We start from the raw sequence: 53,706 nt of genomic DNA, 5'->3' as shown, positions 1-53,706 counted from the left end.
CGACGGGGTCGAGTTTCTCTGCGGCGAGGACGGCCCCGTCACCGACCTCGAGGGCGAGCCGGTCGAGGGCTGCGGGCGGCCGTTCTACCTGAACTTCGTGCGCTACGAACGGGGGGTCGAGCTCGAGCCGGACCCGCCGACCTACGGCGGGCCGCGGTTCGATTTCAACGCCTGATGAATTCGCGGTCGATCCGGTGACCGGTCCGCAGATCGGTTCGCGCCGAGTCGTCGCCTCGAGACCGACAGGGGCCTATACCCGCGGGCCCGATCCTCGAGTCGAGTATGTCGTGGTATCTCCTGGTGCTCGCGGGACTGTTCGAAGTCGGCTGGGCGATCGGACTCGGATACTCCGACGGGCTCTCGCGGCCGCTCCCCACCCTCGCCACCGTCGTCTCCCTCGTCATCAGCATGGGGCTGTTGGCCCTGGCGGTCAGGGACCTCCCCGTTGGAACGGCCTACGCGGTCTGGACGGGAATCGGCGCCGTCGGGACCGCGTCGCTCGGGATCGTCCTCTTCGACGAACCCCTGTCGGCGGCTCGAGTCGGCTTCCTCAGCGTGATCGTCGTCGGGATCGTCGGACTGCACCTCACCGGCGGCCACTGACGGCCGACCGACGGCGGTCCGCGGTGCGACTTCGACGCGGAGACGCTGTGGATCGGTCACAGACAGCGTTCCCGCGGCCAATTTGCCGGTGCGGTCTTTTCGGACCAGCTTTTTGCGAGGGCTCGAGCGACCGAAGTGAGCGAGAGTCCGCAGCAAAAAGGTGGGAACACAACCCTTTTCGACGCCCGGAAGTAGCTAGTTACATGGACGAAGCCGCCGTTCGCGACCGCCTCCGGACGGTCGAAGATCCGGAACTCGGCGACGACATCGTTTCGCTCGGACTCGTCAACGACATCGCCGTCGACGGCGAGCAGGTCGATATCGACCTCGCGCTGGGGGCGCCCTACTCCCCCACCGAGACCGATATCGCCGGCGAGGTACGGGAACTGCTCCTCGAGGAGGGCCTCGAGCCGGACCTCTCGGCGAGCGTGCCCGACCGGGACGACGTCGCCAACGAGGACCAGGTACTGCCGGGCGTCAAGAACGTCATCGCCGTCGCCTCCGGGAAGGGGGGCGTCGGCAAGTCGACGGTCGCCGTCAACCTCGCGGCCGGCCTCTCGCGGCTGGGCGCCAATGTGGGCCTCTTCGACGCCGACGTCTACGGCCCGAACGTGCCGCGGATGGTCGACGCCGACGAGCCGCCGATGGCCACCGAGGACGAGACGCTCGTGCCCCCCGAGAAGTACGGCGTGAAGCTGATGAGCATGGCCTTCCTCACCGGCGAGGACGACCCCGTCATCTGGCGCGGTCCGATGGTCCACAAGGTCATCACTCAGTTGACGGAGGACGTCGAGTGGGGCCACCTCGACTACCTCGTCATCGACCTCCCGCCGGGGACCGGCGACACCCAGCTGACGATGCTCCAGACCATGCCCGTCACGGGCGCGGTTATCGTCACGACGCCCCAAGACGTCGCCTTAGACGACGCCCGGAAGGGCCTCGAGATGTTCGCCAAACACGACACCGTCGTGCTCGGCATCGCCGAGAACATGTCGACGTTCTCCTGTCCCGACTGCGGCGGCGAGCACGACATCTTCGGCTCGGGCGGCGGCCGGGAGTTCGCCGACGAACACGAGATGCCGTTCCTGGGCTCGATCCCGCTCGATCCGGCCGTCCGCGAGGGCGGCGACGGCGGGAAACCGACCGTCCTCGAGGACGAGAGCGCCACCGGCGACGCCTTCCGGACGATCACCGAGAACGTCGCGAACAACACCGGGATCGTCCACCGGCGCGGCGTCTCCCAGACCAGACGGAACGAGGCGACCTCGGCCGATCGATGACGACGGACGACGACCCCGACTCGAGCGACGGAACGGACGGTAACGCCGACTCGGCGGACGGAACGGACGCGGACGCGCCCGAGTTCGAGCCCGATCCCGAACGCGTGGCGGCGCTCCGCGACGTCGCCGACGACGTCCGCGGGGAAACCAGCGAGAGCAAGCAACTCGCCAACGTCCTCTACCGAACCAGCGACCTCTACGATCCCGACGAGGAGACCACGCCCGAGGAGATCGTTCGCAACGTGAAGTTCATCCTCGAGGTCACCGAACGCGGCGGCCTCGACCGCTGAACCGCGACGCCGCTTCGCGGACTGGTTTTTCGACCGTCTTCGCCGGCCGTCCGTTTCGTCCCCCGTTCTCGTCAGCCGTTCGTTTCGACCTCCCCTTTCTCGCCGACGCGCTCGAGTGGGCGACCGGAAGCGGGACCGCCAGCGATAGCTATGGCTACGGTGACAGGAGATCGAGAAACCGCCCGCTGGTACCGTGATGAAGCTCTACGACATTCTGTGGTATCAGATGGTTCCTAAAACCATTTAGGGCCAGCATTTATCACGGTCGCCGTCGTTCTCGCGGGTAGGTACCAGGGACGGCAATTACCCGTCACTGCGCCCTCGACACCATGACCGACGCAACCACGCCCATCGAAGCCACGTTCGAGCTGCAGCGCCAGTCGATCAAGCAGAGCCAGCAGCTGTTCGAGCAGGGGCTCGAGTTCCAGGAGAACGCGATGGAGACGATGCTTCGCAACGGGATGGCGGCCCAGCGAAGCGCCCAGCGCCAGGGCACCGAACTCGCCCGCCGGTTCCTCGACGCCCAGCTCGAGGCCCTCGAGGACGCCATCGACGAGGACGCCTACGACGTCCGGTCGACCGTCGACGAGGGCTTCGAAGAGAGTACGGCACAGACCAAGCAGGCGTTCAATGAAGGGTTCGAGCAACACGCCGAACTGGTCCAGCGGATGCTTCACGCGCAGTTCGACGCCCTCGACTCCGTGATGAACGGCGACGAGTTCAACGTTCGCTCGGCCGTCAACGACGGCTTCGACGAGTTCGAGCGCACCCAGGACGAGGCCTGGGATGAGCTCGAGGACGGCTTTCTCGAGGCCGTCGACGAACTGACCGCCCAGCAACAGCAGGTGCTCGCCGACTCGACGCAGTCGATGCTCGAGGCCCAACAGGAGACCGAACAGCAGACCGTCGAGGGCGTCCGCCGCGCCGAGGAGGCCGCCGAGACGGTCCAACAGCAGACCGAAGACGTCGCCGATACCGTCCAGCAGTCCACCGAAGCGGTCGCACAGACGGCCCAGGAGTCGACCGAGTCGGTCGCCCGGACGAGCCAGCGCGGCGCGCAGGACCTGGTCGGCGAGGCCGCCGAAGCGACCGAGAGCACCGTCGTCGAGACCACGAACGCGATCGAAACCGCGACCGAGGAAGGAGCCGACGCGACCGAGCAGAACCTGCAGGCCCTCGAGGGCGTCGGGCAGACCTACGCCGAGCGGCTGGCCGACGCGGGCATCGAGACGATCGCCGACCTCGCGAGCACGCAGGCCGAGACCGTCGCCGACGCCGCGGAAATTTCCGAGGACCGCGCTTCGGACTGGATTCAGGCCGCCCAGTCCCAGGCGTAGCCGGACCCGACAGTCGGGTCACTTTTGGGCGCCTCCCTCGAGACTCGAGTGTGGACGCGAATCAACAGTCTCGGGCGAACCCGTTCGGCATGGACGAGGAGTGTCGGAACTGTCCGGCGCTCTGTGAGACGCGCACGCAGGTCGTCCACGGCTACGGCGACGTCGACGCGGACTTCCTGTTCGTCGGCGAGCGACCGACCGCGAGCGCGGACGCGATCGGCGTCCCGTTCGCCGCGGAGGCGGCCGACGGGGCGGCCGCCGAGGAAACCGAGTCGGCGACGACCCTCCGGCGAATGCTCGAGCGACTCGGGCTCTGCGATTCGACGTCGCCGGCCGACGAGCCGGTCCTCGAGAACGTCTACCTGACGAACCTCACGCGCTGTCGCGACCCCGACCGACGGCCGACCGACGAGGAGATCGGCAACTGCGATCCCTACCTCAACGCCGAGATTCGGATGATCAACCCCGAGATCCTCGTCCCCGTCGGCGAGCGACCGCTTCGGGAGCTCGGCGTGGAGTACACGACGACGTCGGCCGACGACCTCGCGCTGCCGGACGACCACGCCGTACGGATCCGCGGCCGCGGGTTCGAACTCGTGCCGATGGTCGATCCCCGCGAGCAGTCCGACGCGCAGACGCAGGCGTGGCTCGAGGAGTTCGTCGACCTGATGGCGTCGGATTACCGCCAGACGAAGGGACAGCGCGACCGATAGACGAGCGGCTCGTTACCAGTACGGGTTGGCGAGCCACTCGCGGGAGCGCGCGCCGAGAGCGGCCAGCGTGCCGACCGCGACGACGACGACCGCGAGCGCGCCGAGAAGCGGCGCGAGGTAGTCGCCGGAGCCGAGCAGGTTGTTGTCGGCGAAGCTCCAGACGCCGAGCGCCGCCAGCAGGACGACCGTTAGGACGCCGAGCAGACCGACCGATCCGGGAATCGACCGCGGGAGCGTTTGCGCTTCCATAGCCGAGTGCTGTCGGTCCACCACCATAATTCGTCCGCCGGCGGCGCGAGCGGCGGGGTCGCGCTGGCGAAAGCGCCGCGTTCAAGGGTCGCGTCCGCGGAGAAGCGTGTATGATCGTCGTCGTTCCGGTCGATCCGCCGCGAGAGGGGCTCGTCCTGTCGTCGCTCGTCGACGAAACGCCGCTGTCGGCCGCCGACGCCGTCGCGCTCTACGAGGCCGCCGTCGCCGACGTCTGCTGGGCCGTCGCCCAGAGCGGTGGCGACCTGCTGGTCAACTACCGCGACGCGGAGACGCTGCCCGACGAGTTCACCGACAGCGATGCCGACCCCGAAGCCGAGGTCCGCGCGCTCGTCATCGACGCGCTCGGGGAGGACGCCATCGCCGGCGACGGCGACCGCGACGCGGGCGTCCGATTCGAACGCCAGGTCGGCTCGAGTCGCGCCGCGCGGATCGGCAACACCGTCACACACCTTCTCGAGCGCGAAGGCGCCGACAGCGTCGGCGTTCTCGAACCCACGGTGCCGCTGGTTCGGCGCACCGAGATCGACGGCGCGGCGATGTCGGTCCGGCGCCACGAGGTCGTCCTCGGACCGTCCGCCGAGGGGCGGACCTACCTCGCCGGCTTCCGGGAGGCGATCGACTTCGCCGGCGCATACGCGACGCCGGAGGTGACCACGCTGGCGGCTCGAGCGACCGACGCGGATTTCGGGGTCGGGTTCGCTCCGATGCTCCCGACCGTCGACACGCCCGCGGGACTGCGCTCGACGCTCGCGCTGCTCGAGGCGCGGCGCCTCGCGGACCAGCCGGGCAGCGAGGCGACGGCCGCCGTCGTCGACGAACTGGGACTCGCGGTCGGGGACGACGGCTCGCTCGAGCGATCGTAACCGACAGTACTTTTTGAACGTACGGAGAAGGTAGCGGTGAGGTGGGGTAGCGAAGCGGCCCAACGCGCCTGCCTTGAGAGCAGGTGGCTGTATAGCCTCATGGGTTCAAATCCCATCCCCACCGTTTCTCGCGAGCACTATACGACGAGCGAGAAGGCGACACGGTGGGATTCGAATCAGGGAGTGACGCGAACGAAGTGAACGGAACGACCGTGGTTCGATCCCATCCCGCCGTATTTTGCCGCGAGCACCGTCGCGAGCGACGAACCGGCAGCGGCGCCTGTATTGGCAGGTGGAACACAAACCCGCGGCTGCTGCGAACGTCCCTCATGGGAGACGCCGACGATTCCGGGCCGGACACTCCCGGAACCGACCAGGAGAAAATCGACGAGGACGCCAGACTCCTCGGGAACGAGCCCGACGAGGACGCGATCGACGAGCCGACGCTAAGCCAGCAGCAGGAGGCCCAGGAGACCTACTGGATGGCCAAGGAGATGGTGGCGATCGGAGTCTTCTCTATTCTGGGCGTGATCCTGCTCGGATTCGGACTCATGCAGATGTCGGGACTCCTCGAGGTGCCCGGTCCGTTCGGCAACGCGATCCTGTTCGTCGCGCTCGGGGCGCTACTGGTCGCGGCGTTCGCGTGGAGCCAGTGGGGGACGTGAAGCCCGGATCGATCGCTATCTCGAGGCGTACGCCTCGCCCACGCACACGCGGAGCGCCCCCGGTCGAACGCCGATCTCGACGCGGTCGTACTCCCGGGGCTCCCCGTCGAGGCTGAACCGCACCGGCTCGTCTTCGAGGGAAACGATCTCGAGTTCGGACGCCTCGATCGTCGTGGCGTGGGGCGTCTCTCGATCGAAGAACCGCCGTTCGACGGCTTCGGCGATCGCGCCCGTCGGCGGCAGCCGGTCGACGACCGTCACCTCGAGCCGTCCGGTTTCGGCGTTCGACGGCTCGTTCGGGCCGGTGAACCCTCGAAGGGCGCCGACGAGCAGACAGAGCGCCTCCCAGACGCGCTCCTCGCCGTCGGCGACGACGTCGACCGCGACCTCGAGGCCGTCGAACTGCCGCGCGGTCCGGACGCCCTCGATCACGAACGCGAGCGTGCCGATCCGCTCTTTGAGCCCGTCGGAGGCGCTCGTGCTCGCTGACGCCGGCAACCCCGCGATGGCCGAGAGCACGAACGGCTCCCCGTCAGCGACGCCGAGATCCAGTCCTCTCGTGGCCCCTCGTCGCGCGGCCGCGAAGCCGTCGTCGACGCTTTCGATTCCGAGCCCCGACGCGTAGATGTTGGCCGTTCCCGCCGGAATCACCGCGAGGGTCACGTCCTCGAGCGCGTTGGCCGCGACGAGCCCCTGGATGACCTCGTGAATCGTTCCATCGCCGCCGCAGGCCGCGAGGATATCGACGTCGTCGGCCGCCGCTGCAGCCGCGAGTTCGGATGCGTGGCCACCCCGCTCGGTCTCGACGACCGAAAAGCCGTGCTCGGCGGCGAGTCGTCGAACTCGCTCGGTATGGTCGGCCTCGCCGCTCGTGGGATTGAGGACGAGTCGCGAGTTCGCGGCCGGCGCCGCCGTGGGGCCTGCTGATCCACCGGTCATCACCGGATCGAAGCGGTGCGTTGCCAAGTACCCTCGGCCGGCATCCGCTTCAGTCGGCGTCGCTCGACTCGAGGCGGCGACCGACGATGGCGGCCAGCGCGGCGAGCGCCCCTCTACGGCAAGTTTCTAACCGCTTCGGAGAGGGACGCCGAAACGGGCGTTCGGAGCCGAGCGGTCAGCCGTCGGATGAGGGAGACCCCTCGACTTGCGCGATGTGACTGAACGTGACCAGGCCGAGTCCGCCGACGACGTTTCCGGCCGTCACGACGGCGGTCGTCGTCCCCAGCGCACCGACGCCGATGTCGGCACCGAACGCCATCCCGAAGAAGACGTGGAGAACGGTGACGATGACGTGATCGAAGGGGCCGAGCGCCAACAGGACGCCGACGACGTACGCCATAGCGATCCGACCGCCGACGCCGTCGACGGCCTCGAGCAGGTGGGAGAGCAACGCCACGAGCGCACCCCCCGCGATGGAGTCCGCGAACACTCCCATCGGCTCCCGGTGAACGATCTCCGTGGCGACCGTCACCAGCGCCTCGCCCGTTCCCGAGGGAAGCGCGCCGGGAACCGACAGCACGAGCACCATGAGGGCACCGCCGACGAGGTTTAAAGCGAACGTGACGGACCACAGGCGGAGCAGCGGTCCGATCAGCCACGAGTCGTCCCGCTCGATCGCCGTCGCGACGGGGTCGAAGAAGTTCTCGTTGAACAGTTCCGATCGGCCGACGACCAGCATCACGAGGCCGAGTCCGAACGCGAGCGATCCCGGGAGTTTGGCGGCGTCACCGATGCGCGGTTCGAGGACCGCGTGGACGATGCCGAGCGCCGCGAGGCCGAAGACGATCGTGAATCCGGCGATGAACCCGGTCGAAATCAGCTCGAGCCACGACTGATCGAGGCGCCGTTCCCCCTCTTCGGCCGCCCGGTCGAAGATTTCGGGGGGATCGGGAGCGACGGACATGGGCTGACAATCGTCCTACTTGACAAGTGAAATAGGATGTGCCTGCGCTTTCGGAGATCTCTCAAATACCGAGTCCGTCTGGACGTCGTGACGATGGAAGCCGCCGATCCGCGTTCCAGACGCCTTCGGGCCGCGTTTCGGTTTCCATACCTCAGCGTTTTCCGAGACACTCTCGTACGTGCATCGAGATGGTCAGTTTCGGCTTTCTCAGCGTCACTCCCGGTGCCGTCGAGAGCCTCTCATCGACCGGGCCGGTACGGCTCCTGTCTCTCGTGGTCGGAATCGGCTGTCTCTCCGTCGCGATCGTCGACCTGTTCTGGACGATACTCTGGGACGACAAGGGTGCGGGACCGCTCTCGTCGCGGTTGATGGTCAGCGCGTGGCACCGGCTCCGCACTCTCGGCGACGAGCGCGACCAGGGACTTTCGATCGGCGGGCCGCTCATCCTCGCGTTGAACCTCTTCGTGTGGGTCGGACTCATCTGGCTCGGCTGGACGCTCGTCTTCGCCGGCAGCGAGGACGCTCTCGTTCACTCCCGCCCGACAGGGCCCGTCACGTGGATCGGGCGGTTCTACTTCGTCGCGCAGACCATGTTCACGATGGGGAACGGGGACTTCTACCCCGGCACCAGCCTGTGGCAAGTCGCCGCCGCTCTGACGACGGCCAGCGGGATGTTGTTCGTCACGCTGGGCGTGTCGTACGTGATCTCAGTGCTCGACGGCGTCACCGGCCGTCGATCGTACGCGAACAGCGTCCTGGGGATCGGTAAACGGGGCGAGACGTTCGTCACGACCGGCTGGAACGGCGAGGACTTCGACCAGTTCGACCACCTCCTCGATACACTCTCGGCCGAGCTCAGTGACCTCGGGGCCCAACACAAGATCCATCCGATCCTCCACTACTACCACAGCGACGAACTGCTCGACTCCTCGGCCAGAGCGGTCGTCGTCTTCGACGAGGCGCTGACGCTCCTGCGGTTCGGGGTCCCCGAGGAACACCGACCGAACGACGCGCTCATCGCGAGTGCGCGCTCGAACGCCGAGAGCTACCTCAACGCATACACCGACACGATCGAGCCGGCCGACCAGGTGCCCCCGGCACCGGATCTCGATCACCTCCGCGAGGCGGGCGTTCCCACGGTCTCCGACGCGGAGTTCGCCGACGCGCTCGCTGACCTCGACGAGCGCCGCCGGCAGCTGCGCGCCGTCATCGAGGCGAGCGGTCGCGAGTGGCCGTCGGGGAGCGACGACTGAGCGTCGACCGCTGACTCCGACTGGTCTCCGAGCGCGGCCGGCTAGCGTTCCGAACCCGCTGGAACCTGATGGAAGGAAGATGGGCGCCGGTCGGAGTGTCTGTCGGCACGCGTGACCGTTCGAGCGGCGAAAAACGCTCGCTTCGCCGCTCGAGCGATTCGCTTGCAGCGAACCGAAGGCGGTCCCGACCGAACGGTCCGTATGGAACTGTGGTTCGCGACCGCGGTCCCACCGTCGGTGATCGGCGTCGGCGGACCGCCGATCGTCGCTCGCTCGATCTCGAGTACCGCGTTCGGCCTCGTCGACGCCCTCGCCGCGGTGTTCGCGGTCGGCCTCGCGCTGGTTCACGTCTTCGCCGGTCGGCTCCGATTCCTCGAGGCGATTCCGCGCAGTCGGTGGCTGTCGATGGCGGGGGGCGTCTCGGTCGCGTACGTCTTCGTCCACCTCCTGCCCGAGGTCGGGGCCGCCGCGGCGGCGATCGACGAGAGCGGGACCGTCCTCGCCACCATCGACCGTCACATCTATCTCGTGACGCTCGCGGGGTTCGTCGCCTTCTACGGCCTCGAGCGATTCGCCGTGATCGGAGCGGAGGCCGACGGCGGAGACGCGGCTGGGACGGGCACCGACGGCGGCGACCCCGAACCCGAACGGGCGCCGGACGGCGTCTTCTGGGTGCACGCGGGCTCGTTCGCCGCCTACAACGTCCTCGTGGGATACCTCCTCGTCCACCGCGAGGAGCCGGGCGTCGCGAGCCTGGCGTTCTTCTTCGTCGCGATGGCGCTGCACTTCGTCGTGAACGACTTCGGACTCCGCGAGCACCACGGTCAGATCTACCACCGGTACGGACGGTGGCTCCTCGCGGCGGCGGTGCTTCTCGGCGTCACCGTCGGCTATGTAACGCCCGTCAGCGAGTTCACCCTCGCGCTCCTGTTGGCCTTCCTCGGCGGCGGGATCGTCCTCAACGTCATCAAGGAGGAGCTCCCCTCGAAGCGCCGCAGCCGGTTCTGGGCCTTCGCCGTCGGGGCCGCTGCGTACACGCTCCTCTTGCTCGCCGCGTAGCGCGAGGGACCCGGCGACGCCGCGCCGACACCCGCTCGCGACGACGCTCGAGCGCCGAGCCCGTGCAGTCGCGCGCCGGACGTTTTTGCACGGCGCCGTCGGACCCGTACTATGTCCGCGCTCCGCGGCTGGGACGGCCGTCGCGCCGTCTGGGTCGCCCTCGGTCTGGTCATCGCCCTCGCGATCGGCTTCGCCCTCTACGCCTACGTCGGAACGCTCCTCTTCGCGATCTTTCTCTACTACGCCACCCGGCCGTTCTACCGCGTGCTCGATCGACGCCTCGAGCATCCGAACGTGACGGCGACCGTCACGATCGCGGCCGTCGTCCTCCCGCTGGTCGCCGTCGCCGGCTACGCCGGGGTCCTGGCCCTCCGAGAGCTCGATCAGTTCCTCGCCGCGAGCGGCCTCGAGTCCTATCGATCGCTCCTCCAGCCGTACCTCTCGATCGTTCGCGAGCGAAACGTCGACCGATTACGGCGGCTGCTCGCCGCCGACGGGGGACGGTCGATCGCCTCGATCCTCCGACGAGGGATTCCGAGCGTCCTCGAGCGACTGTCGACGATCGCGGGTCTCGTCTTCGCGATACTCGCGCGGTTTTTCCTCATGCTCACGTTCCTCTTTTACCTGCTGCGCGACGACGGGACGCTCCGACGGTGGTTCACCCGGAGCGTCGACGGCGACGAGGAGATCGTCTCGTTCCTCGAGGCGGTCGACGACGACCTCGAGACGGTCTTCGTCGGCAACCTCGCGATCGTCGGCGTGGCGGCCGTCGTCGCCGCCGTCGCCTACCTCGGACTGAACCTGGTCGCGTCGAGCGGACCGGTCGTCGGAACGCCGGCGTTGCTCGCCGTCCTGATCGGCGTCGGGACGCTGATCCCCGCGGTCGGCATGAAGCTCGTCTACGTCCCGTACGGGTTGTACCTCTTCGGCCTCGCGTTCTCGACGCCGGCGCCGCTCTGGCAGCCGATCGCGTTCTTCGCGCTCTCGTTTACCGTCGTCGATACGATCCCCGACTTCTTCGCGCGGTCGCTGCTCTCGGCACGCAGCGGCGTCCACATGGGGCTGGTCCTCCTCGGGTACTTCCTCGGAACGCTCGCGTTCGGCTGGTACGGGCTCTTCCTCGGTCCGATCGTCGTGGTGGCGGCGGTCCACTTCGCCGACCGGATCTTTCCCGACCTCGCGAGCGCGGTCCTCGCCGAGTGACCGGCGGCCTCGGGTCTCCCGTCGGCCGACGGCATCTCCTCGTTGCGTCTGTCACCCACGCAACTATGGGGCCGGCGTGACGACTCCAGAGTATGAGCGACGCCGTCACTGCGAACGCGGTCGACGGGCGATCGTCCGCCGACGAGAGCGAGACGCGGACAGCCGTCTCCTCGAGTTCGGCGCCGGTTCCGGTCGCGGTACAGATCTCCGGATGCGAATCGTCTCGAGAACCGCCTCGAGCCGGGAGGGAACGACGATGGTAGACCTCGTCGCCGACTTCGCGCGGCTGTTCGGGGCGTTCGTACTGGTCGCGCTGAACGGCTTCTTCGTCGCCGCGGAGTTCGCCTACGTCCGCGTTCGCTCCTCGGCCGTCGAACGGGCGGTCGCGGAGGGGAAGACCGGGGCGACGCTCCTGCAGGAGGCCGTCGACAACTTAGACGACTACCTCGCGACTACTCAGTTGGGGATCACCATCGCCTCGCTGGGGCTGGGGTGGCTGGGCGAACCGGCCGTCGCGGCCTTGCTCGAGCCGGTACTCGCACCGGTCCTGCCCGAGAGCCTGCTCCATCTCGTCTCCTTCGCCATCGGATTCAGCTTCATCACGTTCTTGCACGTCGTCTTCGGCGAACTCGCGCCGAAGACGATCTCGATCGCCCAGGCCGAGCGCGTCGCCCTGCTGGTCTCGCCGCTGATGAAGTTCTTCTATTACATTTTCGTCCCCGGGATCGTCGTCTTCAACGGGACGGCCAACGCCTTCACGCGACTGATCGGGATTCCGCCGGCCTCGGAGACCGACGAGACGCTCTCCGAGGAGGAGATCCGGACCGTCCTGAGCCGGTCCGGGAGCGAGGGCCAGATCGACGCGGAGGAGGTCGAGATGATCGAACAGGTGTTCGAACTCGACGACACGACCGTTCAGCAGGTGATGGTACCCCGTCCCGACGCCGTGACCATCGCCAGCGACCGCTCGCTCTCGGACCTTCGCTCGCTGATTCTCGAGGAGGGACACACTCGCTATCCGGTGCTCGACTCCGACGGGGACGATCAGGTGGTCGGCTTCGTCGACGCCAAGGACGTGCTGCGAGCTGGCGAGTCCGAGGGCGACCTCGAGAGCGTGACGGTCGGCGAGGTCACCCGCGAGATGCCGGTCGTTCCGGAGACGACGCGCGTCACCGAACTCTTAGAGCAGTTCCAGGGCGACCGAGCCCAGATGGCCGCGGTGATCGACGAGTGGGGCGTCTTCGAGGGGATCGTCACCGTCGAGGACGTCATCGAGGTGGTCGTCGGCGATCTCCGCGACGGGTTCGACGCGGACGAGCCCTCGATCGACCGGCGCGACGACGGCGCCTACGTCGTCGACGGCGGCGTTACCGTTTCGGACGTCAACGAGCGACTCGACGCCGACTTCGAGTCCGACGAGTTCGGCACGATCGGCGGGCTCGTGCTGGACCGGCTGGGCCGGGCCCCCGAGGTCGGCGACCACGTCGAGGTCGACGGCTACGCCCTCGAGGTGAGCGACGTCGAGGGGGCCCGAATCGCGTCGCTCATCGTTCGCGAGAATCCGCGCGCCGAGGAGTCGACCGACTAGGGGCGTCGCCGACGCGCTCGACGAGGACGTGCCGCCGCGAAAATCGAACTCGCTGACCTCGGTCGACGCTTACTGATACGAAAGCTCGAGGTCGCGAGCGCGCTCGAGCAGGTCGGCGTCGTAGTACTCCTCGGTCTGTCCCGGGCGCATCTCGTCGATCGCGCGGACCTGTTCGACGGTGTTCTTGAAGTTCTTGAACGTCGCCTCGTCGACCATCTGGCCGTCGAGCGTGACCGCGCCGGTGCCCTCGCGTTTGGCCTCGTTGAACCGCTCGATCTTGCTCACGTCGCGCTCGAGTTCGTCAGGCGTCGGCATGTGGATCGTGTTGGCTTGAATCGTCTGCTTCGGATACAGCGACCAGGAGCCGTCGAGGCCGAGGCGGGCCTCGTGTTCGACCTGATCGGCGTACTCGTCGGCGTTGTAGTAGGTCAGACCGGCCCGTTCCTTGAACAGGTCGTCGAAGGGGCCGCCGATGGAGACGAGGCCGGCGGCGCTGGCCTCGTTGGACATCGCCTCGAGCAGGCCGTCCCAGCGCGGCCGGCCGTCGCCGAGGTCGCGGCCGCCGAGTTCGGCGGTGTAGTCGACGGGGCCGAAGACGAGGCCGGTCAGCCGGGAGCCCTCGCCGAACATCGTGATCTCGCGTAAGTCCGACCGAGCGCGGCCGGTCTCGACGATGATCGAGAGGCCGATCGAGCCGTCGTCGTAGCCGTGTTCGGCCTCGGCCTCCGCGACGGCCTCGGCGGCGCGCCGGACGTCCTCGAGGCGACCGACCTTGGGGACGACGACGCCGTCGATCTCGTCGCCGATCTCGCCCACGAGGCGGCCGATCTGGTCGCGGCCCTTCCGGCGGTACTCCTCGTCCTCGTAGCTCCACTCGACGCGGGGCCAGATCTCGCCGGGGAAGTCGTGTTCGGGGACCTTCTCGATGGTGTTCTCGAGGCCCTCCGCTTTCATATTCGGCGCCGTGCCGTCCTCCATGTCGGGGACGAGCCAGTCGGGCGCCTGAAAGCCCTCCGCGGTGAGCGCGGAGACGAGGTACTTCGCCGAGTCGTCTTTCGGAACGGCGGCCGGTGCGGTCTGGAAGGTTCGACAGAGTCGGATGTCGTCGGTCATGTGTCTGGATCGGGGTGGATCTGCGGTCGGTATCGGTTGGTTGCGGTCGACGGCGGTCGGTATCGGTCGTTGGCAGTCGGTATCGATCGTTCGCGGTCGATTCCCCTGGTCGGTCTGATCAGCCGGAGCGCTTCCGGATCTCCGCGGTTCGCGTGCCGGAGTAGACGGGTTCGTCGTCCTGGTTGAACGCGATGTGTTCGAACCGAACGGTGCCCGCCTCGTCGCTCGAGGCGTCGTTTTCGGCCTCGAGCACACGCGTGAACGCGTAGACGGTGTCACCGACTGCGACGAACGTGTGGAAGGATTCGTCGTCGAAGCCGACCTCGCGCCAGGTCTCCTCGTCCGAGCGGGCGTGGCCCAGCGCGGTCGAGCGGGTGACGTCGCCGTAGGTGACGATGTCGCCCGACGGCGAGTCGCTCATCACGTCGACGTTATGGTGTTGTTTGGCCGTGTTGAGCGTCGCCAGCGGCAGCGAGGCGACGGTGACGTCGTCCTGCGTCCGGCCGCGCTCGTGGCGGTAGGCGACGGCCGCGTTCTCGTCGTCGGCTTCCTCGAGGGCCGCGACGAAGTCCTCGAAGTAGCCGCCCTCGGGCGTGACGAACGCCTCGGGGAGGTCGGGCTCGTCGTTGCCGTCCGCTTCCGTTGTTGCAGCCCCGCTCCCGTCCGTCGCCACGGGCTCGCGACGCGGGATCATGTTCGTCCGTTCGTAGGAGCAGAGCACCTCGCCGGTCTCGGCGTCCGTGCCGCGGGTGCGCCAGGAGACGATCCCGTACTCCGGTCGGGAACTCGAGGTCGCGCAGTCGACGACCTCGCTCTCGACGTGGAGTTCGGCGCCCGCGTAGACGGGCGTCCCGGGGAACCGGACGTCGGTGCGCCCGAGGAAGTAGCCGCCCTTCTCGCTGAGATCCTCGACGGTGATCCCCAGCGTCGCGGCGGTGAGGTAGTCCGGGTGGATCGGCGGCTCCTCGAAGCCCCGCGCCTCGGCGGCGTCGGTCCGCCAATAGGCCGGGTCGTGGTTCAGCGTTTGGCTCATCCACTGCTCGTTGCCGAAGCGTGTGAGGGTGAGACCGGGGTCGTGTTCGATCACGTCCCCCTCCTCGAAGTCCTCGAAGCAGTTGCCCTTCTCCTTCGTGTCGACTCGCTCGAGCGCCCGTGCGAACGTGTCTGGATCGGTCCAGTCAGTCATCTGCGGCCACCTCGTCAGTGCCGGTTTGCCGTTGTTCCCGCTCGCGGCGGGCGATCGTCCGCCGCATCTCGTTCTCGACGATCATGTAGCCCTCGTCGAAGCCCATCCCGGGCTTGGCGAGCACCTGCGCGGCGTTCGTCGCGAGCGCGACGTGGGCGCAGGCGCGCGCGGAGGTCTCCGTCTCGTTGCAGGTCCCGCCCAGATAGGCGCGGGTCTCGGTCCCCTCGCAGTAGCGGACCGCCTGCCCGCTGCGGTGGATGCCGCCGAGATCGGGGGTCTTGACCTGCACGAGGTCCGCGGCCTCGGCGTCGACGAACGCCCGCACGTCCTCGAAGGTGTTACACCACTCGTCGGCGACGATATCGACATCGACGCCGGCGTCTTTCAGCCCTTCTCGGAGTTCGACCATCGCCGCGATCTGGTCTTCGCGGTTGCCGACGTCCATCGGCCCCTCGATCTGGATCGGGTACGGCGCGGCGGCGTCCTCGAGGTCGGCGAAGTAGTCGACCACTTCGTCGCGATCGTAGGGCGCGCCGAAGACCTCCCCGATCATGCCGTAGACGTCGATATGGAATCGGGGCTCGTAGCCGTCGGGTCCGAGTTCCTGCGAGCGCTCGACGAGCCACTCCACGTACTCGAGCAGCGTCTCGCCGTTCTCGCCGATCTTCTCGACGCTGTTGATCAGCGCGTGCGGGAGCACGGGGACGCCCTTCACGAACATCTTTTCCGTGTTGTTGTAGCGGTCGTCGCCGGACTGGCCGAAGACCGGCACCGGCTCCGTGGCGGGCTCGGTGCTCAGGGCGTCGGCCAGCACGTCCGTGCGCGTGGTGTGTTGCGCTTCGGCGGCCGCGGACAGCAGGGCCTGCGAGACGCCGTAGCGGATCGCCGTGTGGAGCCGGTCGCCGTCTATCTGCAGCTCCTCGAGCGTCTCCGCGTTCTCGAGGAAGTCGGTCGCGTCGCGGCCCTCGAGTTCGTCGGCGACGGGGCCGGAGACGACGGGAGCGTACTCCTCGGCCCGAAAGAGCGGGTCGCGCCCGCCGGCGCCGGAGTACTGGACCGCGGCGCAGTCGCCCCGCACCACGGTGCCGTCGGCGAGTTCGACGTCGACAATGATCGTCTCGCCGGCCTGGCGAATCTCGTCGAAGCCGTCGGTCACGGGCTCGCCGTCGTAGGTGAACCCGTCCTGCTGTGCGCCCTGTTTGATCGCGCGCTGGTCGTCGAAGAAGAACCCGGAATAGCCGGGCGTCGCGTGAATGCCTGTGATTTCCATGTTAGACGTCACCCGTTGACTGCGGTCGGCCGATGAGCTTGCCGTCGCTGATCGCGTCGACGTCGTCCGCGACCATGCGGAACGACTGTTTGCGGCCCTCGGTGTCGGCCCGGCGCGAGAGCCGCGCCTTGTGAATCTCCTTGATGTCGTCGTCCATCTCGAGGTCGGCCCACTCGAAGATGCGGACGCGACCGTCGTCGTCCCGCGCGGGGAGGACGGCGCCCTTCGCGCTGTCGCTGGGGGCGAAGGGGACGTCCAGCGCGCCGGAGTCGAAGGCCTCGATCGTGCCCTGGACGACGTCGCCGTCGCCGTGCTCGAAGATGGTATCCATCAGACACCGCGTCTCGCGCTCGATCAAGTCCTGTTCCTCCTCGATGCCGTCGATGTCGATCTGCTGCTCGATCGCCATGTCGATGACCTGCCGCGTGGTGCGCAGGCCGGCGGAGTTGGCCTCCTTGGTCGGGACGCCCTGGAACTCCTGAGGAGACTTGGTGATGACCTTGTCCGGCTGGGCGATGGCGGCGGTCATCCCGCCGAGACCGATCACGCCGTTGGCGCGGGCCTCGTCCGGCGGGAACCCGCCCATCCACTCGTGGAAGACCGTCGTGACGACGACCTCGTCGGGGAGGTACTCGTTGCCAAGCTTCTTCAGCGCGTTCAGGGCGGCGACGTCCTGGACGACGTTGCCGACCTGCCCGTAACCGAGCGTGATCGAGCGCACGCCCTGCGTAGCGGCGAGCTGGCCCTCGACGATCATGATCGCGATGGCGATCGACGGCGGGACCAGCGTCCCCGTCAGCGGGCCGAACGGCTCGCGGTTGATCCGCACGCCTCGTTCGGTGTAGGCGCCCGCCAGCCGGTCGACGAACTGCCACTTCTCGATGGTCTCCTCGAGTCCGTGGCGTTTCGTGTACGGAATGTTGTACGAAATTGGACCGCCCTCGAAGCTCTGGAAGCCGCCGGCGAAGGTGATCGCGGCCAGCAGCCGGGCGTCGGGCGTCCCGTGGCGGACCTCGATCGGCGCGTCGATCGAGTCGATCAGCTCCCGGCAGCCGTCGACGCCGTGGTTGACCGCCGGAAACCCGTTCAGCGTGTCGTCGCCCGTCTCGCGGGCCTTCGCTAAGCCCTGCTGGGCCTTCTCGTACTCGTTGTCGCGCGTGTACGAGTCGATGGTCGTCGGCAGGAGGTCCGCCTGCCCCTCTTGGTGGAGGTACTCGAGGAGTTCGATCTGGTCGTCGAGCCGGGGGACGCCGGCCCGCGGCTGGAGAAGGGGTTTGTCGGCCGACTCGAGGACGTCCGCGAATCGCTTGTGATCGGGCAGCGACTCGTGGTAGGCGATTGCGTCCTCGAAGTCGACGTCGTCGCCCGTCGACCAGTTCGATCGGATTTCCTCGTCGATACGCCGTAGCTCGTCGGCGGGAATGCGTTCGTCTCGTATCATCTACGAACTGATAGTGGCCCGTTCGGACTCGGTCGGTCTGATCTGCAGGTCCTCCCGAAGCGCCGCGATCGCGTCTTCGGGGTCCGTCTCGGAGTCGAACACGCGATCGAAGCCGAGCCGCCGGAAGGTGCGCCGGGTCCGCTCGAACTCGTCCTGGCCAACGGCGAGGTTGCCGCCGATGTAGGTGACGGCGTCGACCCCGGCGTCCTCGAGGACCTCGTGGAACCCCTGGCAGTCCTGCTCGGCGTGGCCGTAGAGCGAGGAGACCAGTACGGCCTCAGCGTCGTGTGCTACGGCGGCCTCGGCGAACTCCTCCTGGGAGGTCTGGACGCCGAGGTTGATCACGTCGAAGCCCGCTGCGCTGAAGGCCTGTTCGAGGATGGTGATTCCAACGACGTGAGCGTCGGAGCCGATCACGCCGAGGACGACCGTTTGGGACATCGTATGCAGAACCATGAGGAACTGGGCTATAAAGTTAATGATCTTCCATGATAATACACCTTAACCGTCCTAATAGCGTCCCAATGGGACGATGTCACAATGTACATTATCGATGATAAGGTTTAGGTGCCGGCCTGAAAAAGGGTCGGGTACATGGGAGCGCTTTCGAATCTGCGCGTGCTCGATCTGACCCAGGTGCTGGCCGGGCCGTACTGCACGATGTTGCTCGCGGACATGGGCGCGGACGTCGTCAAAATCGAGCGGCCGGGCGGCGATATGATCCGCTCGAACCCGCCGTTCGTCGACGACCCCGAGACGGAGGCCTACGGCGGCTACTTCCAGAGCGTCAACCGCGGCAAGAAGAGCATCGAGCTGAACTTAGGCGACGAGGACGACCGCGCGGACTTCCTCTCGCTGGTCGAGGAGGCCGACGTCGTCGTCGAGAACTACCGCTCGGGGACGATGGAGAAGTACGATCTGGGCTACGAGACGCTGAAGGAGTACAACGACGACCTCATCTACTCCTCGATCCGCGGCTTCGGCGACCCGCGAACGGGCGAAACGGAGCGGCAGGGCCAACCCTCCTTCGACCTCATCGCGCAGGCGCTGGGCGGGGTCATGGAGACCACCGGCCAGCCCGACGGCCCGCCGACGAAGACCGGCCCCGGCGTCGGCGATCTCTTCACGGCGACGCTGAACTGCATCGGCATTCTGGCCGCCGTCAACCACCGCGAACAGACCGGCGAGGGCCAGTACGTCGACACCGCCATGTACGACTCGATGCTCAGCTTCACCGAGCGCGCGATCTACCAGCAGTCCTACACCGGCGAGGCGCCGACTCGACGGGGCAACTCCCACCCCACGCTCTTCCCCTACAACGCCTTCGAGACCGCCGACGGCTACGCCGTCATCGCCGCGTTCAACGACAACCACTGGGCCGAGCTCTGCGACGTGATGGGCCGCGAAGATCTGGCCGAGAAGTATCCGACCACCGCGGAGCGCCTCGAGCACCGCGCGTCGCTGCGCGACGAGATCGCCGACTGGACCCTCGCACAGACCAACGAGGAACTGGTCAGCAAACTCGAGGGTCGGGTCCCGGCCGCCAAGGCCCAGACCACCGAGGAGATCTTCGACGACCCGCACGTCCACGCGCGGGACATGCTCGTGCCCGTCGAACAGCCCGGCGCCGACCGCGATGTCGAGATCGCGGGCAACCCGATCAAGATGAGCGAGACCGAGCCCAAGCCTCGCGGTCGCGCGCCGCTGTTGGACGAACACCGCGAAGAGATTCTGGGTGAGCGGGCGGAGAAGACGGCGGACGACTGATTGACGGTTCTGTTGTTTGACGCAGCCTTTTCGAGGTACGAGTGTTTTCCCGTTCAGTTCCGACAGGAATTCGGCGCGTTCGACGATTCGGATCCGCCGATACGCCGAGTTCGTTCGGATCGGTCAAAGCGACGTAATTGGCGCCACCAGTGATAGCACTGGCTCCTTAGCACAATTGCTCGAGGATCTGAGGAATCGGAACGCGGGTTCCCCGTAGGTCTTCGTCTCCTCGGCCGCGAGGGCTCAGAGTTTGTCGACACGCTCGGTGTAACTTTCGTTGATGACAAGTTCGATCAATTCACCTCGTTCGGCCTCGAAGTCAGTAGAGAGTTTCTCGAGGCCGTCGGTGAGATAGCCGTCGGACAGGTACGGGGCCCAGAGTTGGAAGATGTACTTATCAGCGTCGTCGAAGACCCGCGTCACGTAGTCGTAATCGGACTCGAACTTGGTCTCGAGTTTCTCGAGGGAGTACTGGTAGCTGTCGTTACCGAATTCGGTCCACTTGTCGTCATCAGGCGTTCCCGAATACGCCGAGCCGTTGAGATGCGTGATTACCTCGCGGGCGTAGATGGTCTGTGTGCCGTTGCTCGAGTCGATCGCGACGACGTCGATCTCCATCTGTTCGCCGTCCTCCTTAGACCTCGGGTTGTAGCTGACCACTTCAGCGTCGGTGACGATCTTGTGGTACGCACCGACGATGTGTTCGCCAATCTGAGCGTTGGATATCATGATGAGGTATAGTTCCCCGAGGGACGATAGTTGTTGATAAATTTTACATATCATACTAAATTAAAGACGGATATCATACAGTGACGTTGCCCTGTCGAACAGCAGACATTCTCGGTCCACTCTCTCCCTCTCCTCGCTGGCCACGTCAAAGCTGGCCGTCCGCATCGATCTTCACACCGATTCGAATGATCGGTTTCGGAACGAGTCGCTGAGTACCCGCTCCTACCAGATGATTATTGGTATGACAATTCAAGGGAGCTGGTATGAGTCAGGCAACGCTGTCGGGACGGCCACACACGAATTCGGATCTCGTCTCCGGTCACTATCTCAACGAGCGGATTCAGGGCCGCGAGGAACGGGAGCGTAGCGACGCTGCACGGGAGGCGATGAACGAACTGCAGTCGCCGGTCGAACTCGAGTCGGGGCTGGTCGAGGAGATCAAGATCATCGAGGTGGCTGTTGGCGAATGACTACCGAACATTCCTCAATGAGACTCAACGCTGATACGATACTCGCCGAACGAGTTTGTCAGCAACTTGGGAGGTTTCCTGAGAAGTTTCGAGAGTTAGGCGAGGGTGGTGAGCTACGGAAGCTCTGTCGGAAGCCAACGACCCTTTCAGGACCGAAAGTCCAGCAATCACCGGAGGATTTCACGGAACAGTACCTCATCGAGCCCGTTCTCCACGGCCTCGGGTACTGGAATCCGATTTCCGAGAAGTACACTGGAACGGGCCCCCACTTCGTCCGGCGCCCGAGCACGTACCACAAAATCGAGATCAAACGTCCAGATTACCTGCTGAAAAACGTTTCACCGACGCTCGACTGTATTCTCGAGGCCAAAGCAGCCAACAAGGAGCAACTTACTGGATCGAAAAGAAATGCGACGAGTGATATCAAGAAATACGTCGAGTCAAATACGTTTGCGAAGTACCTCGAGAGTCGAGAGAAGCGGTACCTTGTCGCAATCGGGACAGATGGTTTCCGCTGGGTCCTTTGGGTGAAAGACGTCCGGACTGGAGAAACAAAAGACGCTATCGCCGAAATTGATATGGAAGCTGCGATCAGCTCTATTGCGAAACGAGCGTCAGTGATCGAAGGAGAGCCGGATCACACTACTGCCGAAATACGACGGTTTCTCGCTTCAGAATTCATTCCAGCGTTCGCAGCGCGGTCACTTCCCGAATACATCCAGAATCAGTTCGAATAGGGGCGCAATCCCACAAGTCACGTTCGTGGATCAAAGCCTCCAACAATGGTTATTGTACTGCTGAATGGGGAGACGAGTCGCTTGCTGCCAGAGACTCCGGTTAACCGCCGTGACTCAAGGAGGATCGCTTTGGCAGATGCAGCGTCGGTATTTCCACCGTCGACCTGTCCACGACAGAGAGTAACCCTTTTGCGGGACCCCTGCACACGTCGGAGTATGAGCAGCGACTGGCCCGTCGATCCCGACGGCGAGGAAGGCAGCGAGGGAATGCGCAAGTACGACATGCGAATCATCGCGGACAAGGTCGACGAGGAGGAGGACTTCCCGATGGTCCGCGACGAGTTCGTCGAGGAGTACGGCGACTACCCGATCCGGATCAACTACAAGCGCGTCGTCCCGATGCGCGAGATCTTCGAGTACGTCGAACCCGAGCGCTTCGAGACGATCCTCGACATGCACAAGGCCGTCGGCGACGCCATGCGCGCCGGCGACTTCTGGGAGTACCACCCGCAGGGCAAGAACCCCGAGCGGAAACACGCCTGAAGCGGACACCGTCGCGTCTCGCCTCCGTTCTCGACTCGAGGCCCGGTTCCCGACTCGAGCGCTCGCCTCGAGTCTCACGTTCGCGAACCCATCACGAATCTGGATTACGTATCGCTTATATGACGCCGTTCGAAAGCCACTGCTACCGTGACTAATACGCAGGTTACGCTCGTTCAGATCGACAACTACGGGCCGTGGACGGTCACACCGGAGCCGCGACGGGAGGCCGACCTCCAGACGATGCAGTCTCGGCTCTACGCCGACATCTCCCAGTTCGTCGGGAACCGCGGCGGCTACACCTTCTTCACTCGCTTCGACAACATGATCGCCGTCACGAACGGCCTCGATCTCGAGGACCACGCGCTCCTCCAGGAGTCCGTCGGCAACCGGTATCCCGTGACGCTCAGCCTCGGCGTCGCGGCCGACGCCAGTCCCGTGCAGGCGCTGGCCGACGCGACCGCCCGCGTCCAGGACGCCGGCAGCGCACAGGATGAAGATCGGCGCGAGTGCCTCGAGGGACGGGCCGTCGGCCCCGCCGACCGAACCGAAGAGGACGTCCAGATCGCCCACTTCGACGTCATCAACGCGACCGGCACCTACACCGACGAACTCAACGCCTTCGACACGTTCATCGAGATCGAACAGGGGTACGCCGAACTGATGCGGCACATGCGCCACGCCCACGACAGCCTCTCGTTTTTCGTCGGCGGGGACAACATCATCGTCACCTGTCCGGACCTCGATCGGGGCGACTACGAGGAGGCCATCTACCACGTCGAGGAGGCCGTCGACGTCGAACTACAGGTCGGCGTCGGTCGCGGAGAGTGCGCCCACGACGCCGGCTTCGCCGCGAAACACGCCCTCGAGACCTGTCGGGCCGACGGGACTCGCGTCGAACTCGAGTGGTAAGCGATTCGAGCGATCGCGCCGGGAGTGGGACCGTCCGGGAACGGGGTGACGCCAGCGTAGCGGACATTTTTCCGCGGTAGAACGGCCGAGGAACCGAATCACGAAACTTCGATCCCGATTCGCTTAAGAGTGGCGGGGGTAGCTTTTAGCCTGTGTGTGGTTATCTTTCACACATGGAATCGGAACTGTCGGTCAGGGAGGTCCTGACGAACGACTACGTCGGCGTCAGCGAGTCGGACACGGTTCGCGGCGCCGTCGAACTCATGCGCGAGGAGCGCTCGAGTTGCGTCCTCGTCGTCCGCGGGAGCGAGCCGGTCGGGATCATGACCGAGTGGGACGTCCTCGACGTCGTCGCCGACGAGCGCGATCCGTCCGAGACGACCGTCGGCGACGTCATGAGTTCGCCGGTCATCACGTTCGGGCCGGACCGGTCGCTCACCGACGTCGCCGACGCGATGGCCCGCGAGAGCATCCGCAACGTCGTGGTCGAGGACGATGAGGGCGTGGTCGGCCTGCTCACCCAGCGCGACGTCATCGCCGCCGCGGGCTCGTTCCAGGCCACGATGACGCCCGGGCGAACGGCCAACACCGCGACGGGACTCGAGGGTGCGCAGCCGTCAGACGAGCGCTCGGCTCAGTCCCAGCCCGCCGGCGAGAGTCTCGACTCGCGGATGCTGGCCAACGGCGGCGACGAGTACACGACCCAGGGCGTCTGCGAAGCCTGCGGCTCGCTCGCGGAGGCGCTGTGGGACGCCAACGGCCAACTGGTCTGTGCGGACTGTCGCACGGTGTGACCGTCGAGGCGCCGGCGGCTGCGGTCCGACGCTCCGATCGGATCCGCGCCGATGCGTGTCAGGACGTAGCGCGACACCAGTCACCGACAGCGATTTCTCCGATAGAAAGACCTTTCGGGGGCCGCGGTGCACCCGTAGATAATGATCGATACCCTCGACGACCTCGACGTCGAAGGGACCACCGTCGGCGTCCGCGTGGACATCAACAGCCCGATCGGCGACGACGGTACCCTCGCCGACGACGCCCGACTGCGTGCCCACGTGGACACCCTCTCGGAACTGCTCGAGCGCGGCGGCCGGGTCGCCGTCCTCGCTCACCAGGGCCGACCCGGCGGCGACGACTTCGTCTCCCTCGAGTCCCACGCCGAGCGGCTCTCGAAACTGCTCGAGCGACCCGTCGACCACGTGGACACGACGTTCAGCGACGCCGCCCGCGAAGCCGTCCGGAACCTCGAGAACGGCGACTGCCTCGTCCTCGAGAACACGCGCTTCTACAGCGAGGAGTACATGGAGTTCGACCCCGAACGCGCCGCCGAAACCCACCTCGTGGAGGGGCTGGCGCCGGCGCTGGACGTCTACGTCAACGACGCCTTCGCCGCGGCCCACCGCTCCCAGCCCTCGCTGGTCGGCTTTCCGACCGTCCTCCCCGGCTACGCCGGCCGCGTGATGGAGTCCGAACTCGACGTCCTCGGGACGATCGAGGAGACCCCCGAACCGCGGATCTACGTCCTCGGCGGGGCGAAGGTCCCGGACTCGATCGACGTCGCCTGGTCCGTCCTCGAGAAGGGGCTGGCCGACCACGTCCTCACCGCGGGCGTCGTCGGCAACGTCTTCCTCATCGCCGACGGCGTCGACGTCGGCGACGCCAGCTCCGACTTCATCTACGACCAGGGCTACTGGGACGAGATCGACCGCGCCGCCGACCTGCTCGACGCCTACGGCGACAGTATCGCGCTCCCGCGAGACGTCGCCGTCGAACGCGACGGCGAACGCCACGAACTCGGCGTCAACGCCCTCCCGCCGGGCGACGAAGAGGCCGCCATGGACATCGGTAGCTCGACGCTCGCCTACTACGAACGCCTGCTCGAGGACGCGGGCACGGTCATCCTCAACGGCCCCGCCGGCGTCTTCGAGGAGGAGGCGTTCGCGACGGGGACCCGACAGCTCTACGGCGCCGCGACCGACGTCGAGATGAGCATCGTCGGCGGCGGCGACACCGCCTCCGCGCTGCGCAGCCTCGGCGTCGACGGCTTCACACACGTCAGCACCGGTGGCGGCGCCGCCCTGCGGATGCTCACCGCGGAACCGCTGCCGGCCGTGACCGCACTCGAGGATGGACCCAAACGACAACAGCCGGCCGACGATTGAACGCGCCACCGCCGACGACGTCGAGACGGTCGCGGACCTGTGGGTCCGGCTGGCTCGAGACCAGCGCCGGCACGACTCCTACGTTCACGCCGACGCCAACCGGGAGACGATGCGGGACACGCTCGCGGCCCACCAGGTCAACGACGGGCTGCTCGTCGCCCGCGACGGCGGGACCGTCGTCGGCTTCGCCTCGTTTTCCGTCGAGCGGGGCTCGCTCCAGCTCGACGCCACCCGCGGCGTGCTCTCGAACATCTACGTCGTCCCCGCCGCCCGCGGGCAGGGCGTCGGGACGGCGCTGCTCGAGGCCGTCGAGGACGAACTCGCGTCCCAGGGCGCCGACGTCGTCGTGCTCGAGGTGATGGCCCGTAACGAGGCCGCCCGCCGGTTCTACGAGCGGAAGGGGTACGAGACCTTTCGGGTCGCGATGGAACGCGACCTCGGCGACGACCGCTCGGAAAACGATACACATTCAAAGGAGGACGGCTAACCCGAAACTGCGCCAGGGGAGCATGGGTGGTTCATGCACTCGACTTGTAATCGAGACTCCCGGGGTTCAAATCCCCGCCCTGGCTTACTGACGAGAACAATTTCGTGAGCGTCGGCAACGGGATCGGATTTGGTACTCGGTCTCGTTCAAATCCGAACTCTACCTCGAATCCGGATTATCAACCTGTCCATCAGCCGGTATCGATACTTCCGTGACTAACGGAGGGTCCGGAAGTCGCACCTCGAGCGGCGAGAATCGCCCGCGACGGGGACGACTCACGACTCGAAACGCTCCGGACTATTATTACGAACTCGCCGATACTGGATACTGTCCGGGTCGCATCTCCCTGAGAACGCCAGATCTCACATCCTCCCTCGAGTCGCCTTCGACTCGGACACCTCGGTACCGGCACGTAGTGTCACCCGAAACGCCGACGGAAGTCGGCGTCGGAACTCCCCTTTCGACCGGTGGCGTGTCGACGGGGCGAAGTTGCGACCGAGATCGACGATTGCTAGTGGAGCGATCTCGACCGACAGCGGACGGTGTGGTCGTTTCGAATGTCTCAGTTCGAACGGTAGCCGTCGGCAACGGCGGACTCCCCATCCCGCCACTCGAGTATTCGACTACCGCAAATTAAGCCTACTGGCCGGCTAGTCGCACGTTACCCCGGATTTCGGACGATTCGGAGCGCTCCGAGTGACATCGCAGTCGGCCGATCGTTCCCAGCCGTTGCCGACGCGTTCGGGGACGGGCGCTCAACAGCGTCTGGTGACCCGTTCGTTCACGACCGGATCGCCGACCGGCCCGTCCGCCTCGACCGGCTGCTCGAGGTGATAGATCGTCACCGACTCGAGGTCTCGATCCGACTCCGCGCAGACGTACGCCGCCGCCGGCTCGTACTGCGACGCGCCGGCGTACCGCATGTCGACGCCGTACCGGTGCCAGAGCGTCGTCGGGTACGTCCCGGCGGCGTCCGGCGGCGGGTCGAACGCGACCTCGCCGCCGTCGACCGCGTCGATCGTCTCGCCCGACTCGAGGGTCGCCTCGATCGCGTACCAGCTCGAGGTGTCCGGCGGGTTCGGCGCGAAGAACGACCAGCTCACGTCCGAGAGCTCGCCGTCCAGATCCGGCGCCGAATCCGCGGCGATCCCGAGACTCGCCGCCTGCCAGCAGAGTATCGCGACGAACGCGCCGACGAGCAACGCGGTGCTCCCGACTCGGACGCCCTGCCGGACGCGGGGAAAGCGTGGCCTCGACTCGGGCAGTAGCGGTCCGGTTTCTCCGATTCGACCCACCCGAATCGAGGCCGGGAGCCGCTGACGGACGCCCGAGGAGACGGGTGCTGTGATCTCCTCGAGCCGGTCCCAGACCGGCGCCGGGAGGAACAGGAGCAGGCCGGCGATCATGACGAACGGGAACGCGCCCAGACGCATCGTCGCGGCCATCCCGAGGTGGGCGCAGACGAACGCGGCGGCGAGTGCGGTCCGCGGCCGCCCGGTGTACAGAATCAGGAACGGCGAGAGGGAGAGCGCGGCGACCCAGAGCCAGTTGATCGCGGTGAGCACCGTCCCGAACTCGGCGAGGGACGGCCCGAGCAGCACGACGTACTCCTCGAGGTGGAAGATCCGGGGCACCGCCGTCCCGGACAGCCACGCCTCGCTCTGGAACTTGTGGACCGCGCTCGCCGCGTAGATGGCCACGAAGTGGACGCAGAGAATCGCCGTCTCGAGCGAGTAGACGGGGCGCTCGTCGTCGCTCCGCCGGCGGTCGCCGAGCGACCAGCGCGCGTCGAGCGGCAGGAACAGGCCCAGAAACAGGAACGTGAGCAGGATGGTGTCGCCGCCGTTGACCACGTGCGGGTTCCGGGCGAACAGCGAGGCCAGCAGGACCAGGGACAGCCCCAGCGAGAGCTTCGTCCGGTAGCCGACGAGGAGACACGCGGCGGCGACGCCGGCGATCGCGAACAGCATCCCTTGTGCCCACGCCGCGCCGGAGACCGCGTGGAGCGACGCGGCCGCGAACGTCGGATAGACGTCGGCGAGCGCCGACCGCGGGAAGACGCCGCCGTCGGTGTAAAACGGTACCAATCCCGGCACCCGGAGGAACGCCAGATCGGCGAGTAGGAGCGCTCCCAGCACGATCCGAAACGCACCGAGCGCTCGCGGATCGATGCCCAGACGCGGTCTCGCGACGGCGTGGAGTCGCTCGAGGATCGCGCGGGATCGATCGGTCGGTTTCGGGTCCTGTTGTGACGAACTCATCGGCGAGTGACGTCCGGCAGATTCGATCGCTAGTATAAGTGCTTTGTAGTGTCACTTCTACCGTCACGTTGCGCCGCTATCGGAATCGTCTGAGAGCGAATGAGACGATGACTCTCGAGACGGACGAAAGCCGCAGCGACGAACGACCGAGCGAGACCTCTTTGGCTGACCCGACTCGAGAGAACGGAGCCGTCACTCGCCGGCGGTCCGGTAGGTATCGATTCGAGCGCCCGAAAAAGTCGGCCGGCGAAAGCCGACGGTGGAACGATGATAACCGAGGACGAGGGAACTGTCTCAGAGTCGGAACCCCCCTACTGGCAACGACTAGGTGTTCCTCCCTCGTCGTTAGGGTGAACGTCCCAGATAGTGATAGCTCCATTGCCAAACTGTGTAGGTAGTGGCGCGACGGAGCGTCGACTCGAGCCCGTTACCGGCCGGTTCGGTCCGGAACGCGGCCGAATCGTCATCGCCGCTCTCTCGGCCCGTTCGGTAGCGTCCCGCGGCCGGTCACTCGGGTCGTTTCGCGGTCCGCGCCTCGCCCGATACGGCGTCGACGTGGACGTGGACGGTATCGGTCGCCGTCTCGAGGGGGACGATCCAGGAGGCGCTGGTTCGGTGGGGCTCCTCGAGGACGGTGATCTCCGCCGGGTCGAGCGAGCCGTCCTCCTCGGCGAGCGCCTCGCGGGCGATCCGGACCGCCTCGTCGGCGTCGTCGATCCGGACGTTCTCGGTGAGGCGAACGGTCACGACCGGCACGTCGGCCATCCGGACGACGCGCTCGGTGACGCTCCCGACTAGCACGCGGTCGAGGCCGGTCCGACCCTGGGTCCCCATGACGATCATGTCGACGTCGTGTTCGTCGGCGTACTCGAGGATCTCCTCGTGGGGGACGCCCTGCTCGACCGCCGTCACGGCTTCGACGCCCTTGCGGGTGGCCTCCCGCTCGACGCGCTCGACGGCGCGGTCGGCGGCGGCGATCGCCGTATCGTTCTGTAGCGTCCCGAGGGGCCCCTCCGGAACGACCGACAGCGCGTGGATGGTCGCCCCGAACTGCTGTGCGATGGCCATTCCGTGGTCGATCGACTGGCGGGTCCCGTCGCTCCCGTCCGTCGGAATGAGCACGTCCTGATACATGGTATCGGACGTTAGGAATCCGGACGTATATAGCCTCGAGTCCCGCTCTAGGGGACTCGCGTCGCCGTTTCGGTGCCTAGCTATTTATCGATCGATGTGGTCACTCCCATCGGTATGGTACCTGTTACCGACCTACAAGAAATGTACGAGGCCATGGTGACGGCGCGCCGGTACGAGGAGCGCCTCCAGGAGGAGTACCTCGAGGGGAAGCAACCGGCGTTCGACATCTCCGCCGGGCCGATTCCCGGCGAGTTACACCTCGCCGCGGGCCACGAGGCGTCGGGCGCGGGCGTCTGCCAACATCTGCGCGACGACGACACGGTGACGGCGCCGCACCGGCCCCACCACATCGCCGTCGCGAAGGGCGTCGATCTGAAGCGGATGACCGCCGAGATTTTCGGCCGCGAGACGGGGCTGAGCAAGGGGAAGGGCGGTCACATGCACCTCTTCGATCCCGACGTCAACTTCGCGTGCAGCGGGATCATCGCCGAGGGCTGCCCGCCCGCGGTCGGCGCCGGACTGGCCGCGAAGAAACGAAATACCGACAGCGTCGCGGTCGCGTTCCTCGGCGAGGGCGCGATCGATCAGGGCGCGTTCCTCGAGTCGCTCAACCTGGCGGCCGTCCAGGACCTCCCCGTGGTCTTCGTCGTCGAGGACAACGACTGGGCGATCAGCATGCCAAAAGATCGCGTCACCGACGTCGAGAACGGCGCGCGGCGCGCCGACGGCTTCGACATGCCGGGAACCCGCGTGGACGCCGACGACGCCGTCGCGGTCTACGAGGCCGCGCGGGAGGCGATCGGTCGCGCTCGAGACCGGAACGGGCCGTCGCTGCTCGAGGTGCAGGTCCACCGGCGGATGGGCCACTTCATGGGGGATCCGCAGGCCTACCGCTCCGACGAGGATAAGGCCGCGGCCCAGCAGCGCGATTCGATCGACCGCCTCGAGTCGGACCTGCGGGCTCACGGCGTCGACGACGAGACGATCGACGAGTTGCGCTCGAGCGCCAAGGAACGCGTCGAGGAGGCGATCGAGTGGGCGAAAGAGCAACCGGAGCCAGAGCCGGCGGACGCCCACGAGGACGTGTTCACGAATCCGCCGTCGGGCGTGACGGACGGCGAACCGAACGTCGCGAAAACGGAGACCGGAGGTGACGACTGATGGCACAACAGGAGAAAGATCCCGCGAAGGAACGGCAGACCGACCGCTCGCTGACGATGAGTCGGGCGATGGTCGAGGCGATCGCCCACGAGATGCGCGCGGACGACGACGTCTTCTACATGGGCGAGGACGTCGCCGACTACGGCGGCATCTTCGACAGCACCGAGGGGCTGTTAGAGGAGTTCGGTCACGACCGGATCATGGATGTTCCCATCAGCGAGACGGCGTACATCGGCGCCGCAGTGGGCGCGGCCCAGGCGGGAATGCGACCGATTGCCGAACTCATGTTCGTCGATTTCTTCGGCGTCGGGATGGACCAGATCTACAACCAGATGGCCAAGAACACCTACATGAGCGGCGGCTCCGTCAGCGTGCCGATGGTTCTGACGGCCGCCGTCGGCGGCACGTACAACGACGCCGCCCAGCACTCCCAGACCCTCTACGGGACGTTCGCCCACCTGCCCGGGATGAAGGTCGTCGTGCCGTCGACCGCCTACGACGCGAAGGGGTTGATGCACAACGCCATCCGCGACGACGATCCGGTCGTCTACATGTTCCACAAGCGGCTCATGGGAATCGGCTGGTTACCGGCCCCCGACGGACCGAAGACGCCCGTCCCCGAGGACGAGTACACGATCCCCTTCGGCAGCGCCGACGTCAAGCGCGAAGGCAGCGACGTGACCGTCGTCACGCTCGGCCTGCACGTCCACCGCGCGCTCGAGGCCGCCGACGAACTCGCCGACGACGGGATCGACGTCGAGGTCGTCGACCTCCGGACGCTCGTTCCCCTCGACACCGACACTGTCCGCGACTCCGTGGCGAAGACCGGGCGACTCGTCGTCGTCGACGAGGACTACCGGTCGTTCGGCGTCACCGGCGAAATCGTCGCCCAGGTGGCCGAGGCCGAGGACGGACTCGCCGACCTCGAGGCCGTCGAGCGGGTGGCCGTTCCGGACGTCCCGCTTCCCTACGCGCGGCCGATGGAGAACGAGGTCGTCCCGGACGCCGAGGACATCACGGACGCCGTCCGCGCGGCCCGCGGTGACGAATGAGTACGGACGACGACCGCGTCGCCGTCGACACCGGCGACGTCTGGCCCGAGGACACCGACGAGGACGAGGGCGTCGTCGTCAACTGGTTCCTGAGCGAGGGCGCCGGCGTCGAGGAGGGCGACGACCTCTGCGAGTTCCAGGTCGAGAAGGTCAGCGTCGACGTTCCGGCGCCGACGGACGGCGCGATCGACGAGATCGTCCTCGAGGAAGACGACGAGTTCGAGCGCGGGGCCGTCCTCGCCTGGATCGCTCCGGCGTAGCGGCGCCGCGTTCGACTCCTCTCGACAACTGATTCCAGATGCCACCCACCGATACAGCATCCGACGGGAGCGACGAACTGGAGACAGAGACGAACGGCGACGGCGAACGGGACCGAAACGGCGGCGCGAACCGCGACGACGGAACGGACGGCGACGACGAGTCGAGAGGCGACGACGAGACCCCGAACGCCGACGAAACGGACCGAACCGTCCGCGAAGAGCGGTCGCTCTCCCCGATGCGGCGCACGATCGCGAACCGGCTCCAGGAGAGCTATCGGAACGCCGTCCACGTGACCGCCAGCCGGGCGGTCGACGCCGAGGCGCTGTTCCGTGCGGCCGAGACCGCGAACGACCGCCTCGAAGCGGACGTCTCGCTCGTCGACGTCGTGCTGGCCGCGCTCTCGGCGACGCTCGCGGAGCATCCGGCGTTCAACGCGACGTTCGAGGACGAGACCCACCGCGTCTACGAGGAGCACAACGTCGGCGTCGCGGTCGATATCGAGGCAGGACTGGTGACGCCGGTCCTGCGCGATGTCGGCTCGAAGTCCCTCGCAGAGATCGCGACCGAACGACGACGGCTGACGGAGACCGTCCAATCCGGCGAGTACACGATGGACGACCTCCGCGGCGGGACGTTCACCGTCACGAACCTCGGCGTCCTCGGCGTCGACTCGTTCACGCCGGTCATCAACCCGCCGGAGGTCGCGATCCTCGGAATCGGCCGGGTGCGAGAGCGCCCGCGACGGAGCGGCGACGGACTCGAGTTCCGCCGCGAGGTGACCTACGACCTCAGCTTCGACCACCGGGTCGTCGACGGCGCGGACGCGGCCCGGTTCCTCGAGACGCTCGCGGAGTACACCGAGCGCGCCGAGCGGTTCGGTCCCGACGGCTGATCCGAGCCGGCGGGTTCCGTCCCCGCTCGCGATATAGTTGGGGATCCAATAAGAATATATATTCAGCGAGATTAGGGTGGAATATGCGCGAACGATATCGCAACGGACTGGCCGTGATCGACGCCAGTCTGGACGTCTTCCGCGCCCGCCCTCGGCTCGCGGTCCTCCCGCTGTTGAGCCTCGCGACGGTCGGAACCGCGTACGCGGCGGTCGGCCTCGCGTTCCTCCACTACGGACTGCTCGAGGCGGTCCTCGAGAACGAGTTCGTGAAGTACGGCGCGCTGTTCGCCGCTCTCGCGATCTCCTCCGGCGTCGGCGTCTTCTTCAACGCCGCGGTGGTCCACTGCGCGACGCGACAGTTCGACGGGGAGGAGACGTCGGCCCGCGACGGCCTCGCGGCCGCGTGGGACGCCCGCCGAGAGATCGCGAAGTGGGGACTCGTCTCCGCGACGATCGGGACCGCCCTCTACATCGCCGAGGACAACGTGCCCGGCGTCGGATCGCTCGTCCAGTCGATCCTCAATCTGGGCTGGAGTCTGTTGACGTTCTTCGTCGTCCCGGTGATCGTCACGGACCGAACGGGATCGCTCCGGTCGGAGATCCGGAAGAGCGGCGACGCGTTCGCCCGGACGTGGGGCGAGTCGATCACCGCGGCGTTCGGGATCGGACTGGCGCTGCTCCCGGTCACGCTGACCGGAATCTGCATGCTCGTCGTCGCCTACGTCTCGGCGACGGGCCTCACTGCGTACGCACTCGGTGCGCTCGGCGGCGTCCTCGTCGTCGCGACCCTCGTCGTCACGCAGGTACTGGGCATGATCGTCCGGGCGGCGCTCTACCGGTACGCGACCGATGGCGAGCGCGTCGGACCGCTCGCGGAACTCGATCCGGACGGAATCTTCGTCGATAACTGACTCGCTCGAGAACGACCGGTCGCGGTCGGCGAACCGGAACGACTCGCTAACGTTGACTGTATCGATTGGGTGAGTGGTTACCGTCGGAAAGGATTCCGCCGGTGTATCTTTGACAATCTTTTTTACGGTACACGAAAACGTATCGCACGGAGCATGACAAATCTTGTCACTAACGTCGCGGCCGCCGTCGAGGACCACGGCGAGAACACCGCGATCGGGTTTCAGGGCTCGGAAACGAGCTACGAGGAATTCTGGGGTCAGACCGGGGCGTTCGCCACCGCGCTCGAGGAACGGGGGCTGGGTGCCGACGATCGGGTCGCGCTCTATCTGCCGAACGTGCCGCCGTTTCTCATCGCGTTCCACGGGACGTTGCGGGCCGGCGGCGTCGTCGTCCCGATGAATCCGCAGTACAAGTCCCGCGAGATCGGCCACTTGCTCGGGGACAGCGAGGCCGAGGTCGTCGTCGCGCTGGCCGATCTGGTCCCCTTCGTCCGTGAGGTACGGGACGAGACGAGCGTCGAACACATCGTCAGCGTGGGGGGTGACGCAGAGGGTGCTACCGCGTTCGAGGAGTTCCTCGAGCCGGGGGATCCCGGCATCGCCGAGCGCGACGACGACGACGACGCCGTCCAGCCGTACACGTCCGGGACGACGGGCCAGCCGAAGGGCGTCCAGCTCACCCACGAGAACCTCGCGTCGAACGCGAACGCGGCGTCGCAGCTCATTCCCGACGGGATCCGGCCGGACGACAAATCGCTCGGCGTGTTGCCGCTGTTCCACATCTACGGGATGACCGTCGTGATGAACGCGTCGCTGTTCAACGGCGGCGCGTACTACCCGATGGCCTCCTGGGACGCACAGGAGGCCGTCTCGCTGATCGAGGACGAGGAGCTGACGATCATGCACGGCGTGCCGGCGATGTACAACGACATCATCAACCAGCCCGACGCCGAGGAGTTCGACATGTCGTCGCTGCGACTCTGCGGCGTCGGCGGCTCCGGGATCCCGGTCGAGGTCCTACGCCAGTTCGAGGAGCTCTACGAGCCGAAAATCTACGAGGGGTACGGCCTGACCGAGACCAGCCCGATCACCCACTTCAACAGCCCGATCGAGGGCCGGCGGGTCGGCAGCATCGGGAAGACCGTCCCCGGCGTCGACTCGAAGGTCGTCGACGACGACTTCGAGGACGTCGATCCGGTCGCGGAGGGGCCGGTCGACGAGGAGGAAGCCGACCTCCACGAGATCACCGGCGAGATCGTCGTCGCCGGCCCGAACGTGATGAAGGGCTACTACGGCCTGCCCGAGGCCAACGAGGAGGCCTTCACCGAGGAGGGCGGCCGACGCTGGTTCCACACCGGCGACGTCGGCTACCGCGACGAGGACGGCTTCTTCTACGTCGTCGACCGCGAGAAGCACATGATCGTCACCGGCGGCTACAACGTCTACCCGCGCGAAGTCGAGGAACTCCTCTTCGAGCACGAGGACGTCGCCGACGCCGCCGTCGCGGGCATTCCCGACGAACGTCGCGGCGAGACCGTCAAGGCGTTCATCGTCCGCACGCCCGACGGCGACGTGTCCGAGGACGAGATCAAGGAGTACTGCCTGTCCAACCTCGCGGAGTACAAACACCCCCGCGAGGTCGAGTTCGTCGAGGAACTGCCCCGGACGACCACGGGTAAGGTCCAGAAGTTCAAGCTCCGCGAGCAGGACGAAGAGGAGGAAGCGGAGGCCGAATAATGGCGCTGGGCGAGGCGGTCCACCTCGAGATCGAGGCCGACGGTCCCGCGACGATCACGCTCGACCAACCGGATCGGCGCAACGCCCTCTCGGAGGCGATCGGCACCGGTATCTCCGAAGCGCTCGACGAGATCGAGGGCAGCGACGCTCGAGTCGTCCGTATCGAGGGGTCGGGCGGCTCGTTCTCGGCCGGCGGCGACATCGAGCGCATGGTCGAGGGGATCGAAAACGACGTCCCCGCCGACGAGCGGGTTCGCAGGCTCGAGCGCTCGACGAACGCGCTCATCGGGCGGGTAGTGGAGTTCCCGATCCCGACGATCGCGCTGGTCGACGGCCCCGCCGTCGGCGCCGGCGCGAACCTCGCGATCGCCTGTGACGTGCAACTGGCCAGCGAGAACGCCGTCTTCGGCTTCGTCTTCCGACAAGTGGGACTGAGCGTCGACGCCGGGACGTCCTACCTGCTGCCCCGTATCGTCGGTGAAAACGTCGCCAAGGAGCTCGTGTTGACCGGCGACATCATCGACGCCGACCGCGCCGAAGAAATCGGCCTGGTCAATCACGTCTACGACGCCGAGGAGTTCGACGAGCGGGTCGACGAGTTCGTCGAGAAAGTCGTCTCTGGGCCGCCGATCGCGCTCCGACACGCCAATCGGCTGGTCGGCGAAGGGCTCGATAAATCGCTTGAGCAGGCCCTGACCGACGAGGCGACGGCCCAGGGGATCGTCTTCGACACCGCGGATCACGTCGAGGGCGTCGAAGCCTTCTTCGAAGACCGCGATCCGGAGTACGAAGGTCGGTAAGAGCGCAGAGAGCACTCTCCGTCGTTCGATTCTTCGCTGCGCGACAACTGATTGTGTGACCGGTTCCGATCAGTCGCGAACGCGACGGATCGTCGGGATCCTACTCGGTCCGGGCGGCTCCGCCACCGACCGGAATCAACGTCGAGACCCGCGCGTTCTCCTTGATCCGCAGGCCGCCGTCGGCGACGGTCAGCGGAATCAGCGGCAGGTGCGACGCGACCAGCATCGAGGGGTGGGAACCGCCCCGAGCCAGCAGTTCGTTGCGCGGCTGGAGCTGGACCGGCTCCTCGAGGTCCGTCAGGAACTCGTTGTGCTGGAGGACGTACTGGCCGCCCTCGAGGTCCCACCAGCCGTACTCGTCGTCCGGATTCCGGAGCTCGGTGGGGACCGGCTCGAGGTCGGCGTCCTCGAGTTCGTCGCCGCCGAAATCCAGTCGACCGGGCGCGGCGACCTCGTAGATGGCGCTGACGGTCAGATCGATGCCGTGCTCGTGGACCTGTGCGGGTTCGTACACGAGGTTGTCGACGACCTCGACGAGCGGATGCTCGGCGGACATTTCGGTCGGAGTGATGGTTACCCAGCGCAAAAAACGTGTCCTCGTCGGATCGAACATCGAATACCGTCGGCGCGTCGAGCGCTGTCGAAGCCAGCGGACCCGGGCTCCGATCGAGGTACCCTCGCCGTCGATTCGGATCACGACTGGCGGCTCGCTATCAACCACAGTGACTTTCCGATATTCTTTCCAAAACGAACACACCTAAAAGTTAGGCCGTCAACAGTAGGGCCGATGGTACACCTCGAGCGGATTCGGATTCGGCCGGTCGCGTCACTCGATGCGGTTTCGGTTTCGGAACGGACGCTCGTCGACCGCGGACCGGAGTGGGAGCGGCGGTATACGATCGTCGAGCGAACGCCGGGAAGCGACGCCCGACCCGCGCCGGTCACCGCGGAACGCGAACCCCGACTCCGCAGGCTCGAGACGACGTACGACCTCGAGCGAGAGACGGTGACGATCCGCGAACGAGGAAGCGACGAGACCGCGACCTTCCACCTCGACCTCGATCGGGAGTGTTTCGCCTCGTGGCTCTCGGAGTTCCTCGGCTACCCGGTCGAGATCGTTCGCACCGACGAGAGCGGCGGCCCGGACGCCGCAGTTCCGTCGGGACCGACGGTCGTCAGCGCCGAGACGCTCGAGACGGTCGCCGAGTGGTACGACGAGATCGACGCCGACGAACTCTGTCGTCGCGTCCAGCCGACGCTCGTCGTCGGCGGCGCCCCGCCGTTCTGGGAGGACCGACTCTACGGGCGGGCCGACCGGATCGTTCCCGTCGAGGTCGGGTCGACGACGCTGTACGGGACCGCGCCGTCGCAACTGCGCGGCGTCTCGGCGCGCGACCCGGAGACCGGCGCGCAGACCGACGGGTTCCGAGAGACGTTCGTCGAGCGCCGCCGCGCGACGCTGCCCGACTGGGCGAGCGCGGTGCGGTTCGACCACTACTTCCGGCTGTTGTCCGAGACGCAGGTCCCGCAGGCGTCGGTGGGGACGACGCTCTCGGTCGACGAGCCGATCACCGTCGGGGAGCCCGTCCCGTCCCCGACGCCGGCCGACTGACTCGAGCGACGACGGCCGACGCATTGGTGCCCATCGATCGGCGTAGCGAAGCAAAACTGCCGTCTATCGGCCGAACGCGCCGAGACGCGTCCCACGCTATTTTCATATCTGGTATTCGGAGCCAAAGCTCAAAGAGGGCGCTCCGACTCCCCGGTAGCATGGGAACGGGTCTCGATATCGGACCGGGAGCGCTCAGGGTGGCCGCCGAACCGGTCGGGGAGGCGATCGAATCGGTACCGCCGATCGTCGTTCCGGTCGACGACGCCGCGGGGAGCGACCTGCCGGATGACGGACTGTTCGCAGAGCGAGACGGAACGACCTACGCGGTCGGAGCGACCGCCGAAGCGGTCGCCGACGCGACCGGCGCGGCGCCCGAGTCGCTGTTTTCCAACGGGGTCCTGGCGGTCGACGGCTACGCCGAACCGGCCCTCGAGGCGCTGCTCGAGGACGCGCTCGGGAACGGCGCGAGCGACGGGCGACTCTGCTATACGACGCCGGGGACGCTAGTCGACGCCGCGGAGCCGACCGAGGCCCACCGGGAGACCGTCGAGTCGCTCGTCGCCGAGCACGCGGCCGACGCCACGCCGATCAGCAGGGGCTTCGCCGTCGTCTACGACCAGTTGGCCGAGGACAACTACACCGGGCTCGGCATCTGCATCGGGCCGCAGACGACCGGCGTCGCGCTGGCCTACTACGGCGTGCCCGCGTTGGCGTTCTCGCTCGCGAGGGGCAGCGAGTGGATCGTCGAGCGAGCGGCGGCCGAAACCGGCCGCGAGCGGGCGGAGATCGCGGCCGTCCGCGAGGAGTTCGCGCTCGACCCCGACGCCGCGTCGGGCGAGGTCGAGAGCGCGCTCGCACGGGCCCACGACGCGCTGATCGGCGATCTCGCCGACGCGATCGCGGCCGAGGCCGACGAGAACGACGTGCAACAGGGGCTGGCCGTCCCGATCGCGGTCGCCGGCGACGGCGCGATCGAGGGCCTCGAGTTCCTGCTGGGCGGGCGGTTCGACGCGGCGGCGCTTCCGTTCTCGGTTCGCGGAGTGCGACTGGCCGACGACCCCGCCGGGAGCGCCGCCCGCGGTGCGCTCGCGGCGGCCGCGGACGACGTCGACGCCTACGAGGACGTCACCTGGTCGGCGGCCGAGGCCGACGGCGACGGTAGCGACGAATCGAACGAGGGTCCGGCCAGCGGCGATGCAAGCGGGTCGACGACGCTCTCCTTCGACGACGGTCTGGGCGGGGCCGACGCGGACCGCGACCGCGCTGACGACGCCATCGAGCAGCTGTTCGACCGGCTCGCCGACCGCGACGAGGAGATCGAATCGGTCCGAACCGACCTCGAGTCGGCGTTCGAGGACATCGCGTACGTCGAGGAGCGGACGGCCGAGGCCGAGACGGTCGCGGAGCTCGACGAGCGCCTCGAGGCGTTCGCCGACGACCTGCGCGACCTCGAAGCCGAGAGCGAGACGCACGCGAGCGACGAAACGGTCGACGAACTGGGGGACGATCTCGAGGCGCTCTCGACGGCCTTCGAGGACTTGGCGGCCGACGTCGACGGGCTCGCGACCGAGCTGGAAGCCGACCTCGAGGCGGTCGAGTCCGGGCTGACGGGCGACATCGACGAGTTGGAAGCCGGGCTGGCGGACGACCTCGACGAACTGGAGTCCGGGATCGAGACGCTGTCGGAGACGACGGCAGACGAACGCGCGGCCCTCGAGGAGCGGATCGGGGAACTCTCCGAGGATCTCGAGGGGGTTTCGGGAAGAACGAGCTCGCTGGACGAGCGACTCGAGACGCTCCGAACGGAACTGGAACGGCTCGAGTCGGAGACCGCGTCCGCGGCCGACCTCGAGGACGCGATCGCGACGATCGATCGCCTGGACGAGACGCTCGCGGCGATCGGCGAGGACGTCGACCGGATCGACGATCGTCTCGCCGCTCTGGACGACGGCCTCGAGGAGCAGGCGACCAGAATCGACGGCGTTGACGATCGGCTCGACGATGTTGACGGCCGGCTCGAGGATCACGTCGAGCGAACCGACGAGGACCTCGCGGGGCTCGCTGCGGATATCGAGGCCGTCGAGGCGACGGTCGACGACGAACTGGCCGCCGTCGACGCCGGTCTCGAGGACGTGGCGGCGACGATCGAAGACGAGATCGACGCTGTCGAGGGCGAACTCGAGGCGCTCGACGACCGAATCGAAGCCGTCGACGAGCACCTCTCGGACGTCGATACCCGACTCGAGGGCGCCGACGATCAGCTCGCGGCCACAGACGACCGCGTCGAGACGGTGGCCGACGACGTCACCGACGCCCGCGAGACGCTGGGTGCCCGAGCCGACGATCTGGAGGCGCGCCTGGAGAGCGCCCGGGAGACGATCGGTGACGTCGAGGCGACGGCGGCCGACGACGAGCGGGTCGACGCCGTCGAAGACGATCTCGAGGCCCTCGAGACGGATTTCGAAGAACTCGGAGACAGTGTCACGAGCGTCTCGGAGCGACTCGAGGACCTCGCGGAGCGGACGGCGCTCGAGGATGCGGTCACCGACCTCGCGTCCGACCTCGACGCCGCCGAGAGCGAACTCGCCGATCTCGGCGACGAGGTCGACTCGCTCGAAGTGGAGGTCGACGACCGACTCGAGGCGACGACCGCCGAGTTCGAAGCGACGGCGACCGAACTCGAGGCGCGACTCGAGGACCGGACGGACGACGTCGAGACGAGACTCGAGGACGCGGTCGGCTCGATCGAGGACGATTTCGCGACGCTCGAGTCGCGCCTCGATCGCCTCGACGAAGCGGCTCCGGAGGCCGACGCGGTCGACGAACTGTCCGATTCGCTCGCGGAGACGCGCGAGACTGTCGAATCGGCGACAGCGGAGGTCGACGCGCTGGGAGACGACCTCGCCGCGCTCGAGACGCGGTTCGAGGAACTCGAGACGACGCTGACGAAACGGATGGACTCGGTCGAGACGGAACTCGACGACGTCGCGTCCGATCTCCGATCGACGGTGACGGACGAGACCGACGCGCTCGCGGACCGTCTCGAGGGGCTCGGTGACGAGTTCGACTCGCTCGACGAGACGGCCGCGTCCGCGGACGCCGTCGCGACGCTCGAGGCGTCGATCAGCACGCTCGAGGGAGAACTCGAAACGCTTCGGGCAGCGTCCGACGAAACGCACGAGGCGATCGCGGCGCTCGAGGCCGACCGCGAGGCGGCGCCGGAGGACGTCGCGGAACGTCTCGAGCGCGTCGAGAACCGAACCGACGATCTCGAGAACCAGACCGACGCGCTTGCGGGCCGTCTCGAGCGAGTCGACGACCTCTCGACGCGGATCGACGACCTAGCCGGCCACGCGGACGAACTCGACGACCGGACGAGCGAGCACGGGTCGCGGCTCGATCGGCAGGCCGATTCGCTCGCGGCCCACGACGACCGCCTCGAGTCGGTCGCGAGCGAGGTCGACGACCTGGCGACGGCGCTCGACGCGACGCCGGACGAGGCGGCTCTCGAGTCGGCGGACGATCGACTGGACGCGCTCGCGGATCGGATGGACGGACTCGAGTCGGCGCTCGACGACGTGGAGTCGTCGACGGCCCGCGGGGAGCGACTCGAGGCGCTACAGACGGACGTCGCCGAGTTGCGAGAGCGCGTCGAGACGGGAGAACGACCCCGCGAACGGGACGAGTCGTCCGGAACGACGGAGACGGTCGTTCCGATCGCTGCCGGCGGTGGCGGCGCCGGCGTCGTCGCCGGAGGCTCGCTCGCGCTCGCGGGCGACGGGACGATCGGCGCCGTCGCCGTCGTGCTCGGCGTCGTCCTGATCGCCGGCGCTATCGTGGCGAGTCGGTAAAGAGATCGTTGCGGGTCACTCGCACAGTTGCCCCTTCTCGGGAATTCTCGCGTTCGCGGAGCCGACGCTACGCGTACGGGGCTGCGGGAAAACGGCGCCGTCGGTCGTCACGAGGGCTGCGACCGATCACTCGTGGATCGGCTCGACGTTCCGCATCTCGCCCCCGCACCGTCGACAGGTGCTGACGAGCGCGTCGGCGACCGTCTCGCGGTGCCCGCACGCGACGCATTCGTACTCGAGTTGCTCGGCTACCGTCATGTGCTAACGTTTGTGACGGGGCACGTTAACTCTTTCCGCGGTAAATAGTATCGGTGAACGTCATCGAACGCGACTACTCGAGCAGCCAGAGCACGGCGCCGAGCGCCGTGGCGGCGGCGACCGACGCCGCGAGGAGACCGAACGCGGGCCGGAAGCCGGCGACTTCCGAGAGCGTGCCGACGATCGCGGGAGCGATCGCCCCGGCCGCCATCAGCAGCGTCCGGACGACGCCGAGCCCGCCGCCGGCGACGTCGTCGGGAATCGCCGACATCAGGTAGGCGCCTCTGACCGGTCGGAAGCCGTGGGAGCCGATCCCGACCGCGACGAGCGCCGCGCCGAGGACCAGCGGACCGGCCGTCCCGGTCACGGCGATGAGGGCGGTCAGGGCGACCGACGCGAGTCCGAGCGTACCGACGATGAGCGGGAGTCGTCCGACCCGGTCGCTGAGATCGCCGGTGACGAGTTGAACCAGGCTCGCGAGGAAGAGGGCGCTGTAGAGCAGGCTCGCCGTCGCGTCGGTCAGCCCCGCCTCCTGCGTGAGATACAGCGGAGCGAACGCGACGAACCCGTTGTAAGTAAACGAGAACAGCACCGTCAGCAGCGCGAACACCGCGAACCGCGGGTCCCGAAGGAGCGTCGTGTACCGTCCGATGCCGCCGGCCGAGACGGCGGCCGTCGCGTCGTCGCCCGCGGAGTCGTTCGGGAGGCGTCGCGGAACGCGTCCTCGAAACGCCGCGCCGAGGCCGAGTCCGAGCAGTCCGGCGCCCAGGAAGAGCAGCCGCCAGCTATCGCCCAACGGGAACGAGACGCCCGCGACGGCGACGATCACGGCCGGCGCGACGACGCCCCCGAAGGCGCCGAACGTGTCGAGCACGCCGAGCGCGCGGCCCGTTCGCGCGGGGTAGGCCCGCGACAGCAGCCGAACGGCGACGGTCTTGTGCGCGCCGGTGCCGGCGCCCATGACGAGCATCGCGCCGACGAGGACGAGAAACGGCGAGTCGACGACCAGCGCGAGCGCGGCGACGGCCGCGACGACGACGCCCGCGGTGATGACGCCCACCGAGCCGAAGCGATCCGCGAGCACGCCGGAGGGGAACTGCATGGCCGCGTAGACGAGCATCAGACCGGTGTAGGCGGTCCCGAGAACCGCGTTCGAGACGCCGTAACTCGCCCCGAACGAGTCGAACAGCGGCGGGAAGGCGTAGCGAAGGAACTTCGCGAGAAACCAGATCGCTGCCGTCAGGATGAGGACGTCGTAGCCGCGGAGTCGATCGACTGTCTCGCGAAGCGCCATGTGGGTCTATCGGGGATATCCGAACGAACGACGAATACCCACCGATTTCGGTACCGCGATCGAAAGGGGGTCGAACGGTGTGTCAGTGACTGCGGCGGGGCCGGTCGACGGCGATCACGACTGATCTCGAGCGGTCTCGCAGTCGGTCGTCGTTTCGTAGTCGGTCGTCTCGGAGGCGATCGTCGCCGCACTGTGCTCGCCCTCGAGTCCGCTCGAGTCGGACCGCTTATCGCTGACCCCAGCGTCGAATACCGACGGAGCGTCGCAACTGCGTTATCCCTGCACTTGCTGAGTGATTGGACGAACGTCTACCGATAGCGTCCTCGAGCTATCTATCGACGCGGCGGGATCCGTCCGACCGTACCGGATCAGAAGGCCGATTCGATTGGAATCCGCTCCCGACGCCACCGGAAATAATCGGACGGACGAACGATATTCTAGGGGATCCGTCCGAGTATGATTGTAGAAGGAGGTACTATCCGTACCAGCACAACGCTTTTTCGCGGTAAGTCGTCCCATTCCACTATGGTACATCCAGCCCCACGCGCGCCGGAACGTTCGTACTACGAATGCTGTGAGTGCGGCTACCGAGAGATGACCGATTCGCTCGAGTCCTGTCCCGAGTGTGACGGACGAACGAGAAATATCGCGGTCGCCCGAGCGTAGGGCGTCGTCGCGTCGGTCCGCCGCAGTAGCTCACGCGTGTCTGTGCCTACGCGGCCCCACCGGCCGCCCTCGTCAGTCGAAGTCCGGCAGATCCTCCGGCGGTTCGTACTCGGCCTCCCAGTCGACGTACTCCTCCTTGAGAGTCACCGAGACGATCTGACCGAACTCGGTCAGTTCGGCGTTGATCGAGGAGACCGTCCCCCACGTGTCGAGATCGGGGTGGTACTCCCGCGCCTGCCAGTCCTCGGGGATGCCGGGCGCGTGATAGCCGACTCTGTCGGCGAAGTCGTCCCAGAAGAAGTCGAAGCCGGCGAAGAGATCCATCTCGCGGGCGATCTCGTACTCCCGCTCCTCGAGATCGGTGTCCTCGCGCCACTCCTCGAACGCTTCCTCCCAGGCGCCCGTCTCGAGGAACTCCTGGAGTTCCTCGCGCCGATAGTCGACGTCCCCGTCGGCGCTGATCGTCGCGTCCTCGTACTCGTTCGGGTCGACGAAGTTCAGTTCCGGCGGCTCGGGCGGTTCGACCTCGAGTGTCATGGCCGGACGTAGGAGGGGTTCGCGGATAAGAATTCCCACCTCCGGTCGCGGGGCGGCGATCGGACGTCACCCGTCCCGTTCCCGATCGATCGCGAACGGCACCCGCGCGTACGCGATCGCGTTTCGCAGGAGTTTGTCGGCGGTCGTGTACTCGTCGACCGCGTGTGCCGTCCCCGTTCCGGTCGCGAACTCGACCGTCGGGACGCCGGCGTCCCGAAAAACCTGGGCGTCGCCCCCGCCCGTCGCGAACCGTCGATAGACCGGCGTCGAAACGACGTCCTCGACGACGTCGGTCGTCGCGCGGACGATCGCGGACTCCGGATCCGTATACGACCCCGCCGCCCACGCGATGTCCGTGATCGTCGCGGCCGCCCGGTCCTCGAGGCAGTCACGGATTCTCGAGACGATCGCCTCGGGATCGACCGTCGGGAGCACGCGGACGTCGAGGTCGGCCCGCGCGCTCGAGGGGACGGTGTTGACCGCGTCGCCCCCGCTGAACCGGCCGAGATTGACGGTCGGCGAGTGGAACAGCGCCCTGGCGGACGCCTCGTCCAGATAGCAGGCGTAGTAGGCGACGCTCTCGGCGAGGATCTCGTCGTCGACTCCGTCCGTCGGCACGTCCAACTCGCGGAGGCGTCGGCGACAGGTCCGCAGGACTTCGTAGAGTCCGTCGATCGCGTTCTCGCCGAGCATCGGCCGCGAGCCGTGGGCGGCCCGGCCCTCGTACTCGATCGTCGGCCAGACGTAGCTCCGGTCGCCGACCGCGACCGAGTTGACGTCGGTCCGCCCGGTGGCCTCGCCGACGATACAGGCGTCGGGATCCAGCCGATCGTCGGCCAACCGATCGGCCAGCCCGATATCGCCCCAGACCTCCTCGTCGCTCACGAGGGCGAACTGCAGGGTCACCGGCGGTTCGGTGTCGGTGCGGGCGTACGCGCGGGCGACCTGAACCATCGCCCCGATCGCGCCCTTCATGTCGTTCGTCCCGCGACCGTACAGGCGGTCGCCGTCGATCTCGCCGAGCGGATCGCGGTCCCACTCCGCGGCCGTGAACGGCACCGTATCGACGTGCCCGTTGTACAGCAGGGTGAACTCGTCGGCTCCGGGTAACGTCGCGACGACGTTCGGTTTCATCGGGTCGACGCCGAACCGGTCGCAGTCGAATCCAAGCGACTCGAACTCGTCGATCAGCCGGTCGACGAGTTCCCGCGTGTTCCCGGGCGGGTTCCGGGTGTCCGCGGCCACGATTTCGCGGGTGGTCTCGAGGAGTTCCCGCGGATTGTCCCGGAGGTACGTCCGTACCGACTCGGGCGAGTCCCGATCGCCGTCCATACCCGATCCACGGTCGCCGGACGGCTAAACCCTCGGCCTCGAGTCACTCCCAGTCGTACCCGAACTCCTCGCTCCCACGGTGGATGTAATCGTTCTCGAGCACTTCGCTGACCGTCCGCGCGAGATCGTCCAACTCCTCCTCGACGGTTTCGACGGTGTCGGCGTCGAACTCCTCGCGACCGTCGAACTGATCCTCGGGGATCGACGGAACGCGGTAGCCGACGTCCTCGGCGGCCTGATTCCAGTAGAAGTCGAGTTCGTCGAGCAGGCCCGCCTCGCGGACGGCCCGGAACTCCGCGTCGGTCAGGTAGGTGCGGTCGGCCCAGTCGTCGAACGCGTCCTCCCAGGCGCCGGCCCGTAAGAACCCCTCGAGTTCGTCGCGCCGCACGTCGTCTCCGATCCGTTCCTCGGGTTCGTCGACGGCGTCGTAGTCGCCCGGATCCGACGACCCGCGGAGCGCGGGCGGGTCGGGAACCTCGGTGTCGAGTGCCATACGCGAGGTTCGTCCGGGAGGAGGATGTGCGTTTTCCCGGCGAGGGACCGGTCTCCGCTTCGGCGGCGTTCGCTTCGAGAGCCGCGGAGCGATCGATCGGGCGGCGATCCACGGCGAGTCGGCCACCCGACCGTCCGATCCCCACAGTTATTTCGAACGACACCCAACTGTCACGTATGGGCAGCGAGAGCGGCGGCCGAAGCTACAACCTGACGGAGATCTTCGCCATCAAGTTCGTCCTGGCCGACGTGCTGATCATCGCCGCCTTGCTACTGGCGGGACCGCTGTACGCGCTCGGAATGGTGGCGCTGTTCGTGGCCAGCACCTTCCTCATCTGGTATCTCACCCGCCGCAGCGAGCGGGCCGACGCCGACCGCGCGGCCGAGCGGGAGCGGGACGCCGCGGAGGCCGCATCCGAACGCGCGGGGGATGCGAGCGACCCGGTCACGAGACTGCAGGAGCGGTACGCGGCCGGCGAACTCTCCGAAGCGGAGTTCGAGGCGAAACTGGATCGACTAATCGAGTCCAACGAGCGGGCCGACGCCGCCGGAGTCGAGACCGAGACGCTCGAACTCGAGCAGTCGGAGTGAGTCCCCAACACTCAATCGGTGCCCCGCCGTAGTCCCGGCCGATGACCGACTACGAGGCGGCGATCCTCGACGTCGACGGCACGATCGTCCGCGGCGAGGAACTGCTCCCGAACGCGACCGACGGCCTCCACGCCCTCGAGGACGCCGGCGTCGATCGGCTCCTGTTCTCGAACAACCCGACGCGCGGCAGCGATCACTACGGGACGAAACTCGAACCCCACGGGCTCGACGTCGATCCGGCGACCGTCCTCACCTCCGCGACGGTCTCGGCGGAGTACCTCGCGACGACCCATCCCGATGCGACGGTCTACCTCGTCGGCAGCGATCGGCTCCGGGCCATCCTCGAGGAGGCGACCGTCGGATTGACCGACGACCCCGACGCCGCGGACGTCGTCCTTGGCTCGTTCGACGAGGAGTTCTCCTTCGGCACGCTCTGGGAGTCGCTGCGGGCCCTCGAAGGCGACGTACCCTTCTACGGAACCGATCCGGACGCGACGATCCCGATCGACGACGGCGAGATCCCCGGCTCCGGGGCGATCCTCGCCGCGATGGAGGCCGTCGCGGGCCGGGAGCCCGACGCGATCCTCGGGAAACCCTCGTCGGTCGCCGCGGCGGCGGCGATGGACCGCCTGAACGCCGCTCCCGACCGGACGCTGGTCGTCGGCGACCGCCTCAACACGGACATCGCGCTGGGGGAGCGAGCCGGCATGACGACGGCGCTCGTGTTGACCGGCGTGACCGACCGGGCCGACGTCGAGTCGTCCGAGATCCAGCCCGATCACGTCCTCGAGTCGCTGGCCGACGTCGCGACGCTGCTGTAGCGCCGCGTGCGGCGATCGATCCGCCGAGACCCGCCGGCGAGGGATCGGTGACGCGACCTCGAGTCGGTCCCGATCGGAATCGGCCGATCGTTCCCGCAAGTCGTGTGCTCGAGAGACATATTTATGGGTAACAGTCACGAACCGCTATCTATGAAGGAACGTATCAAGCGCGTCTTGCTCCGAGCTCGGTACGCCGCGATCGGCGCGGCCGTCGGCGCCGCGATCGGCTCCGTCTTCAGTCGAAACGCCGCGAGTACCGGCGGTGCGATCGGCGCGATGACCGGTGCGACCATCGCCGACACCCGCGAGACGGCGACGGCCGTCCTCGAAGAGGCCAGAGAACAGGACTTCGTGCCGCTGTCGGAAGACACCGATAACGACTCGAACTGAACCGCTCCGTTTTCGCTGCGCGATCGAATCGACGGGTCGCTTAGGCTCGGTTCCGAACGGCGGTCCGTCGGTAGTGTCCGCCGTCGACTTCCCGCGCGGTCTCGAGCGATGGTATCCCGAGACGGACACCCCGGTCGCGGATGTAGGTCGTCGCCGCGCCGCCGGAACCGCTCGGAATCGATCGATCCCCGACGCGGTCCGTTCCGACGTTCGGCCCGGCTGTTCCGCACTCGATCAGCGGTCGCCGTCGCCCTCGAGTGCCGCCTCCCGTAACGCTACCGCCTGTTCGCTGTCGGCGGTCAGCTCGGGCACCGCCGTCGGGTTCTTCTCGTCGTCGATCGCGACGTAGACGAAGTAGGATTCGGTCGTCATCTCCCGCTCTCGCGTCCGCAGGTCCTCGCGCTCGGCGACCAGCCGGACCTTCACGCTCGAGGTACCCGCGTCGTAGACGTAGGCCGTGATGTAGGCGGTGTCGCCGACGTGGATCGGTCGCTCGAAGTTCATTCGGTTGACGCGGGCCGTCACGCAGGTTTCGCCGGCGAACAGCATCGCGGACATGGCGCCGACTTCGTCCATCCACTTCATGACGGTGCCGCCGTGGGCCGTCTCGAGCATGTTGGCGTGATTGGGCTGGACCATCTCGCGGTTCTCGACGAGCGTCTCGATGAGATCGGTCATCGGTCGTTCGTTCGGGACGAGCGTAAACACTCTTGTCGCTGCCTCGGCCCGCAATACCGCGATGGTCCGTCGTGGAAAATAATTATATGCAATAAGTAAGAAATCGTAATTATTATTTCCTCCGGCTTCGATACTGGTAAAAGTCGTCGCCGAGTTGACCCGCTAATGAGCGATGCAGGCGACGCCGACGTGCCGGCGCCCCCCGATCCACCCGGTGACGAACAGGGCTCCGTCACCGTCCTCGGGACGGCCCACGTCTCGCAGTCGAGCGTCGACGAGGTCCACGAAACGATCGATCAGGAGCAACCGGACGTCGTCGCCGTCGAACTGGACGAAAACCGGTACCGCCAGATGCAGGGCGGCGCGCCGGACGACATCGAGGCGGGCGACCTCCTCTCGGGGAACACCGTCTTCCAGTTTCTGGCCTACTGGATGCTTTCCTACGTCCAGTCGCGGCTCGGCGACCAGTTCGACATCGAACCCGGCGCGGACATGCGCGCCGCCATCGAGGCCGCCGAACGCAACGGGAGCGGCGTCGCGCTGGTCGACCGGGACATCCAGGTGACGATCCAGCGGTTCTGGCGCGGGCTCTCGATCACCGAGAAGCTGAAGATGGTCGGCGGGCTCGCGCTGGGGGTCACCGATCCCCGGACCATCGGGCTCTCCTTCGGCGCCATCGGCGGCGCCCTCCTCGGGCTCCTCTTCGGCGCGTTCCTCGCCCCGTTGGCGGGGCTGGGTGACACCCTGTTGCTCGGTATCAGCGGCTCGACGACGCTGGCGTCCGCCGGCGCCGTCACCGCCGGCGCCTTCGGCGGCGCCCTCGTCGGACTCCTCTTTCTCCCCTCGCTCGAGTCGATCGGGAGATCGAACGGCATCGCCGGCGGGTTCACGATACGGATCCTCGCCGGCATCGGGCTCGGAATCGCGGCCTGTCTCGCGCTCGTCGCGGCGGAGGTGTCCGTCGGGCCGTTCTCCGTCGGGACCTTCGAGGGCGTCGGCACTTACGCGATCCGCGGGACGGTCGGCATGCTCGCCGGCCTCGGCGTCGGCGTCCTCGTCGGCGCGGTCGTCGGGCTCCTCCTCGACGGCGTCAGCGGCGACGTCGACGAGATCGACGAGGTCGATATCGAGGAGATGACCGACGGCGACGTCGTCGCGGCGATGATGGAGGAGTTCCGCCAGTTCAGCCCGCGCGGGGCCAACGCCCTGATCGACGAACGCGACGCCTACATCGCCACCCACCTCCACCGGCTTCGCGAGCAGGGGTACGACGTGCTCGCCGTCGTCGGCGCCGGACACAAGGCCGGCATCGAGCGCCACCTCGAGAACCCCTCGGAGATTCCGTCCCTCGAGTCGCTGTCGGGGACGACCTCGAGCAGCCGGTTCTCGCCGCTGAAGATCGTCGGCTACCTGCTGACGCTCGGCTTCGTCGCCTTCTTCTTCCTGTTGGTCATGGCCGGCGTTCAGGACACCTTCCTGCTCCAGCTGTTCGGAGCGTGGTTCCTGATCAACGGGATCTTCGCGTTCACGCTCGCCCGCCTCGCCGGCGCGCGCTGGATCAGCGCGGGCGTCGGCGGGGCCGTCGCCTGGCTGACGAGCATCAACCCGCTGCTGGCGCCGGGCTGGTTCGCCGGCTACGTCGAACTCAAATACCGGCCGGTCAACGTCCGGGACATCCAGACGCTAAACGAGATCATCGACGACACCGAGCGTCCGATCGAGGAGGCCTTCGCCGACATGTTCGAGGTGCCGCTGTTCCGGCTCATCATGATCGTCGCGCTGACCAACATCGGGAGCATGATCGCGAGCTTCCTGTTCGTGGTCGGCGTGTTGCCGTGGCTGGCGCCCGAAATCGGCGGTATCAACGCCCTGTTCAACGAGCTCTTCCGCGGGGCCGAAAACACGCTCGAGCTGCTCCGAGGGCTGTTGATATGAGCGTCCGCGCGCGGTCGCGTTCGGAGCCGGAGCTGACCTTCAGCGACCGGGAGCTGATCGACCTCGCCGTCGCGTGGCTGACGCTGTCGGTCGCGTTCTCGCTGATATTCGCGCCGGTTCACGCCGGCGCCGACGTCGGTTACTTCCTCGGGATGGTCGGACTCAGTCTCGTCACCGTCGGCGTCGCCTTCCTGTTACACGAGCTCGCACACAAGGTCGTCGCGATCGAACACGGCCAGATCGCCGAGTTCCGAGCGGACTACCAGATGCTGTTTCTGGCGCTCATGGGCGCGCTCGTCGGCTTCCTCTTCGCCGCACCCGGCGCCGTCTACCACCGCGGCCGGATCACCCAGCGGGAGAACGCGATGATCGCCCTCGCCGGACCCGTCACCAACCACCTGCTCGCGATCATGTTCCTGCCGCTGGTGCTCATGCCGGCCCCGCTCGGGACCATCGGCCAGATGGGCGTCTGGATCAACCTCGTGCTGGCCGCGTTCAACATGATCCCCTTCGGTCCGCTGGACGGCAAATCGGTCTACGACTGGCACAAGGGCGTGTTCGCGCTCGTGTTCGTCCCGAGCGCCCTGCTCGCGGGATACGTGGTCCTGTTCGCCAACCCGTTCTGACGGCGGTCGGCGGTCCGTTCCGGCGCCGAGTCGAGTTTCCATCTGTTTTGACGGTCTCGAGTCGTACGGCCGCCGGATCGGATGTAACGACGATCGACGGCGCCCGCGACTCGGCGGTGGCCGTGGAGGCGCGGACTCGCGGTCGCTCGCCCGGACCGGTGACCTTTTGCTCGCCCCGGGAGGTCGTTCAGACATGACCGATTCAGCGGACGACGGGAGCGAGGAACGGCTCACCTACGCGGAGACCGGCGTCGACATCGAAGCCAGCGAGGACGCGACCGCGGCCTTGCTCGAGGCCTTCGGCAGCGACCTGCGGACCGAGTACGCCGGCCTGATCGACATCGGCGACCGCTATCTGGCGCTGGCGACCGACGGCGTCGGGACCAAACTGCTGGTGGCGGAAGCGATCGAGGACTTCTCGACGATCGGGATCGACTGCATCGCGATGAACGTCAACGACCTCGTGGCCGCGGGCGTCGAGCCCGTCGCCTTCGTCGACTACCTCGCGATCGACGAGCCCGACGAGGCGCTGACCAACCAGATCGGCGAGGGGCTCGCCGTGGGGCTCGAGGAAGCCGACCTGACGATGCTCGGCGGCGAGACGGCGGTCATGCCCGAGGTCATCAAGGGGTTCGACCTCGCGGGCACCTGCGCCGGCCTCGCGGGCAAGGACGAGGTGCTCGAGGGCGAGGCGCAGGTCGGCGACGCCCTCGTCGGCTTCGCCTCGAACGGCATCCACTCGAACGGGCTCACCCTCGCGCGGGAAGCGGTCACGCGCGAGCACGACTACACCGACGAGTTCCCGCCGAACCCCGAGCGGACGATCGGCGAGGAACTGCTCCGGCCGACCCGGATCTACACGGACCTGCTCGAACCGATGCGCGAACACGGCGTGCGCGCGGCGGCCCACGTCACGGGCGGGGGCTGGACCAATCTGCTCCGGATGGGCGAGTTCGAGTACGTCGTCGACGACCCGTTCCCCGCGCAGGCGGTCTTCGAGTTCGTGCAGGAGGAGGGCAACGTGACCGACGAGGAGATGCACCGGACGTTCAACATGGGCACCGGCTTCGTCGTCGCGCTGCCCGAGGACCGCGCCGAGGACCTCGCAGCCGACACCGACGGACGGATCATCGGCCGCGTCGAAGCGGGCGATTCGGTCGAGGTCCGCGGGCTCTCGCTGTCCTGATCGGGACCCGCCGCTCCGGACTCGAATTCTCGAGACGACGGAGCGACCGTCGCGGCGCGATCAGAGCGTCGTGACCGGCGCGCTGGCGTTCCGGGTGACCGATTCGGGGACCGATCGGAAGATCGGACGGAACGCCGTCGGCGGGTGGTCCGCGATGACGATGTGGTCGACGGCGTGTTCCTCCGCGTAGTCGGTGATCTCCCTCGCCGCGCCGCCCGAGCGGACGGCCGGTTCGATCTCCCGGTCGTGGCGCTCGGCGAGTTCGTGCGCGCGAGAGAGGACCCGCTCGGCCCGTCGGCACTGGGCTCGCGTAAAGCGGTCCGGCGTCGGGAGCAGCTCCGCGCTCCGCTCGGCGGCCAGTTCGGGAATCACGTACTCGCACGGATCCCGGCCGCCGAACCGGGCGAACGGACCGGCCGCGTCGGTGACGTGGAGCACGGAGATTTTCGCCGCAGGATACTCTTCGAACGCGTACTCGAGCGCCGCGTCCGACGCGTCGGTTCGGCCCATCGCCACCAGTACGTGCCGCCCCATACGCTCGGCTTCGAGCACCGGTGGGTTATTCCTTCCCGACCACAGGTGGCGTCTTTAAGATGAACGGACCGAGATCCGGTTCGAGCGGACGTCGCCGGCGCGACTCCGGTCACCGATCGGACTCGCTCCCGTCGGTCGGCGCCGGCGAGTCGCCCGTCGCGGTCGCGGCGCGGATCGTCTCGTACTCCTCGTCGGCGTAGGCGATGAACCGAACCTCCGCCACGGTCTCGGGCTCGTAGTCGCGGATCTCCTCGGCGATGAGCGCGGCGCCCTCGGCGAGGTCGAAGCCCGCGACGCCACAGCCGAGCGCCGGGAGCGCGATCGATCGGCAGCGCAGGTCGTCGGCCTTCTCGAGCGCGTTCCGGGTTGCGTCGCGGATGCTTTCTTCGGTCGCCCGGCCGTCAGCACCAGAACCTTCGGTTCTGGTTAGCTCACGAGACTCCGACGGAGTCTCGTGAACCCCGTAGTGAGGCATCGCCGCAGCGTGGATGACGTAGTCGGCGTCCAGATCGTACGCGTCCGTCACGGCCACCTCGCCGAGATCGACGGGGCCCTTCGCCGTGGCCTCTTCGTTGATCTCCTCGCCCGCGCCGCGTCGGAGCGCGCCGGCGACGCCGGAACCCATCTCGAGGCTCGTCCCGGCGGCGTTGACGAGCGCGTCGGCTGACTGTGCGGCGATGTCGCCCTGTACGACGTCGAACTCCATACGCGCGGGTACGGCGTCCGACAGTGTGAAACTACGGCCTCCAACCGCGCGATCAGTTCGACTCCCAGAGACTTAGGCCGACCAAAAACTTTTTAGATTTAGGTATACCTAACTCCACGTGATGGACGTACCCGCCCGCAGGCAGGA

At 67.2% G+C, this 53,706-nt stretch carries 57 protein-coding genes and 2 tRNA genes (2 of these 59 cut by a window edge); 39 read left to right on the top strand and 20 right to left on the bottom strand.

The features are described from left to right. The 6 genes from HTZ84_RS08410 to HTZ84_RS08385 form a co-directional block, all read left to right on the top strand. Nucleotides 1-175, top strand: partial view of a hypothetical protein gene (locus tag HTZ84_RS08410; RefSeq protein ID WP_174680262.1) — the 3' portion only. The gene continues 149 nt to the left of window position 1, outside the view; 175 of the gene's 324 nt are visible here — the last part of the coding sequence; its start codon lies beyond the left edge, outside the window; its stop codon occupies nt 173-175. 107 nt (nt 176-282) lie between these two features. Next, the gene (gene sugE / locus HTZ84_RS08405) at nt 283-603 is read left to right on the top strand and encodes a quaternary ammonium compound efflux SMR transporter SugE (RefSeq protein ID WP_174680261.1); all 321 of its coding nucleotides are present in this window, start codon (nt 283-285) and stop codon (nt 601-603) included. 203 nt (nt 604-806) lie between these two features. Beyond that, nucleotides 807-1,883, top strand: coding sequence for an Mrp/NBP35 family ATP-binding protein (locus tag HTZ84_RS08400; RefSeq protein ID WP_174680260.1), 1,077 nt, complete (start codon nt 807-809; stop codon nt 1,881-1,883). Continuing rightward, on the top strand, nt 1,880-2,173 hold the full coding sequence (locus HTZ84_RS08395) for a hypothetical protein (protein ID WP_174680259.1): 294 nt from the start codon (nt 1,880-1,882) through the stop codon (nt 2,171-2,173). Before HTZ84_RS08400 ends, HTZ84_RS08395 begins: the two co-directional genes overlap by 4 nt. Nucleotides 2,174-2,502: 329 nt before the next feature. Further along, complete coding sequence (locus HTZ84_RS08390; protein WP_174680258.1) at nt 2,503-3,510, top strand: helix-hairpin-helix domain-containing protein; 1,008 nt, start codon at nt 2,503-2,505, stop codon at nt 3,508-3,510. An 89-nt stretch (nt 3,511-3,599) separates the two neighbouring features. Beyond that, nucleotides 3,600-4,223 carry a uracil-DNA glycosylase gene (locus tag HTZ84_RS08385; RefSeq protein ID WP_174682554.1) on the top strand — a complete coding sequence of 208 codons (624 nt, stop codon included), beginning with the start codon at nt 3,600-3,602 and terminating at the stop codon, nt 4,221-4,223. A gap of 12 nt (nt 4,224-4,235) precedes the next feature. Here the strand turns inward: HTZ84_RS08385 and HTZ84_RS08380 are convergent, their stop codons facing one another. Next, entirely contained in the window at nt 4,236-4,472 is a 237-nt protein-coding gene (locus HTZ84_RS08380; protein WP_174680257.1) for a hypothetical protein, read from the bottom strand. 110 nt (nt 4,473-4,582) lie between these two features. On the opposite strand from HTZ84_RS08380, the gene HTZ84_RS08375 reads away from it, so the two are divergent. The 3 genes from HTZ84_RS08375 to HTZ84_RS08365 all read left to right on the top strand — a co-directional run bounded on the left by HTZ84_RS08375 (nt 4,583) and on the right by HTZ84_RS08365 (nt 6,021). Continuing rightward, nucleotides 4,583-5,356 carry a hypothetical protein gene (locus HTZ84_RS08375; RefSeq protein ID WP_174680256.1) on the top strand — a complete coding sequence of 258 codons (774 nt, stop codon included), beginning with the start codon at nt 4,583-4,585 and terminating at the stop codon, nt 5,354-5,356. 40 nt (nt 5,357-5,396) lie between these two features. After that, nucleotides 5,397-5,480 (top strand) — tRNA-Ser (locus HTZ84_RS08370). 205 nt (nt 5,481-5,685) lie between these two features. Continuing rightward, nucleotides 5,686-6,021 carry a hypothetical protein gene (locus HTZ84_RS08365; protein ID WP_174680255.1) on the top strand — a complete coding sequence of 112 codons (336 nt, stop codon included), beginning with the start codon at nt 5,686-5,688 and terminating at the stop codon, nt 6,019-6,021. A gap of 15 nt (nt 6,022-6,036) precedes the next feature. Here the strand turns inward: HTZ84_RS08365 and HTZ84_RS08360 are convergent, their stop codons facing one another. Both HTZ84_RS08360 and HTZ84_RS08355 read right to left on the bottom strand, forming a co-directional pair. Further along, nucleotides 6,037-6,960 carry a diacylglycerol/lipid kinase family protein gene (locus HTZ84_RS08360; RefSeq protein WP_174680254.1) on the bottom strand — a complete coding sequence of 308 codons (924 nt, stop codon included), beginning with the start codon at nt 6,958-6,960 and terminating at the stop codon, nt 6,037-6,039. Between the two features lie 175 nt (nt 6,961-7,135). Continuing rightward, a complete protein-coding gene (locus tag HTZ84_RS08355) occupies nt 7,136-7,924 on the bottom strand; it encodes a formate/nitrite transporter family protein (RefSeq protein ID WP_174680253.1) in 789 nt (262 codons plus the stop codon). Nucleotides 7,925-8,112: 188 nt separating this feature from the next. Between HTZ84_RS08355 and HTZ84_RS08350 the strand changes: the two genes are divergently transcribed. The 4 genes from HTZ84_RS08350 (at nt 8,113) to HTZ84_RS08335 (ending at nt 13,027) form a co-directional block, all read left to right on the top strand. Continuing rightward, nucleotides 8,113-9,177, top strand: coding sequence for a potassium channel family protein (locus HTZ84_RS08350; protein WP_174680252.1), 1,065 nt, complete (start codon nt 8,113-8,115; stop codon nt 9,175-9,177). 201 nt (nt 9,178-9,378) lie between these two features. Further along, the gene (locus tag HTZ84_RS08345; protein WP_217468205.1) at nt 9,379-10,236 is read left to right on the top strand and encodes a hypothetical protein; all 858 of its coding nucleotides are present in this window, start codon (nt 9,379-9,381) and stop codon (nt 10,234-10,236) included. Between the two features lie 111 nt (nt 10,237-10,347). After that, the gene (locus HTZ84_RS08340; protein ID WP_174680251.1) at nt 10,348-11,439 is read left to right on the top strand and encodes an AI-2E family transporter; all 1,092 of its coding nucleotides are present in this window, start codon (nt 10,348-10,350) and stop codon (nt 11,437-11,439) included. A 256-nt stretch (nt 11,440-11,695) separates the two neighbouring features. Next, a complete protein-coding gene (locus tag HTZ84_RS08335; RefSeq protein WP_174680250.1) occupies nt 11,696-13,027 on the top strand; it encodes a hemolysin family protein in 1,332 nt (443 codons plus the stop codon). Nucleotides 13,028-13,096: 69 nt separating this feature from the next. Here HTZ84_RS08335 and citE read toward each other — a convergent pair whose 3' ends face one another. The 5 genes from citE to glmS all read right to left on the bottom strand — a co-directional run bounded on the left by citE (nt 13,097) and on the right by glmS (nt 18,493). Continuing rightward, nucleotides 13,097-14,140: an L-malyl-CoA/beta-methylmalyl-CoA lyase gene (gene citE / locus HTZ84_RS08330; RefSeq protein WP_174680249.1), complete on the bottom strand. Its 1,044-nt coding sequence runs from the start codon at nt 14,138-14,140 to the stop codon at nt 13,097-13,099. Nucleotides 14,141-14,258: 118 nt separating this feature from the next. Further along, entirely contained in the window at nt 14,259-15,326 is a 1,068-nt protein-coding gene (mch, locus tag HTZ84_RS08325; RefSeq protein WP_174680248.1) for a 2-methylfumaryl-CoA hydratase, read from the bottom strand. Next, a complete protein-coding gene (locus HTZ84_RS08320) occupies nt 15,319-16,596 on the bottom strand; it encodes a methylaspartate ammonia-lyase (protein ID WP_174680247.1) in 1,278 nt (425 codons plus the stop codon). Before HTZ84_RS08320 ends, mch begins: the two co-directional genes overlap by 8 nt. 1 nt (nt 16,597) lies before the next feature. Next, complete coding sequence (locus tag HTZ84_RS08315) at nt 16,598-18,037, bottom strand: methylaspartate mutase subunit E (RefSeq protein ID WP_174680246.1); 1,440 nt, start codon at nt 18,035-18,037, stop codon at nt 16,598-16,600. Further along, the gene (gene glmS, locus HTZ84_RS08310) at nt 18,038-18,493 is read right to left on the bottom strand and encodes a methylaspartate mutase subunit S (protein WP_126663510.1); all 456 of its coding nucleotides are present in this window, start codon (nt 18,491-18,493) and stop codon (nt 18,038-18,040) included. 138 nt (nt 18,494-18,631) lie between these two features. On the opposite strand from glmS, the gene mct reads away from it, so the two are divergent. After that, a complete protein-coding gene (mct, locus tag HTZ84_RS08305; RefSeq protein ID WP_174680245.1) occupies nt 18,632-19,804 on the top strand; it encodes a succinyl-CoA:mesaconate CoA-transferase in 1,173 nt (390 codons plus the stop codon). 243 nt (nt 19,805-20,047) lie between these two features. Here mct and HTZ84_RS08300 read toward each other — a convergent pair whose 3' ends face one another. Further along, nucleotides 20,048-20,533 (bottom strand): hypothetical protein, encoded by a 486-nt coding sequence (locus HTZ84_RS08300; protein ID WP_254611722.1) that lies wholly within the window; start codon nt 20,531-20,533, stop codon nt 20,048-20,050. A gap of 263 nt (nt 20,534-20,796) precedes the next feature. Between HTZ84_RS08300 and HTZ84_RS08295 the strand changes: the two genes are divergently transcribed. The 8 genes from HTZ84_RS08295 to HTZ84_RS08260 all read left to right on the top strand — a co-directional run bounded on the left by HTZ84_RS08295 (nt 20,797) and on the right by HTZ84_RS08260 (nt 25,926). Then, nucleotides 20,797-21,003 (top strand): hypothetical protein, encoded by a 207-nt coding sequence (locus HTZ84_RS08295; RefSeq protein ID WP_174680244.1) that lies wholly within the window; start codon nt 20,797-20,799, stop codon nt 21,001-21,003. Beyond that, the gene (locus tag HTZ84_RS08290) at nt 21,000-21,740 is read left to right on the top strand and encodes a hypothetical protein (RefSeq protein ID WP_174680243.1); all 741 of its coding nucleotides are present in this window, start codon (nt 21,000-21,002) and stop codon (nt 21,738-21,740) included. Before HTZ84_RS08295 ends, HTZ84_RS08290 begins: the two co-directional genes overlap by 4 nt. Before the next feature lie 216 nt (nt 21,741-21,956). Beyond that, nucleotides 21,957-22,283, top strand: a complete 327-nt coding sequence (locus HTZ84_RS08285; RefSeq protein ID WP_008896856.1) for a DUF5785 family protein — start codon at nt 21,957-21,959, stop codon at nt 22,281-22,283. Between the two features lie 147 nt (nt 22,284-22,430). Then, the gene (locus HTZ84_RS08280; protein WP_174680242.1) at nt 22,431-23,192 is read left to right on the top strand and encodes a GTP cyclohydrolase III; all 762 of its coding nucleotides are present in this window, start codon (nt 22,431-22,433) and stop codon (nt 23,190-23,192) included. A 173-nt stretch (nt 23,193-23,365) separates the two neighbouring features. Further along, the gene (locus HTZ84_RS08275; protein ID WP_008896858.1) at nt 23,366-23,986 is read left to right on the top strand and encodes a CBS domain-containing protein; all 621 of its coding nucleotides are present in this window, start codon (nt 23,366-23,368) and stop codon (nt 23,984-23,986) included. Between the two features lie 141 nt (nt 23,987-24,127). After that, a complete protein-coding gene (locus HTZ84_RS08270; protein WP_174680241.1) occupies nt 24,128-25,354 on the top strand; it encodes a phosphoglycerate kinase in 1,227 nt (408 codons plus the stop codon). Beyond that, nucleotides 25,320-25,841 (top strand): GNAT family N-acetyltransferase, encoded by a 522-nt coding sequence (locus HTZ84_RS08265; protein ID WP_174680240.1) that lies wholly within the window; start codon nt 25,320-25,322, stop codon nt 25,839-25,841. The genes HTZ84_RS08270 and HTZ84_RS08265 overlap by 35 nt, the downstream gene beginning before the upstream one ends. An 11-nt stretch (nt 25,842-25,852) precedes the next feature. Then, nucleotides 25,853-25,926 (top strand) — tRNA-Thr (locus tag HTZ84_RS08260). Between the two features lie 670 nt (nt 25,927-26,596). Here HTZ84_RS08260 and HTZ84_RS08255 read toward each other — a convergent pair. Both HTZ84_RS08255 and HTZ84_RS08250 read right to left on the bottom strand, forming a co-directional pair. Beyond that, on the bottom strand, nt 26,597-28,102 hold the full coding sequence (locus HTZ84_RS08255; protein WP_174680239.1) for an HTTM domain-containing protein: 1,506 nt from the start codon (nt 28,100-28,102) through the stop codon (nt 26,597-26,599). Between the two features lie 507 nt (nt 28,103-28,609). Beyond that, nucleotides 28,610-29,236, bottom strand: coding sequence for a universal stress protein (locus HTZ84_RS08250; RefSeq protein ID WP_174680238.1), 627 nt, complete (start codon nt 29,234-29,236; stop codon nt 28,610-28,612). A 141-nt stretch (nt 29,237-29,377) separates the two neighbouring features. Here HTZ84_RS08250 and HTZ84_RS08245 point away from each other — a divergent pair, with 141 nt between their 5' ends. The 7 genes from HTZ84_RS08245 (at nt 29,378) to HTZ84_RS08215 (ending at nt 36,050) form a co-directional block, all read left to right on the top strand. Further along, complete coding sequence (locus HTZ84_RS08245; protein ID WP_174682552.1) at nt 29,378-30,397, top strand: thiamine pyrophosphate-dependent dehydrogenase E1 component subunit alpha; 1,020 nt, start codon at nt 29,378-29,380, stop codon at nt 30,395-30,397. Further along, nucleotides 30,397-31,449: an alpha-ketoacid dehydrogenase subunit beta gene (locus HTZ84_RS08240; RefSeq protein ID WP_174680237.1), complete on the top strand. Its 1,053-nt coding sequence runs from the start codon at nt 30,397-30,399 to the stop codon at nt 31,447-31,449. The genes HTZ84_RS08245 and HTZ84_RS08240 overlap by 1 nt, the downstream gene beginning before the upstream one ends. After that, nucleotides 31,446-31,709 (top strand): lipoyl domain-containing protein, encoded by a 264-nt coding sequence (locus HTZ84_RS08235; protein ID WP_174680236.1) that lies wholly within the window; start codon nt 31,446-31,448, stop codon nt 31,707-31,709. The genes HTZ84_RS08240 and HTZ84_RS08235 overlap by 4 nt, the downstream gene beginning before the upstream one ends. A gap of 38 nt (nt 31,710-31,747) precedes the next feature. Then, nucleotides 31,748-32,602 (top strand): 2-oxo acid dehydrogenase subunit E2, encoded by an 855-nt coding sequence (locus tag HTZ84_RS08230; protein WP_174680235.1) that lies wholly within the window; start codon nt 31,748-31,750, stop codon nt 32,600-32,602. Between the two features lie 83 nt (nt 32,603-32,685). After that, nucleotides 32,686-33,513, top strand: coding sequence for a DUF6159 family protein (locus HTZ84_RS08225; RefSeq protein ID WP_174680234.1), 828 nt, complete (start codon nt 32,686-32,688; stop codon nt 33,511-33,513). Nucleotides 33,514-33,666: 153 nt separating this feature from the next. Beyond that, nucleotides 33,667-35,250, top strand: a complete 1,584-nt coding sequence (locus tag HTZ84_RS08220; RefSeq protein ID WP_174680233.1) for a long-chain-fatty-acid--CoA ligase — start codon at nt 33,667-33,669, stop codon at nt 35,248-35,250. Further along, nucleotides 35,250-36,050 carry an enoyl-CoA hydratase-related protein gene (locus tag HTZ84_RS08215; RefSeq protein WP_174680232.1) on the top strand — a complete coding sequence of 267 codons (801 nt, stop codon included), beginning with the start codon at nt 35,250-35,252 and terminating at the stop codon, nt 36,048-36,050. The genes HTZ84_RS08220 and HTZ84_RS08215 overlap by 1 nt, the downstream gene beginning before the upstream one ends. Before the next feature lie 100 nt (nt 36,051-36,150). Here HTZ84_RS08215 and HTZ84_RS08210 read toward each other — a convergent pair whose 3' ends face one another. Beyond that, the gene (locus HTZ84_RS08210; protein ID WP_174680231.1) at nt 36,151-36,606 is read right to left on the bottom strand and encodes a dCTP deaminase/dUTPase family protein; all 456 of its coding nucleotides are present in this window, start codon (nt 36,604-36,606) and stop codon (nt 36,151-36,153) included. A gap of 231 nt (nt 36,607-36,837) precedes the next feature. Here HTZ84_RS08210 and HTZ84_RS08205 point away from each other — a divergent pair, with 231 nt between their 5' ends. Both HTZ84_RS08205 and HTZ84_RS08200 read left to right on the top strand, forming a co-directional pair. Beyond that, complete coding sequence (locus tag HTZ84_RS08205; protein ID WP_174680230.1) at nt 36,838-37,662, top strand: MOSC domain-containing protein; 825 nt, start codon at nt 36,838-36,840, stop codon at nt 37,660-37,662. A gap of 158 nt (nt 37,663-37,820) precedes the next feature. Then, nucleotides 37,821-41,513, top strand: a complete 3,693-nt coding sequence (locus HTZ84_RS08200) for a disk-shape morphogenesis protein volactin (protein WP_174680229.1) — start codon at nt 37,821-37,823, stop codon at nt 41,511-41,513. Nucleotides 41,514-41,639: 126 nt separating this feature from the next. Here the strand turns inward: HTZ84_RS08200 and HTZ84_RS08195 are convergent, their stop codons facing one another. Both HTZ84_RS08195 and HTZ84_RS08190 read right to left on the bottom strand, forming a co-directional pair. Continuing rightward, nucleotides 41,640-41,771 (bottom strand): rubrerythrin-like domain-containing protein, encoded by a 132-nt coding sequence (locus HTZ84_RS08195; RefSeq protein WP_174680228.1) that lies wholly within the window; start codon nt 41,769-41,771, stop codon nt 41,640-41,642. A gap of 73 nt (nt 41,772-41,844) precedes the next feature. Beyond that, nucleotides 41,845-43,065: an MFS transporter gene (locus HTZ84_RS08190; protein ID WP_174680227.1), complete on the bottom strand. Its 1,221-nt coding sequence runs from the start codon at nt 43,063-43,065 to the stop codon at nt 41,845-41,847. 456 nt (nt 43,066-43,521) lie between these two features. On the opposite strand from HTZ84_RS08190, the gene HTZ84_RS08185 reads away from it, so the two are divergent. Further along, nucleotides 43,522-43,731: a rubrerythrin-like domain-containing protein gene (locus tag HTZ84_RS08185; protein WP_309138863.1), complete on the top strand. Its 210-nt coding sequence runs from the start codon at nt 43,522-43,524 to the stop codon at nt 43,729-43,731. A 72-nt stretch (nt 43,732-43,803) separates the two neighbouring features. Here HTZ84_RS08185 and HTZ84_RS08180 read toward each other — a convergent pair whose 3' ends face one another. The 3 genes from HTZ84_RS08180 to HTZ84_RS08170 form a co-directional block, all read right to left on the bottom strand. Further along, nucleotides 43,804-44,268 (bottom strand): hypothetical protein, encoded by a 465-nt coding sequence (locus tag HTZ84_RS08180; protein WP_174680226.1) that lies wholly within the window; start codon nt 44,266-44,268, stop codon nt 43,804-43,806. A 66-nt stretch (nt 44,269-44,334) separates the two neighbouring features. Then, the gene (locus tag HTZ84_RS08175; RefSeq protein ID WP_174680225.1) at nt 44,335-45,600 is read right to left on the bottom strand and encodes a M20 family metallopeptidase; all 1,266 of its coding nucleotides are present in this window, start codon (nt 45,598-45,600) and stop codon (nt 44,335-44,337) included. A gap of 43 nt (nt 45,601-45,643) precedes the next feature. After that, nucleotides 45,644-46,093 (bottom strand): hypothetical protein, encoded by a 450-nt coding sequence (locus HTZ84_RS08170; protein WP_174680224.1) that lies wholly within the window; start codon nt 46,091-46,093, stop codon nt 45,644-45,646. Between the two features lie 176 nt (nt 46,094-46,269). Here HTZ84_RS08170 and HTZ84_RS08165 point away from each other — a divergent pair, with 176 nt between their 5' ends. From HTZ84_RS08165 to HTZ84_RS08155, 3 genes are all read left to right on the top strand, one after another. After that, a complete protein-coding gene (locus tag HTZ84_RS08165) occupies nt 46,270-46,683 on the top strand; it encodes an SHOCT domain-containing protein (protein WP_174680223.1) in 414 nt (137 codons plus the stop codon). A 41-nt stretch (nt 46,684-46,724) separates the two neighbouring features. Continuing rightward, nucleotides 46,725-47,504, top strand: coding sequence for an HAD-IIA family hydrolase (locus HTZ84_RS08160; RefSeq protein ID WP_174680222.1), 780 nt, complete (start codon nt 46,725-46,727; stop codon nt 47,502-47,504). Nucleotides 47,505-47,654: 150 nt separating this feature from the next. Next, nucleotides 47,655-47,894 (top strand): glycine zipper 2TM domain-containing protein, encoded by a 240-nt coding sequence (locus tag HTZ84_RS08155; protein WP_174680221.1) that lies wholly within the window; start codon nt 47,655-47,657, stop codon nt 47,892-47,894. Nucleotides 47,895-48,128: 234 nt separating this feature from the next. Here the strand turns inward: HTZ84_RS08155 and HTZ84_RS08150 are convergent, their stop codons facing one another. Further along, nucleotides 48,129-48,572 (bottom strand): acyl-CoA thioesterase, encoded by a 444-nt coding sequence (locus HTZ84_RS08150; protein ID WP_174680220.1) that lies wholly within the window; start codon nt 48,570-48,572, stop codon nt 48,129-48,131. A gap of 165 nt (nt 48,573-48,737) precedes the next feature. Here HTZ84_RS08150 and HTZ84_RS08145 point away from each other — a divergent pair, with 165 nt between their 5' ends. From HTZ84_RS08145 to purM, 3 genes are all read left to right on the top strand, one after another. Further along, nucleotides 48,738-50,507: a TraB/GumN family protein gene (locus HTZ84_RS08145; RefSeq protein WP_174680219.1), complete on the top strand. Its 1,770-nt coding sequence runs from the start codon at nt 48,738-48,740 to the stop codon at nt 50,505-50,507. Beyond that, entirely contained in the window at nt 50,504-51,133 is a 630-nt protein-coding gene (locus HTZ84_RS08140) for a zinc metalloprotease (RefSeq protein ID WP_174680218.1), read from the top strand. Before HTZ84_RS08145 ends, HTZ84_RS08140 begins: the two co-directional genes overlap by 4 nt. Nucleotides 51,134-51,326: 193 nt before the next feature. Next, a complete protein-coding gene (gene purM / locus HTZ84_RS08135; RefSeq protein ID WP_174680217.1) occupies nt 51,327-52,319 on the top strand; it encodes a phosphoribosylformylglycinamidine cyclo-ligase in 993 nt (330 codons plus the stop codon). A 60-nt stretch (nt 52,320-52,379) separates the two neighbouring features. Here purM and HTZ84_RS08130 read toward each other — a convergent pair whose 3' ends face one another. Together HTZ84_RS08130 and HTZ84_RS08125 are read right to left on the bottom strand one after the other, a co-directional pair. Continuing rightward, nucleotides 52,380-52,853 (bottom strand): universal stress protein, encoded by a 474-nt coding sequence (locus HTZ84_RS08130; RefSeq protein WP_174680216.1) that lies wholly within the window; start codon nt 52,851-52,853, stop codon nt 52,380-52,382. 109 nt (nt 52,854-52,962) lie between these two features. Then, nucleotides 52,963-53,559, bottom strand: coding sequence for a macro domain-containing protein (locus HTZ84_RS08125; RefSeq protein ID WP_174680215.1), 597 nt, complete (start codon nt 53,557-53,559; stop codon nt 52,963-52,965). A gap of 121 nt (nt 53,560-53,680) precedes the next feature. Between HTZ84_RS08125 and HTZ84_RS08120 the strand changes: the two genes are divergently transcribed. Further along, nucleotides 53,681-53,706, top strand: the beginning of a protein-coding gene (locus tag HTZ84_RS08120; RefSeq protein ID WP_174680214.1) for a hypothetical protein. It continues 142 nt past the right edge of the window; only the first 26 of its 168 coding nucleotides appear in the window; its start codon is at nt 53,681-53,683; the stop codon falls past the right edge of the window.

Origin of the sequence: Haloterrigena gelatinilytica (assembly GCF_013342145.1) — an archaeon.
Classification (GTDB): Archaea; Halobacteriota; Halobacteria; order Halobacteriales; family Natrialbaceae; genus Haloterrigena; species Haloterrigena gelatinilytica.
This window is presented reverse-complemented; position numbering and strand designations above follow the sequence as displayed.

What these genes read in the sequence shown, in the direction of transcription:
- sugE (WP_174680261.1), top strand. Translation starts at nt 283, where the DNA reads ATGTCGTGGTATCTCCTGGTGCTCGCGGGACTGTTCGAAGTCGGCTGG.
- HTZ84_RS08400 (WP_174680260.1), top strand. Translation starts at nt 807, where the DNA reads ATGGACGAAGCCGCCGTTCGCGACCGCCTCCGGACGGTCGAAGATCCG.
- HTZ84_RS08395 (WP_174680259.1), top strand. Translation starts at nt 1,880, where the DNA reads ATGACGACGGACGACGACCCCGACTCGAGCGACGGAACGGACGGTAAC.
- HTZ84_RS08390 (WP_174680258.1), top strand. Translation starts at nt 2,503, where the DNA reads ATGACCGACGCAACCACGCCCATCGAAGCCACGTTCGAGCTGCAGCGC.
- HTZ84_RS08385 (WP_174682554.1), top strand. Translation starts at nt 3,600, where the DNA reads ATGGACGAGGAGTGTCGGAACTGTCCGGCGCTCTGTGAGACGCGCACG.
- HTZ84_RS08380 (WP_174680257.1), bottom strand. Translation starts at nt 4,472, where the DNA reads ATGGAAGCGCAAACGCTCCCGCGGTCGATTCCCGGATCGGTCGGTCTG.
- HTZ84_RS08375 (WP_174680256.1), top strand. Translation starts at nt 4,583, where the DNA reads ATGATCGTCGTCGTTCCGGTCGATCCGCCGCGAGAGGGGCTCGTCCTG.
- HTZ84_RS08365 (WP_174680255.1), top strand. Translation starts at nt 5,686, where the DNA reads ATGGGAGACGCCGACGATTCCGGGCCGGACACTCCCGGAACCGACCAG.
- HTZ84_RS08360 (WP_174680254.1), bottom strand. Translation starts at nt 6,960, where the DNA reads ATGACCGGTGGATCAGCAGGCCCCACGGCGGCGCCGGCCGCGAACTCG.
- HTZ84_RS08355 (WP_174680253.1), bottom strand. Translation starts at nt 7,924, where the DNA reads ATGTCCGTCGCTCCCGATCCCCCCGAAATCTTCGACCGGGCGGCCGAA.
- HTZ84_RS08350 (WP_174680252.1), top strand. Translation starts at nt 8,113, where the DNA reads ATGGTCAGTTTCGGCTTTCTCAGCGTCACTCCCGGTGCCGTCGAGAGC.
- HTZ84_RS08345 (WP_217468205.1), top strand. Translation starts at nt 9,379, where the DNA reads ATGGAACTGTGGTTCGCGACCGCGGTCCCACCGTCGGTGATCGGCGTC.
- HTZ84_RS08340 (WP_174680251.1), top strand. Translation starts at nt 10,348, where the DNA reads ATGTCCGCGCTCCGCGGCTGGGACGGCCGTCGCGCCGTCTGGGTCGCC.
- HTZ84_RS08335 (WP_174680250.1), top strand. Translation starts at nt 11,696, where the DNA reads ATGGTAGACCTCGTCGCCGACTTCGCGCGGCTGTTCGGGGCGTTCGTA.
- citE (WP_174680249.1), bottom strand. Translation starts at nt 14,140, where the DNA reads ATGACCGACGACATCCGACTCTGTCGAACCTTCCAGACCGCACCGGCC.
- mch (WP_174680248.1), bottom strand. Translation starts at nt 15,326, where the DNA reads ATGACTGACTGGACCGATCCAGACACGTTCGCACGGGCGCTCGAGCGA.
- HTZ84_RS08320 (WP_174680247.1), bottom strand. Translation starts at nt 16,596, where the DNA reads ATGGAAATCACAGGCATTCACGCGACGCCCGGCTATTCCGGGTTCTTC.
- HTZ84_RS08315 (WP_174680246.1), bottom strand. Translation starts at nt 18,037, where the DNA reads ATGATACGAGACGAACGCATTCCCGCCGACGAGCTACGGCGTATCGAC.
- glmS (WP_126663510.1), bottom strand. Translation starts at nt 18,493, where the DNA reads ATGGTTCTGCATACGATGTCCCAAACGGTCGTCCTCGGCGTGATCGGC.
- mct (WP_174680245.1), top strand. Translation starts at nt 18,632, where the DNA reads ATGGGAGCGCTTTCGAATCTGCGCGTGCTCGATCTGACCCAGGTGCTG.
- HTZ84_RS08300 (WP_254611722.1), bottom strand. Translation starts at nt 20,533, where the DNA reads ATGATATCCAACGCTCAGATTGGCGAACACATCGTCGGTGCGTACCAC.
- HTZ84_RS08295 (WP_174680244.1), top strand. Translation starts at nt 20,797, where the DNA reads ATGAGTCAGGCAACGCTGTCGGGACGGCCACACACGAATTCGGATCTC.
- HTZ84_RS08290 (WP_174680243.1), top strand. Translation starts at nt 21,000, where the DNA reads ATGACTACCGAACATTCCTCAATGAGACTCAACGCTGATACGATACTC.
- HTZ84_RS08285 (WP_008896856.1), top strand. Translation starts at nt 21,957, where the DNA reads ATGAGCAGCGACTGGCCCGTCGATCCCGACGGCGAGGAAGGCAGCGAG.
- HTZ84_RS08275 (WP_008896858.1), top strand. Translation starts at nt 23,366, where the DNA reads ATGGAATCGGAACTGTCGGTCAGGGAGGTCCTGACGAACGACTACGTC.
- HTZ84_RS08270 (WP_174680241.1), top strand. Translation starts at nt 24,128, where the DNA reads ATGATCGATACCCTCGACGACCTCGACGTCGAAGGGACCACCGTCGGC.
- HTZ84_RS08265 (WP_174680240.1), top strand. Translation starts at nt 25,320, where the DNA reads ATGGACCCAAACGACAACAGCCGGCCGACGATTGAACGCGCCACCGCC.
- HTZ84_RS08255 (WP_174680239.1), bottom strand. Translation starts at nt 28,102, where the DNA reads ATGAGTTCGTCACAACAGGACCCGAAACCGACCGATCGATCCCGCGCG.
- HTZ84_RS08250 (WP_174680238.1), bottom strand. Translation starts at nt 29,236, where the DNA reads ATGTATCAGGACGTGCTCATTCCGACGGACGGGAGCGACGGGACCCGC.
- HTZ84_RS08245 (WP_174682552.1), top strand. Translation starts at nt 29,378, where the DNA reads ATGTACGAGGCCATGGTGACGGCGCGCCGGTACGAGGAGCGCCTCCAG.
- HTZ84_RS08240 (WP_174680237.1), top strand. Translation starts at nt 30,397, where the DNA reads ATGGCACAACAGGAGAAAGATCCCGCGAAGGAACGGCAGACCGACCGC.
- HTZ84_RS08235 (WP_174680236.1), top strand. Translation starts at nt 31,446, where the DNA reads ATGAGTACGGACGACGACCGCGTCGCCGTCGACACCGGCGACGTCTGG.
- HTZ84_RS08230 (WP_174680235.1), top strand. Translation starts at nt 31,748, where the DNA reads ATGCCACCCACCGATACAGCATCCGACGGGAGCGACGAACTGGAGACA.
- HTZ84_RS08225 (WP_174680234.1), top strand. Translation starts at nt 32,686, where the DNA reads ATGCGCGAACGATATCGCAACGGACTGGCCGTGATCGACGCCAGTCTG.
- HTZ84_RS08220 (WP_174680233.1), top strand. Translation starts at nt 33,667, where the DNA reads ATGACAAATCTTGTCACTAACGTCGCGGCCGCCGTCGAGGACCACGGC.
- HTZ84_RS08215 (WP_174680232.1), top strand. Translation starts at nt 35,250, where the DNA reads ATGGCGCTGGGCGAGGCGGTCCACCTCGAGATCGAGGCCGACGGTCCC.
- HTZ84_RS08210 (WP_174680231.1), bottom strand. Translation starts at nt 36,606, where the DNA reads ATGTCCGCCGAGCATCCGCTCGTCGAGGTCGTCGACAACCTCGTGTAC.
- HTZ84_RS08205 (WP_174680230.1), top strand. Translation starts at nt 36,838, where the DNA reads ATGGTACACCTCGAGCGGATTCGGATTCGGCCGGTCGCGTCACTCGAT.
- HTZ84_RS08200 (WP_174680229.1), top strand. Translation starts at nt 37,821, where the DNA reads ATGGGAACGGGTCTCGATATCGGACCGGGAGCGCTCAGGGTGGCCGCC.
- HTZ84_RS08195 (WP_174680228.1), bottom strand. Translation starts at nt 41,771, where the DNA reads ATGACGGTAGCCGAGCAACTCGAGTACGAATGCGTCGCGTGCGGGCAC.
- HTZ84_RS08190 (WP_174680227.1), bottom strand. Translation starts at nt 43,065, where the DNA reads ATGGCGCTTCGCGAGACAGTCGATCGACTCCGCGGCTACGACGTCCTC.
- HTZ84_RS08185 (WP_309138863.1), top strand. Translation starts at nt 43,522, where the DNA reads ATGATTGTAGAAGGAGGTACTATCCGTACCAGCACAACGCTTTTTCGC.
- HTZ84_RS08180 (WP_174680226.1), bottom strand. Translation starts at nt 44,268, where the DNA reads ATGACACTCGAGGTCGAACCGCCCGAGCCGCCGGAACTGAACTTCGTC.
- HTZ84_RS08175 (WP_174680225.1), bottom strand. Translation starts at nt 45,600, where the DNA reads ATGGACGGCGATCGGGACTCGCCCGAGTCGGTACGGACGTACCTCCGG.
- HTZ84_RS08170 (WP_174680224.1), bottom strand. Translation starts at nt 46,093, where the DNA reads ATGGCACTCGACACCGAGGTTCCCGACCCGCCCGCGCTCCGCGGGTCG.
- HTZ84_RS08165 (WP_174680223.1), top strand. Translation starts at nt 46,270, where the DNA reads ATGGGCAGCGAGAGCGGCGGCCGAAGCTACAACCTGACGGAGATCTTC.
- HTZ84_RS08160 (WP_174680222.1), top strand. Translation starts at nt 46,725, where the DNA reads ATGACCGACTACGAGGCGGCGATCCTCGACGTCGACGGCACGATCGTC.
- HTZ84_RS08155 (WP_174680221.1), top strand. Translation starts at nt 47,655, where the DNA reads ATGAAGGAACGTATCAAGCGCGTCTTGCTCCGAGCTCGGTACGCCGCG.
- HTZ84_RS08150 (WP_174680220.1), bottom strand. Translation starts at nt 48,572, where the DNA reads ATGACCGATCTCATCGAGACGCTCGTCGAGAACCGCGAGATGGTCCAG.
- HTZ84_RS08145 (WP_174680219.1), top strand. Translation starts at nt 48,738, where the DNA reads ATGAGCGATGCAGGCGACGCCGACGTGCCGGCGCCCCCCGATCCACCC.
- HTZ84_RS08140 (WP_174680218.1), top strand. Translation starts at nt 50,504, where the DNA reads ATGAGCGTCCGCGCGCGGTCGCGTTCGGAGCCGGAGCTGACCTTCAGC.
- purM (WP_174680217.1), top strand. Translation starts at nt 51,327, where the DNA reads ATGACCGATTCAGCGGACGACGGGAGCGAGGAACGGCTCACCTACGCG.
- HTZ84_RS08130 (WP_174680216.1), bottom strand. Translation starts at nt 52,853, where the DNA reads ATGGGGCGGCACGTACTGGTGGCGATGGGCCGAACCGACGCGTCGGAC.
- HTZ84_RS08125 (WP_174680215.1), bottom strand. Translation starts at nt 53,559, where the DNA reads ATGGAGTTCGACGTCGTACAGGGCGACATCGCCGCACAGTCAGCCGAC.